43 protein-coding genes and 2 tRNA genes (1 of these 45 running past the window's edge) are annotated in these 57,671 nt (G+C 69.6%); 8 read left to right on the top strand and 37 right to left on the bottom strand.

Annotated elements, in window-relative coordinates; translation table 11 throughout:
* Positions 1 to 1,131 carry the 5' portion of an AMP-dependent synthetase/ligase gene (locus BMZ82_RS21990; RefSeq protein WP_093778367.1) on the bottom strand. Its footprint begins 747 nt before the window's first position, so 1,131 of the gene's 1,878 nt are visible here — the first part of the coding sequence; the start codon lies at positions 1,129 to 1,131; its stop codon lies beyond the left edge, outside the window.
* Between the two features lie 232 nt (positions 1,132 to 1,363).
* Complete coding sequence (lepA, locus tag BMZ82_RS21985) at positions 1,364 to 3,232, bottom strand: translation elongation factor 4 (RefSeq protein ID WP_093778366.1); 1,869 nt, start codon at positions 3,230 to 3,232, stop codon at positions 1,364 to 1,366.
* A gap of 196 nt (positions 3,233 to 3,428) precedes the next feature.
* Here lepA and rpsT point away from each other — a divergent pair, with 196 nt between their 5' ends.
* Positions 3,429 to 3,695, top strand: a complete 267-nt coding sequence (rpsT, locus tag BMZ82_RS21980; protein WP_093778364.1) for a 30S ribosomal protein S20 — start codon at positions 3,429 to 3,431, stop codon at positions 3,693 to 3,695.
* A 249-nt stretch (positions 3,696 to 3,944) separates the two neighbouring features.
* On the opposite strand, the gene BMZ82_RS21975 is transcribed toward rpsT, so the two are convergent.
* The 9 genes from BMZ82_RS21975 to leuS all read right to left on the bottom strand — a co-directional run bounded on the left by BMZ82_RS21975 (position 3,945) and on the right by leuS (position 16,254).
* Positions 3,945 to 4,340, bottom strand: a complete 396-nt coding sequence (locus tag BMZ82_RS21975; protein WP_093778493.1) for a nuclear transport factor 2 family protein — start codon at positions 4,338 to 4,340, stop codon at positions 3,945 to 3,947.
* 584 nt (positions 4,341 to 4,924) lie between these two features.
* Positions 4,925 to 5,914: a DNA polymerase III subunit delta gene (gene holA, locus BMZ82_RS21970; protein WP_218159041.1), complete on the bottom strand. Its 990-nt coding sequence runs from the start codon at positions 5,912 to 5,914 to the stop codon at positions 4,925 to 4,927.
* A gap of 54 nt (positions 5,915 to 5,968) precedes the next feature.
* Positions 5,969 to 6,214: a hypothetical protein gene (locus tag BMZ82_RS21965; RefSeq protein WP_093778360.1), complete on the bottom strand. Its 246-nt coding sequence runs from the start codon at positions 6,212 to 6,214 to the stop codon at positions 5,969 to 5,971.
* A gap of 42 nt (positions 6,215 to 6,256) precedes the next feature.
* A complete protein-coding gene (locus BMZ82_RS21960) occupies positions 6,257 to 7,150 on the bottom strand; it encodes a YceI family protein (protein WP_093778358.1) in 894 nt (297 codons plus the stop codon).
* Between the two features lie 331 nt (positions 7,151 to 7,481).
* Positions 7,482 to 10,070 carry a ComEC/Rec2 family competence protein gene (locus BMZ82_RS21955; protein ID WP_093778491.1) on the bottom strand — a complete coding sequence of 863 codons (2,589 nt, stop codon included), beginning with the start codon at positions 10,068 to 10,070 and terminating at the stop codon, positions 7,482 to 7,484.
* Positions 10,071 to 10,141: 71 nt separating this feature from the next.
* Positions 10,142 to 11,269, bottom strand: a complete 1,128-nt coding sequence (locus BMZ82_RS21950; RefSeq protein WP_093778356.1) for a ComEA family DNA-binding protein — start codon at positions 11,267 to 11,269, stop codon at positions 10,142 to 10,144.
* Between the two features lie 181 nt (positions 11,270 to 11,450).
* Positions 11,451 to 12,296 (bottom strand): DegV family protein, encoded by an 846-nt coding sequence (locus BMZ82_RS21945; RefSeq protein WP_093778354.1) that lies wholly within the window; start codon positions 12,294 to 12,296, stop codon positions 11,451 to 11,453.
* 117 nt (positions 12,297 to 12,413) lie between these two features.
* Positions 12,414 to 13,205 carry a hypothetical protein gene (locus BMZ82_RS21940; protein ID WP_093778352.1) on the bottom strand — a complete coding sequence of 264 codons (792 nt, stop codon included), beginning with the start codon at positions 13,203 to 13,205 and terminating at the stop codon, positions 12,414 to 12,416.
* 154 nt (positions 13,206 to 13,359) lie between these two features.
* Positions 13,360 to 16,254, bottom strand: a complete 2,895-nt coding sequence (leuS, locus tag BMZ82_RS21935; protein WP_093778350.1) for a leucine--tRNA ligase — start codon at positions 16,252 to 16,254, stop codon at positions 13,360 to 13,362.
* Positions 16,255 to 16,694: 440 nt separating this feature from the next.
* Here leuS and BMZ82_RS21930 point away from each other — a divergent pair, with 440 nt between their 5' ends.
* Positions 16,695 to 18,011, top strand: a complete 1,317-nt coding sequence (locus tag BMZ82_RS21930) for a hypothetical protein (RefSeq protein WP_093778348.1) — start codon at positions 16,695 to 16,697, stop codon at positions 18,009 to 18,011.
* Positions 18,008 to 19,618, top strand: coding sequence for an NADH-quinone oxidoreductase subunit NuoF family protein (locus tag BMZ82_RS21925; RefSeq protein ID WP_093778346.1), 1,611 nt, complete (start codon positions 18,008 to 18,010; stop codon positions 19,616 to 19,618). Before BMZ82_RS21930 ends, BMZ82_RS21925 begins: the two co-directional genes overlap by 4 nt.
* A 144-nt stretch (positions 19,619 to 19,762) precedes the next feature.
* On the opposite strand, the gene BMZ82_RS21920 is transcribed toward BMZ82_RS21925, so the two are convergent.
* From BMZ82_RS21920 to BMZ82_RS40805, 10 genes are all read right to left on the bottom strand, one after another.
* A tRNA-Ala gene (locus tag BMZ82_RS21920) sits at positions 19,763 to 19,835 on the bottom strand.
* 107 nt (positions 19,836 to 19,942) lie between these two features.
* Positions 19,943 to 20,176 carry a hypothetical protein gene (locus BMZ82_RS21915; RefSeq protein ID WP_003976229.1) on the bottom strand — a complete coding sequence of 78 codons (234 nt, stop codon included), beginning with the start codon at positions 20,174 to 20,176 and terminating at the stop codon, positions 19,943 to 19,945.
* 3 nt (positions 20,177 to 20,179) lie between these two features.
* A complete protein-coding gene (locus tag BMZ82_RS39550; protein WP_107487679.1) occupies positions 20,180 to 20,353 on the bottom strand; it encodes a hypothetical protein in 174 nt (57 codons plus the stop codon).
* 372 nt (positions 20,354 to 20,725) lie between these two features.
* Positions 20,726 to 20,798: transfer RNA gene (locus tag BMZ82_RS21910), tRNA-Ala, on the bottom strand.
* Between the two features lie 93 nt (positions 20,799 to 20,891).
* On the bottom strand, positions 20,892 to 21,566 hold the full coding sequence (locus BMZ82_RS21905; protein WP_093778344.1) for a histidine phosphatase family protein: 675 nt from the start codon (positions 21,564 to 21,566) through the stop codon (positions 20,892 to 20,894).
* Positions 21,563 to 22,009 (bottom strand): ribosome silencing factor, encoded by a 447-nt coding sequence (gene rsfS / locus BMZ82_RS21900; RefSeq protein ID WP_093778342.1) that lies wholly within the window; start codon positions 22,007 to 22,009, stop codon positions 21,563 to 21,565. The genes BMZ82_RS21905 and rsfS overlap by 4 nt, the downstream gene beginning before the upstream one ends.
* Positions 22,010 to 22,116: 107 nt before the next feature.
* Entirely contained in the window at positions 22,117 to 23,877 is a 1,761-nt protein-coding gene (locus BMZ82_RS21895) for an LCP family protein (protein WP_093778340.1), read from the bottom strand.
* A 16-nt stretch (positions 23,878 to 23,893) separates the two neighbouring features.
* Positions 23,894 to 24,529, bottom strand: coding sequence for a nicotinate-nucleotide adenylyltransferase (gene nadD / locus BMZ82_RS21890; protein ID WP_093778338.1), 636 nt, complete (start codon positions 24,527 to 24,529; stop codon positions 23,894 to 23,896).
* A 97-nt stretch (positions 24,530 to 24,626) separates the two neighbouring features.
* Entirely contained in the window at positions 24,627 to 24,791 is a 165-nt protein-coding gene (locus BMZ82_RS40810) for a hypothetical protein (protein ID WP_093778336.1), read from the bottom strand.
* 139 nt (positions 24,792 to 24,930) lie between these two features.
* The gene (locus BMZ82_RS40805; protein ID WP_093778334.1) at positions 24,931 to 25,092 is read right to left on the bottom strand and encodes a hypothetical protein; all 162 of its coding nucleotides are present in this window, start codon (positions 25,090 to 25,092) and stop codon (positions 24,931 to 24,933) included.
* A 164-nt stretch (positions 25,093 to 25,256) separates the two neighbouring features.
* Between BMZ82_RS40805 and BMZ82_RS21875 the strand changes: the two genes are divergently transcribed.
* A complete protein-coding gene (locus BMZ82_RS21875) occupies positions 25,257 to 26,387 on the top strand; it encodes a M48 family metallopeptidase (protein ID WP_093778333.1) in 1,131 nt (376 codons plus the stop codon).
* A gap of 28 nt (positions 26,388 to 26,415) precedes the next feature.
* Here BMZ82_RS21875 and BMZ82_RS21870 read toward each other — a convergent pair whose 3' ends face one another.
* From BMZ82_RS21870 to BMZ82_RS21815, 12 genes are all read right to left on the bottom strand, one after another.
* Positions 26,416 to 27,486 carry an SCO2583 family membrane protein gene (locus BMZ82_RS21870; RefSeq protein ID WP_093778331.1) on the bottom strand — a complete coding sequence of 357 codons (1,071 nt, stop codon included), beginning with the start codon at positions 27,484 to 27,486 and terminating at the stop codon, positions 26,416 to 26,418.
* Positions 27,487 to 27,631: 145 nt separating this feature from the next.
* Entirely contained in the window at positions 27,632 to 28,210 is a 579-nt protein-coding gene (locus BMZ82_RS21865; protein WP_177244597.1) for an SCO2584 family spore wall biosynthesis protein, read from the bottom strand.
* Positions 28,211 to 28,262: 52 nt separating this feature from the next.
* Positions 28,263 to 29,549, bottom strand: coding sequence for a glutamate-5-semialdehyde dehydrogenase (locus tag BMZ82_RS21860; protein ID WP_093778327.1), 1,287 nt, complete (start codon positions 29,547 to 29,549; stop codon positions 28,263 to 28,265).
* Between the two features lie 85 nt (positions 29,550 to 29,634).
* Positions 29,635 to 30,225, bottom strand: a complete 591-nt coding sequence (locus BMZ82_RS21855) for a hypothetical protein (RefSeq protein ID WP_093778325.1) — start codon at positions 30,223 to 30,225, stop codon at positions 29,635 to 29,637.
* A gap of 156 nt (positions 30,226 to 30,381) precedes the next feature.
* Entirely contained in the window at positions 30,382 to 31,488 is a 1,107-nt protein-coding gene (proB, locus tag BMZ82_RS21850) for a glutamate 5-kinase (protein ID WP_093778323.1), read from the bottom strand.
* A 196-nt stretch (positions 31,489 to 31,684) separates the two neighbouring features.
* Positions 31,685 to 32,914, bottom strand: coding sequence for a glycosyltransferase family 2 protein (locus BMZ82_RS21845; RefSeq protein ID WP_093778321.1), 1,230 nt, complete (start codon positions 32,912 to 32,914; stop codon positions 31,685 to 31,687).
* A 184-nt stretch (positions 32,915 to 33,098) separates the two neighbouring features.
* Positions 33,099 to 35,162, bottom strand: a complete 2,064-nt coding sequence (locus BMZ82_RS21840; RefSeq protein ID WP_093778319.1) for a hypothetical protein — start codon at positions 35,160 to 35,162, stop codon at positions 33,099 to 33,101.
* Positions 35,163 to 35,359: 197 nt separating this feature from the next.
* The gene (locus BMZ82_RS21835) at positions 35,360 to 36,859 is read right to left on the bottom strand and encodes a bifunctional cytidylyltransferase/SDR family oxidoreductase (protein ID WP_093778317.1); all 1,500 of its coding nucleotides are present in this window, start codon (positions 36,857 to 36,859) and stop codon (positions 35,360 to 35,362) included.
* A 532-nt stretch (positions 36,860 to 37,391) separates the two neighbouring features.
* Positions 37,392 to 38,828, bottom strand: a complete 1,437-nt coding sequence (gene obgE, locus BMZ82_RS21830; RefSeq protein WP_093778315.1) for a GTPase ObgE — start codon at positions 38,826 to 38,828, stop codon at positions 37,392 to 37,394.
* A gap of 138 nt (positions 38,829 to 38,966) precedes the next feature.
* Positions 38,967 to 39,224, bottom strand: coding sequence for a 50S ribosomal protein L27 (gene rpmA / locus BMZ82_RS21825; protein ID WP_093778313.1), 258 nt, complete (start codon positions 39,222 to 39,224; stop codon positions 38,967 to 38,969).
* 14 nt (positions 39,225 to 39,238) lie between these two features.
* Complete coding sequence (gene rplU, locus BMZ82_RS21820; RefSeq protein ID WP_006374708.1) at positions 39,239 to 39,559, bottom strand: 50S ribosomal protein L21; 321 nt, start codon at positions 39,557 to 39,559, stop codon at positions 39,239 to 39,241.
* Between the two features lie 221 nt (positions 39,560 to 39,780).
* Positions 39,781 to 40,392 (bottom strand): Uma2 family endonuclease, encoded by a 612-nt coding sequence (locus BMZ82_RS21815; RefSeq protein ID WP_371271279.1) that lies wholly within the window; start codon positions 40,390 to 40,392, stop codon positions 39,781 to 39,783.
* A gap of 925 nt (positions 40,393 to 41,317) precedes the next feature.
* Between BMZ82_RS21815 and BMZ82_RS42740 the strand changes: the two genes are divergently transcribed.
* The 3 genes from BMZ82_RS42740 (at position 41,318) to BMZ82_RS21800 (ending at position 42,234) form a co-directional block, all read left to right on the top strand.
* A complete protein-coding gene (locus tag BMZ82_RS42740) occupies positions 41,318 to 41,452 on the top strand; it encodes a hypothetical protein (protein WP_371271276.1) in 135 nt (44 codons plus the stop codon).
* A 78-nt stretch (positions 41,453 to 41,530) separates the two neighbouring features.
* Complete coding sequence (locus BMZ82_RS42735; RefSeq protein ID WP_371271275.1) at positions 41,531 to 42,043, top strand: DUF5753 domain-containing protein; 513 nt, start codon at positions 41,531 to 41,533, stop codon at positions 42,041 to 42,043.
* An 11-nt stretch (positions 42,044 to 42,054) separates the two neighbouring features.
* The gene (locus tag BMZ82_RS21800) at positions 42,055 to 42,234 is read left to right on the top strand and encodes a DUF397 domain-containing protein (protein WP_093778309.1); all 180 of its coding nucleotides are present in this window, start codon (positions 42,055 to 42,057) and stop codon (positions 42,232 to 42,234) included.
* A gap of 307 nt (positions 42,235 to 42,541) precedes the next feature.
* Here the strand turns inward: BMZ82_RS21800 and BMZ82_RS21795 are convergent, their stop codons facing one another.
* The 4 genes from BMZ82_RS21795 to BMZ82_RS21780 form a co-directional block, all read right to left on the bottom strand.
* A complete protein-coding gene (locus BMZ82_RS21795; protein ID WP_143098890.1) occupies positions 42,542 to 42,916 on the bottom strand; it encodes a hypothetical protein in 375 nt (124 codons plus the stop codon).
* Between the two features lie 132 nt (positions 42,917 to 43,048).
* Positions 43,049 to 50,026 carry a polymorphic toxin-type HINT domain-containing protein gene (locus BMZ82_RS21790; RefSeq protein WP_093778305.1) on the bottom strand — a complete coding sequence of 2,326 codons (6,978 nt, stop codon included), beginning with the start codon at positions 50,024 to 50,026 and terminating at the stop codon, positions 43,049 to 43,051.
* A 93-nt stretch (positions 50,027 to 50,119) separates the two neighbouring features.
* Positions 50,120 to 53,797, bottom strand: a complete 3,678-nt coding sequence (locus BMZ82_RS21785; RefSeq protein ID WP_093778303.1) for a LamG domain-containing protein — start codon at positions 53,795 to 53,797, stop codon at positions 50,120 to 50,122.
* A 65-nt stretch (positions 53,798 to 53,862) separates the two neighbouring features.
* Positions 53,863 to 55,281, bottom strand: a complete 1,419-nt coding sequence (locus tag BMZ82_RS21780) for an esterase (protein ID WP_093778301.1) — start codon at positions 55,279 to 55,281, stop codon at positions 53,863 to 53,865.
* A gap of 579 nt (positions 55,282 to 55,860) precedes the next feature.
* On the opposite strand from BMZ82_RS21780, the gene BMZ82_RS21775 reads away from it, so the two are divergent.
* Complete coding sequence (locus tag BMZ82_RS21775) at positions 55,861 to 57,498, top strand: D-glucuronyl C5-epimerase family protein (RefSeq protein WP_256252039.1); 1,638 nt, start codon at positions 55,861 to 55,863, stop codon at positions 57,496 to 57,498.
* The last annotated feature ends 173 nt before the right edge of the window (positions 57,499 to 57,671 follow it).

Genomic DNA, 57,671 nt, shown 5'->3' with positions numbered 1-57,671 from the left:
GAGCGCCGCGCTGCCGGAGACGGCCGCGCGCAGGTTCCCGCCGAACGCCTCGCGGATCTTGGCGTAGACGAGCGCGTCGGCGACCTTGTGCTTCGCGGTGAGACCGAAGGACGCGGAGGCCGTCCCGGTGCGCCGGAAGGTGTCCTGCGCCTCCTTGGCGTACTCCCGGGCGACCTCGGAGGCCCACTGGAAGATCTTGTACTTGGCCCCGCCGCCCGCGCGGGCCCTGGTGGCGACCCCGTTGTAGACCTTCTCGAAGATGCGCGGCACGGCCGCCATGTACGTCGGCCGGACGACCGGCAGATTCTCGATGATCTTGTCGACCCGGCCGTCGACGGCGGTGACGTGCCCGACCTCGATCTGGCCCGAGGTGAGGACCTTGCCGAAGACGTGCGCGAGCGGCAGCCACAGGTACTGCACGTCCTCGGCGCTGATCAGGCCGGTCGCGGCGATCGCCTTCGCCATGTACGACCAGTTGTCGTGCGGGAGGCGCACGCCCTTGGGGCGGCCGGTGGTGCCGGAGGTGTAGATGAGGGTGGCGAGCTGGTCCCTGGTGATCGCGCCGACCCGCTCCTTGATCAGCTCGGCGTCCTTCTCCAGCCGGGCCGCGCCGCGCTTCTCCAGCTCGTCGAGGGTGAGGATCCAGTCCTCGCCGGTGTCCACCCCTGCCGGGTCGATCACGATCACATGGGTGAGGGCGGGCAGGTCGGCGCGCTTCTCGACCGCCTTGGCGAGCTGGGCGGCGTCCTCGGCGATCAGGATGCGGCTCTCGGAGTCCGAGAGGATGAACGCCGACTCGTCCGCGTTGGTCTGCGGGTAGACGGTGGTCGTGGCGGCCCCGGCGCACATGATGCCGAGGTCGGCGAGGATCCACTCCAGCCGGGTGGCGGAGGCGAGCGCGACGCGCTGTTCCGGCTCCACGCCCAGCTCGATGAGGCCGGCCGCGATCGCGTAGACCCGCTCGGCGGCCTGCGCCCAGCTCAGCGACTTCCATTCGTCGGGGCCCTGGCCGGACGCGGCCGGCACCGGGTACCGGTACGCCTCCGCGTCGGGCGTGGCCGCCACGCGCTCCAGGAAGAGGCCCGCGACGGACGGCGGACGGTTCTCGATCAGGGTCTGTGTGTCGCTCACGACATCCTCCGGGCCCGCGGCGATGCGGCTGGCTTGTTTAACTCATGAGTAACTATCCGGGCTGGGTTCAGGTTAGAGGGCGACCGCCCGGGGCGTAAGGGGCGACAGAGGGTCACTTTCACCTGAACACAGGCACAGTTCACCTGAACACAAGCACGGGGTCCGGCACGCCGCAGCGCGCCGGACCCCGTGAACCTGCGGTCGTCCCGACTCGGACCGGTGTCCGCCCCGGCTACTTCTTGCCCTTGCCCGAGCCCGCGTTCTCGTCGCTGCTCAGGACGGCGATGAAGGCCTCCTGCGGAACCTCCACGGAACCGACCATCTTCATCCGCTTCTTGCCTTCCTTCTGCTTCTCCAGCAGCTTCCGCTTCCGGGAGATGTCACCGCCGTAGCACTTGGCGAGGACGTCCTTGCGGATGGCGCGGATGGTCTCGCGGGCGATGACCCGCGACCCGATGGCCGCCTGGATCGGCACCTCGAAGGCCTGCCGCGGGATCAGCTCGCGCAGCTTGGCGACGAGCCGCACACCGTAGGCGTACGCCGCGTCCTTGTGGGTGACGGCGGAGAACGCGTCGACCTTGTCGCCGTGCAGCAGGATGTCGACCTTGACCAGGCTGGAGGCCTGCTCGCCGGTGGGCTCGTAGTCCAGCGAGGCGTAGCCGCGGGTCTTGGACTTGAGCTGGTCGAAGAAGTCGAAGACGATCTCCGCGAGCGGCAGCGTGTAGCGGATCTCGACCCGGTCCTCGGACAGGTAGTCCATGCCGAGCAGGGTGCCGCGCCGGGTCTGGCACAGCTCCATGATCGACCCGATGAACTCGGAGGGCGCGAGGATCGTGGCGCGTACGACGGGCTCGTACACGTCGTCGATCTTCCCCTCGGGGAACTCGCTCGGGTTGGTCACCGTGTGCTCCGAGCCGTCCTCCATGACGACGCGGTAGACCACGTTGGGCGCGGTGGCGATCAGGTCGAGCCCGAACTCGCGCTCCAGCCGCTCCCGGATCACGTCGAGGTGCAGCAGGCCGAGGAAGCCGACGCGGAAACCGAAGCCGAGGGCGGCGGAGGTCTCCGGCTCGTAGACCAGCGCCGCGTCGTTGAGCTGGAGCTTGTCGAGGGCGTCGCGCAGCTCGGGGTAGTCGGAGCCGTCCAGCGGATACAGGCCCGAGAAGACCATCGGCTTGGGGTCCTTGTACCCGCCGAGCGCCTCGGTCGCGCCCTTGTGCAGGGTGGTGATGGTGTCACCGACCTTGGACTGACGGACGTCCTTCACACCGGTGATCAGATAACCGACCTCGCCGACCCCGAGGCCGTCGGCCGCCTTCATCTCGGGGGACGAGACACCGATCTCCAGCAGCTCGTGCGTGGCCCCGGTGGACATCATCCGGATCCGCTCGCGCTTGTTGAGCTGCCCGTCGATGACACGCACGTACGTCACGACACCGCGATACGAGTCGTACACCGAGTCGAAGATCATGGCCCGCGCGGGAGCGTCGTGGACGCCGACCGGGGCGGGGACCTCGGCGACGACCTTGTCGAGCAGCGCCTCGACGCCCAGACCCGTCTTCGCGGAGACCTTGAGGACGTCCTCGGGGTCGCAGCCGATGAGGTTGGCGAGCTCCTCGGAGAACTTCTCCGGCTGCGCGGCCGGCAGGTCGATCTTGTTCAGTACGGGGATGATCTTGAGGTCGTTCTCCATCGCCAGGTAGAGGTTGGCGAGGGTCTGCGCCTCGATGCCCTGAGCCGCGTCGACGAGCAGGACGGTCCCCTCGCAGGCCGCGAGCGACCGCGAGACCTCGTACGTGAAGTCGACGTGCCCCGGGGTGTCGATCATGTTGAGGATGTGCGTGTTGCCGGGCTCGTGGGTCGGAGCCCAGGGCAGCCGCACGGCCTGGGACTTGATCGTGATGCCGCGCTCGCGCTCGATGTCCATCCGGTCGAGATACTGAGCACGCATCTGCCGCTGGTCGACCACGCCGGTGAGCTGGAGCATGCGGTCGGCGAGCGTGGACTTGCCGTGGTCGATGTGCGCGATGATGCAGAAATTGCGGATCTGAGCCGAGGGGGTACGGCTCGGCTCGGGCACATTCTTAGGGGTCGCGGGCACGCAGGGTCCTGATTCTTGAGATATCCGCAGGGTCAGCGGCTCGGGTCGGATCGATACGTAGGCTCCATGGTCCCACGGGCGGCGACCGGGGACCGGTTTGGGCCACTCGCCGGGCCGCTGGTAGTCTGGCTAGCTGTGTCTCGTGCCCTCTCAGCGTGAGGCACATCGGAAACCTGAAATAGAAGAGGCTTACTTCGTGGCGAACATCAAGTCCCAGATCAAGCGGAACAAGACCAACGAGAAGGCTCGGCTGCGCAACAAGGCCGTCAAGTCGTCTCTGAAGACCGCGGTCCGCAAGGCCCGTGAGGCCGCTGCCGCGGGTGACGTCGAGAAGGCCACCGAGTACCAGCGCGCTGCCGCGCGTCAGCTCGACAAGGCCGTCTCGAAGGGCGTCATCCACAAGAACCAGGCCGCCAACAAGAAGTCGGCGCTTGCTTCCAAGGTCGAGTCCCTCAAGGGCTGAGCTCTTCGCCGAGTTCTTCGGTGAGTTCTTCAACTGATCTGAACTGATCTGATCGCCGGAGGGGTCCAGCGGGCCCTCTCTCTCCGCTCCCGTCCGGCACCCTCGAGCCTGTGCGCGACTGCGTTCGCCACGCGGGTACGGGCTCACACCAGCTTGATCAGCGTGAACCGGAGGCCCCGGTGCCGCCCTTCCCAAGGGCGACACCGGGGCCTCCGGCATGCTCCGGATGCCCTGATGGGTTGCGCGGGCTCACGCCCAGAACTCGTTGGCCTTGTCGATGTCCGCGACGCACTCGTCGAGGTCGGTCATCTTGTCTCCGACGATCCGGAACACGATGCCGCCCGTGTCGTCGATGTGCTTGCCGTTGCGGTCGGCGACGAAGCGGTGCAGGGAGACCGCGTGCCCGCGGCCGTCGACGAGTACGTTCTGCAACTCGACGCGCATCGAGCCGCCCGTCTCCGAGAAGAGCCGACCGTACATGTCGATGATGGCGTCGAGGCCCTTGAAGTCCCCGGAGAGCGAGTGCGAACCGGGCACGTGGTGCGTACAGTCCCCCGTCATCATTCCGCGCAGAGTGTCCATGTCTCCGCGCGTGAAGGCCTCGTATCCCTTACGGACGAGCAGTGCGTGCGGGTGTTCAGCCATGTCGATCGCCACCTTTCGCATGCGTCGGCCCTGTGCGGCCGCTAGGACCGATTCTCCTCCCCGACGGGGGAACGGCGACTGGATCACCCCCTCCCAAGGGCGACTGGACCAACCCCCCAGGGGCGACCGGATCACCTCGCAGGAGGGCACCAGGGGGGCACCTTCGGAAACCCTGGGGAAGCCCGCCCTGATGGCCCGGGGTAAACCTGCCCTGAAGGGTTGTCCGGGGAGAGCCCCGGGGAGGCCTGCCCTGAGAAGGGTTGCCCCGGAAAAGCCCCGGCGAGGCCCGCCCAGCCAGCGCCGGGAAGGCCCCCACCCTGGGAAGCCCGAAGAGCCCCGGAGAGCCCCGGGAAGGCCCGCCCTGAAGGGTTGCCCCGGAAAAGCCCCAGGGAGGCCCGCCCTGAGAAGGCTTGCCCTGGAAAAGCCCCGGGGAGGCCGCGCCCCGCCCGCGCCGGGAAGCCCCCGCCTTGGGAAGCCCCGCCGAGCCCCGAGCCCCGAGTGCCGAGCCCGGGCCCGGGCCCGGGCCCGGGCCCGGGCCCCGAGAAGGGTTGCTGTCGGGCTGCTGCCGGGCGGCCCTCGGGTTGCTATCCGCGGCCCCCGGAGCGGGCCGCCCGTGCGACCGCCACGACGGCCTTCTCGAGGGCGTACTCGGGGTCGTCGCCCCCGCCCTTCACTCCGGCGTCCGCCTCGGCGACGGCCCGCAGCGCGACGGAGACGCCGTCCGGCGTCCACCCCCGCATCTGCTGCCGCACCCGGTCGATCTTCCACGGCGGCATGCCCAGCTCCCGCGCGAGGTCGGCCGGCCGGCCGCCGCGCGCGGAGGACAGCTTGCCGATGGCCCGTACGCCCTGGGCGAGCGCGCTGGTGATCAGCACCGGCGCGACGCCGGTGGCCAGCGACCAGCGCAGCGCCTCCAGCGCCTCCGCAGCGCGCCCCTCCACCGCCCGGTCGGCGACGGTGAAGCTCGACGCCTCGGCCCGCCCCGTGTAGTACCGCCCGACGACCGCCTCGTCGATGGTCCCTTCAACGTCGGCGACCAACTGGGTCACCGCCGACGCCAGCTCCCGCAGATCGCTGCCGATGGCGTCGACGAGCGCCTGGCAGGCCTCGGGCGTCGCGGACCGCCCGGTCGCCCGGAACTCCTGTCTCGTGAAAGCCAGCCGATCGGCCGGCTTGGTCATCTTCGGGCACGCCACCTCGCGCGCCCCCGCCTTGCGTGCCGCGTCCAGCAGCGCCTTGCCCTTGACCCCGCCGGCGTGCAGCAGCACGAGCGTGATCTCCTCGGCGGGCGCCCCGAGATACGCCTTGACGTCCTTGATCGTGTCGGCGGACAGGTCATGCGCGTTGCGTACGACCACGACCTTGCGCTCCGCGAAGAGCGACGGGCTGGTCAGCTCGGCGAGCGTGCCGGGCTGCAACTGGTCCGAGGTCAGGTCACGTACGTCCGTGTCGGCGTCGGTGGCCCGGGCGGCGGCCACCACCTCCTGCACGGCACGGTCGAGCAGGAGGTCCTCCTGGCCCACGGCAAGCGTCACCGGGGCGAGAGGGTCGTCATTCGCAGTCTTCCTGGCCATTGCGCCAAGCATGGCACGGCCCACTGACAACGCGGCCCCGAGCGGCCCGCTGCCCTACGGCTCCTCCCGCCAGCCCTCCCACTCGCCCGCGAACGCGTCCAGCGCCGCCGCGTCCAGCCGCTCGTCCTCGTCGCGCACCAGGACGAGCCACTGCGCGTCCTCCGCGTCGTCCTCCCCGGCCAACGCGTCCCGGACGATCTGCGGCTCCTCGCGCACGCCGAAGCGCTCACCGAGCTCCTGCGCCGCCTCCTCCGCCGCATCGCGATCGGGCAGCACCAGCACATGTCTCACATCACTCACGGGACCATTTTCAGGCACCCGCGAGGGCGGCGGGCCGCCGGGTCAGCCCGTGGGGCCACTCTTGGGGACGATCTGCACGTCCAACTCGATACGAATACTGGGCCCGACCACCGCGATGCCCCGCGCCAGCATCGACTGCCAACTGACGGTGAAGTCGTCCCGGTGCAGTTCGGTCCGCGCCCGGCAGGCCGCCCGCACCTCGCCGCCCATGCCGTTGCCGATCCCGAGATACTCGGTGTCCAGCGTCACCGTCCGCGTCACACCGTGCAGCGACAGCGCCCCGGTGACGGCCCACCGGCTGCCGCCCTTGTGCACGAACCGCTCGCTGTAGAACTCCAGCGTCGGAAACCGCCCGACGTCCAGGAAGTCCGGCGACCGCAGATGGTCGTCCCGCATCCCGACGTTCGTGTCGATGGACGCCGCGTCGATCACCACATGCATCGCCGACTGCTCCACCCGCTCGGCGATCCGCACCGCCCCCGCGAACGAGTTGAACCGCCCGTGGACCCGGGCGAGCCCGATGTGCCGCGCGGTGAACCCGATCGAGGAATGCGTCTGCTCGATCTCCCAGTCCCCCGGCGCCGGCAGCTCCGGCGGCCGCGCGACCTGGAGCGTCACATCACCGAGCGAGGCCAGCGCGTTCTCCCCGACCGTCGCGGTCACCCGGTAGGGCGTGTACCCCTCGGCGGACACCGCGAGCCGGTACTCCCCCGCCGGCACCGTCGTCATGAACGCCCCGAAGGGATCCGTGCCGCCGCTGACGACCTTGCGCCCCCGCGCGTCGCTCACCGCGAACTCCGCGTGCGGCACCGGCTCCTTGACCGGATCGAGCACCCGGCAGCTCAACACTCCGGCGTTCGCCGGGGTATGGACGGCAGCGAGGGGACTCGTCCGCTGCACCCGGTTCGTACGGTTTTCCAGCCAACGACCCAACATCCACGACACCCCTGTGCGACTTGACACCACCTGCTGCCGAAGAAGCATTCGATCACCGATGCGGCATTCGAGGCAAGACAAGCCCACATCACGGGAAACCAGCAGATGTGCTTGTACTACGCACGAGTAGCCCCGTGTGCCCGAAATCCACCCTTCCGATCACCACCCCCGCCTCACCACTTGTACCCGGCCCGCACCATCGACACCCCCTCCAACTCATCCCCCACCCCTGCCACGAGCCCACCATCCCCTCATGACCTCGTGACCTCATGACCTCGTGACCTCGTGACCTCATGACCTCGTGACCTCGTGACCTCGTGACCTCGTGACCTCAGTCTCGTGCCACTCGTACCTCCCCGCCCGCGCCCGAGACGACCGCCAACACCCCGTCCCGGTCCGTCCGCAGTACCGTCGCCCCTCCCGCGCGCAGCGCCGCGACCGTGCTGGGTGCGGGATGCCCGTACGGGTTGTCCGCGCCGCACGAGATCAACGCCAGCCGTGGCGCCACCACGCGTATGAGCCCCGGGTCCTGATAGGCCGACCCATGATGCGCCACCTTGAGGACGTCCACTCCACGCAGCGACGCGGCCGCCGGGGAACGCAACAGGGCTTGCTGGGCCGGGGGTTCGAGGTCGCCGAGCAGCAGCATCCGCAGCCCGGCCGACCGCACGAGCAGCGTCACGCTCGCGTCGTTCGGCCCGTCCGGTTCCGGCGCGGGGCGCGGTGGCGGCCACAGCACCTCCCAGTCGAGAGCACCGACCCGCCGCCGCTCCCCGGCCACGGCACGCATCACGGGAACGCCCCGCGCCTGGGCCTCCTTGCGTACGAACTCCACCTGGTCCACCGGCTCCTCGAACCCCGTCGTCTCGATCGCCCCCACCTCTCGTCCCCGCAGCACCCCCGGCAGTCCGGCCACGTGGTCGGCGTGGAAGTGGGTGAGCACGACGAGCGGCACCCGGGTGATGCCGAGCGCGCGCAGGCAACGGTCGACCGGCGTCGGATCCGGCCCGGCGTCCACCACCACGCCGGTTCCCTCACCAGCCGCGAGGACGGTCGCGTCGCCCTGCCCCACATCGCACATCGCCAGCCGCCACCCTGGCGGCGGCCAGCCTGTGAGCACCCGAGTCAGCGGCGGCGGCTGCACCACCGCCAGCAGAAGCAGCACCCCGCAGACCCCGCACAGCCACGGATGCCTCAACAAGCGCCGCCCGAGCAGCACGACCCCGGCTGTGACAAGGGCGAGCAACAGCGCCCCACCCCAACTCCCGGGCCAGTCCACTCCCCCGCCAGGCAGCGCCGCCCCGGTCCGCGCCACGCCCGCGATCCACCCGGCCGGCCAACTCGCGCACCACGCCAGCGCCTTGGCCACCGGCATCGCCACGGGCGCCGTCGCCAGCACCGCGAAACCCAGCACCGTCGCCGGCGCGACCGCGAACTCCACAAGCAGATTGCAGGGCACCGCCACCAGACTCACCCGCGCCGACAGCACGGCGACGACCGGCGCACACAGCGCCTGCGCGGCTCCCGCCGCCGCCAACGCCTCCGCGAGCCGCGGCGGCACCCGGCGCCTTCGCAGCGCGGCACTCCAACGCGGCGCCAGCGTCAGCAGGGCCCCGGTGGCCAGGACGGACAGCAGGAACCCGTAACTCCGGGCCAGCCACGGGTCGTACAGCACGAGCAGCAGCACCGCTGTCGCCAGCGCCGGGATGAGGGATCTGCGGCGGCCGGTCGCCAGGGCGAGCAGCACGATCGCTCCACAGGCCGCGGCGCGCAGCACACTCGGGTCGGGCCGGCACACCACCACGAATCCGAGCGTGAGCGCTCCGCCGAGCAGCGCGGTCGCTCGCAGGGGGACGCCGAGACGGGGTGCCAGGCCGCGGCGCTCGACATGCTGGGCCAGCCCGGGCGGGCCCAGGAGCAGGGCGAGGATGATCGTGAGGTTGCTCCCGGAAACGGCGAGGGTGTGTGCGAGATCCGTCTCCTTGAAGGCCTCGTCCAGCTCGGGCGTGATCCGCGAGGTGTCCCCGACGACCAGCCCCGGCAACAGCGCCCTGGCATCCGCCGACAGTCCGTCGGTGGCCGCCCGCAGTCCGGTCCGCAACCGCCCCGCCAACCGCTGCGCAGCCGACGGTTCCCGCACGACCGACGGCACCGCGCGATCCCGCACCCGCAACACAGCCGCGATCCGGTCCCCACCGGCCAACGCAGGCACCAACCGCCCGCTCACCCGCACCCGAGCCGACGGCAACAACCCCAGCCACGCCCCGCCCCCGAACGGCTCCCGCTTCCTCCCGCTGAGCGCCGCACGCCGCCCACCCGCGCCCCCGCTCGACCCGACGTCCACGACCACCAGCACCGGGGTGCGCGTGGCCACCGCCGTCCCGGTCGTCCCCGTGGTCCCGGCCGCCCCTACGACACTTCGCACCTCCGCGTTGATCAGGACGGAGTCCGGGGTCACGTGGTCGCCTCTGACACGGGGCCGGGTGAGCCGCGGGTCGGAGGTGATCTCGACCTCGGCGGTGACGTTCGCGTACTCCCGTGCCAACGTCGGCACCGGCCCCCGACGCAGATCGGCCCCGTGCAACCCGGCCGACGCGGCAGCCGCGGCCACACAGAGCAACGAGGCGGCGACGGTGACACGGGCCCAGACCTTCCGGCCACCACCGGGCGGAACGCCGGGCCGATCACCGGGCCGATCACCGAAAGACCGCAAGCCGCCCATGCCACGCCCCACGATCAGCAGAGCACCGGCGGTCATCAGGCAGACGATCACGATGCCGCCGACCAGCCCCGGCGGCGCGTCCAACGTCAGCGCCGCCGTCGCCCAGGCCGCGAGCGCGGGCAGTACGAGCCGTAGGTCCACCGGCCCTTCCTGACGCGGGTTCGCATCCCCCAGACGCCTCCCGGAAGCCGCGTGCACGGCTTGCCGGACACCGGAACCAGACGCGGCCCGAACATCGACGGCCGCAGCGTGTTCGCTGCCCCCGCTCCTCATGGCCGCACGAGGTTCCGCAGGTCGGCGAAGCGCCGCTCGCCGATGCCGTTGACCTCGCGCAGTTCGTCCACCGACCGGAAACCGCCGTGCTGCGCGCGGTAGTCGACGATGTGCTGCGCCAACACGGGCCCCACACCGGGCAAGGTGTCGAGTTGATCCACGGTGGCCGTGTTGAGAGACACAGGAACCGGCGGCCCAGCCCCCACGCCGGCACCGGCCGAACCCACTGTCCCCGTTCCCGCACCCGTACCAGCAGCCCCGCCCGGCGCGGGGCCGCCGACCACGACCTGCTCCCCGTCCACAAGGAAGCGGGCGCGATTGAGACCGTCGGTGTTGGTCCCCGGCCGCACTCCACCGGCCGCGCCCAACGCGTCGACCACCCGTGAACCAGCGGGAAGGCGGTGAATCCCGGGCTTCCGCACCTTGCCACTGACGTCCACCACGATCTCGGGCCCGGCGGTGCTCCCCATACCCGGCGGGCCGACGGAACCGGGGGGTTCGGCACCCCGGCTCTGCTCACCCGCTTCGAAAGGGGCCGCGGCTCGCACCACCTCAGGCGCCCGTACCGGCTGGGCCCGGCCGACCCAGAAGTGCTGTACGGCGAAGGCAGCGGCGGCGAGCAGCAGCACCGTGAGCGCGAGCACGCTCCTGCGTTCCAGGCCGCAGCGCGCCTGCAACCACACCGGCATCCGCTCCCGCAGAGCCAGCCCCGCCCGCTCCTGCCAGGCCCCGGCGGCACGAGCAGACTTCCCCTCACGATCCTCACCGAGGCCGTGGCCCGGGCCAAGTTCGAAGTCGCCATCGACGTCCACATCGACACCCACACCGACGTCGACCCGCCGCTCACCCGCCCCACCGACCCCACCACCCCCGTCACCCCCACCCGGCGGCCCCATCCCCAACTCCCGCCGCTCCCGGTCCCGTTCCCGCTCGTCCTCCCGTTCTCGTTCCCGCTCGGCGAACAACACCCGCGCCCGACGACGGACTTCCTCCGCCGAGGCATGCCGGTGTCCGGCCCGGCCGGCGCCAGGTGGACGGAGACGGTGGGAGCGGCCGTCCGAGCCGGGAAACCGGCCGGGGCCGCTGGTCGCGTTCGTGCTGCGTGAGCGTGATCGAAGTGCCATGCGACGAGCATCGGACACTTCACCGAACCGCGATGATCTTGCTCAATTTCCGGGGATTACCGCCCAGTTGTGGATAACTCCGCCACCCACACGAGTGAGGGAACCCAGGATCCAACACCCGGAATCCAACACCCGGCACCCGGCACCCGCACCCGCACCCGCACCCGCACCCAAGAACCCCTCAGCGCGGCGAGACCACCACGCCCAGCAACCCCGGCCCGGTATGCGCCCCGATCACCGCACCGACCTCGCTCACATGCAGGTCGACGAGCCCCGGCACCCGTGACCGCAGACGATCCGCAAGGGCCGACGCCCGGTCGGGGGCGGCGAGATGGTGCACGGCGATGTCGACCGGCGCGCTGCCCGCCCGCTCGGCCACCAGCTCCTCCAGGCGGGCAATCGCCTTCGACGCCGTCCGCACCTTCTCCAGGAGGTCGATGCGCCCCCCGTCCAACTGAAGCAGCGGCTTCACCGCGAGCGCCGAGCCCAACAGGGCCTGGGCGGCGCCGATCCGGCCGCCGCGGCGCAGATAGTCCAGGGTGTCGACGTAGAAGTAGGCGGAGGTGCCCGCGGCCCGCTTCTCCGCCGCGGTGACCGCCTCGTCGACCGTGCCGCCCGTCTCGGCGGCCTCGGCAGCCGCGAGCGCGCAGAAGCCGAGCGCCATCGCGACCATGCCGGTGTCCACCACCCGCACCGGCACCGGCGCCTCACGCGCCGCGACGACCGCCGCGTCGTACGTGCCGGACAACTCGGCGGAGAGGTGGAGGGAGACGATGCCGGTGGCACCGGACTCGGCGACCTTGCGGTACGTCTCCGCGAAGAGCTGGGGGCTCGGCCGCGAGGTGGTGACGGGGCGTCGCTTCTGCAGTGCCTGGGCCAGGGACCGGGTCGAGATCTCGGTGCCCTCTTCAAGAGCCTCATCGCCGAGGACGACGGTCAGGGGCACCCTGGTGATGCCATGACGCTCCATCGTCCGCTGCGGCAAGTAGGCCGTTGAATCCGTGACGATCGCGACATGGCGGGACATGATCTGGAGGTTACCTGCCGTAGCCCCCGCGCGGCAGCCCGGCCCCTCACAGCCGGTCCGCCCTTGACCGAATCGAATACACCACCAGGCACCAGGCAGCGGGCTGACCCGCATACCTCAGGTAGTGCTCTCAGGCCGCCGCTTCTTCTGCCAAGGGTAGGTCGGTCGCGGTGCCGGCGGGGTGATGGCGGCCCGGCTCGGCTCGCCCGGGGTCTCCGGAGTGCGGGTACCGGGGGTCTCCGGCCAGGTCTGTCCGGTCGCCGCGCTGTCGGCGGCCGGTGCCTCGGGCCACGGAGGCGGTGTCCGGTCAGAGCCCGACGTGGACCCGGGCGTGGAATCCGCCGCGGAACCCGGCGTCGAGTCCGCCGTGGTCCAGTGCCGCAGGGCACCGGCCTCGACGTCTATCTGCGCGCTGAGGGTGTCGAGGTCGTCGGTGGCGAAGCGGTGGGCGCGGTCCCGGGCCGCCCAGCGCAGGGAGTCCGCCGAAGCCGTGATGCGCTCGGTGCGCTCCCGCAGCGAGGGCAGCCGCTCCGCGGCCTTCGCGCGGTTCGGCTCGGACTCCAGGCGCTTGAGTTCGTCGTCCAGTTCATGCCCGTGTGCGCTGAGCCGCTGGAACAGGGCGAGGGACTCCCTGAGGGATTCGTCCTCGGCGACGCCCGCGTGCAGCGCCTCCTGCGTGGCCCGCATCGACGTGCGCAGCTTGAGCCGCAACTGGGCGATCTCGCCGGCCGGTCCGGGCTGGGCGAAGGACTTGGCCCGCAGGGTGTGGTCCTCGACCGTGCGCCGGGCCTGGGTGATGGTGCGGTCGACGCCTCGCTTGGCGGCTCCGACCACCTTCACCGTGGCGTAGGCGCCGAGCGCCAGGAACAGCACGAAGAGCAGGGCGACGACTGTGATCACTGCTTCCACCAGCTCCTCCTTCGGCCCGCCACGACAGATCCGGCGCCGCACCCGGCACGCCTCACTTAAAACCGTAAACGACGCGGGCAGGCCCGGAGTTCCAGAAGAACCCCGAACCTGCCCGTAGGGGACTACCCGGAGCCGCTCTCACGGCCCCCGCCGATCATGCCGGAACGATGTTCACCAGCTTCGGCGCGCGCACGATCACCTTGCGGATCCCGGCCCCGCCCAGCGCGCTGACCACGGCCTCGTCGGCCAGCGCCACCTTCTCCAGCTCCTCGTCGGAGATGGCCGGGGACACCTCCAGGCGCGCCTTGACCTTGCCCTTGATCTGCACGACGCAGGTCACGCTCTCGTCCACGACGTACGCCGGGTCGGCGACCGGCAGGTCCTGGTGGACGACCGAGTCGGTGTGGCCCAGCTTGCGCCACAGTTCCTCGGCGATGTGCGGGGCCAGCGGGGCGACCAGCAGCACCAGGGCCTCGGCGACGGAGCGCGGCACCGCGCCGCCCACCTTGGTCAGGTGGTTGTTCAGCTCGGTGATCTTGGCGATGGCGGTGTTGAAGCGCAGGCCCTCCAGGTCCTGGCGCACCCCGTCGATCGCCTTGTGCAGGGCGCGCAGGGTGGCCACGTCGATGTCGGCGTCCTCGACGTCGACCACGGTCACCTCGCCGGTGGCCTCGTCGACGACGATGCGCCACAGCCGCTGCAGCAGCCGGTACTGGCCCACCACCGCGCGCGTGTCCCAGGGCCGCGAGACGTCCAGCGGGCCCATCGCCATCTCGTACAGGCGCAGCGTGTCCGCCCCGTACTCGGCGCAGATCTCGTCCGGAGTGACCGCGTTCTTCAGGGACTTGCCCATCTTGCCCAGCAGCCGGGAGACCTTCTCGCCCTGGTAGAAGTACGCGCCGTCGCGCTCCTCGACCTCGGCGGCCGGCACCGCGATGCCACGGCTGTCACGGTAGACGTAGGCCTGGATCATGCCCTGGTTGAACAGCTTGTGGAACGGCTCCACGGAGGAGACGTGCCCCAGGTCGAACAGGACCTTGGACCAGAAGCGCGCGTACAGCAGGTGCAGCACGGCGTGCTCGGCGCCGCCGACGTACAGGTCGACGCCGCCGTGCGGCTGCCCCGCGCGCGGGCCCATCCAGTACTGCTCGATCTCCGGGTCGACCAGCTTCTCGCTGTTGTGCGGGTCCAGGTAGCGCAGCTCGTACCAGCAGGAACCGGCCCAGTTGGGCATGGTGTTGGTCTCGCGCCGGTACTTCTGCGGGCCGCGGCCGTCGCCCAGGTCCAGGGTGACGTGGACCCAGTCGCCGTTGCGGGACAGGGGCGTCTCCGGGGAGGTGTCCGCGTCGTCCGGGTCGAAGGTGCGCGGCGAGTAGTCCTCGACCTCCGGCAGCTCCAGCGGCAGCATCGACTCGGGCAGGGAGTGGGCGACGCCGTCCTCGTCGTAGACGATCGGGAAGGGCTCGCCCCAGTAGCGCTGGCGGCTGAACAGCCAGTCGCGCAGCCGGAAGTTGACGGTGCCCTCGCCGATGCCCTTGCGGGCCAGCCACTCGGTGATGCGGGCCTTGGCGTCGACGACGCTCATGCCGTCCAGGCTGATCTCGTCGTTCGACGAGTTGATGATCTTCGCGTCGTGGGCCCCGAAGGCGTTCTCCCACGTCGAGGTGTCAGTGCCGCGGCCGTCGGTCGGTTCGACGATGCAGTGGATCGGCAGCTCGAAGGCGCGCGCGAACTCGAAGTCGCGCTGGTCGCCGCACGGGACGGCCATGATCGCGCCGGTGCCGTACCCCATCAGGACGTAGTCGGAGATGAAGACGGGGATCTGGTCGCCGTTGACCGGGTTGGTCGCGTACACGCCGGTGAAGACGCCGGTCTTGTCCTTGGCCTCGGCCTGGCGCTCGACGTCGGACTTCGAGGCGGCCTGCGCGCGGTACGCGGCGACGGCCTCGGCCGGGGTCGCGTGGCCGCCGGTCCAGACGTCGTGCGCGCCCTCGGGCCAGGCGGCCGGGGTGAACTTGTCGACCAGCGGGTGTTCGGGCGCCAGCACCATGTAGCTCGCGCCGAACAGGGTGTCGGGGCGCGTCGTGAAAACCGTGATGCGCTCGCCGTCCACCGCGAAGTGGACGCGGGCGCCCTCGGAGCGGCCGATCCAGTTGCGCTGCTGCAGCTTGATGGCCTCGGGCCAGTCCAGCGCGTCCAGATCGTCCAGCAGGCGGTCCGCGTAGGCGGTGATGCGCATGTTCCACTGGCGCAGCTTGGCCTTGAAGACGGGGTAGTTGCCGCGCTCGGAGCGGCCGTCGGCGGTGACTTCCTCGTTGGCCAGCACGGTGCCCAGGCCGGGGCACCAGTTGACCGGCGCGTCGGAGGCGTAGGCCAGGCGGAACTCGCTCAGGACGTCGGCGCGCTCGGTGGCGGTCAGTTCGTGCCACGCGCGCGTGTGCCCCGGTACGGCGCGGTCACCGGACTCGAACTGGGCGACCAGCTCGGCGATCGGACGGGCCTTGTCCGCCTCGTCGTCGTACCAGGAGTTGAAGATCTGCAGGAAGATCCACTGGGTCCACTTGTAGTACTCCGGGTCGATCGTGGCGAACGACCGGCGCCTGTCGTGGCCCAGACCCAGCCGGCGGAGCTGGACCTTCATGTTCTCGATGTTGGCCTCGGTGGACACGCGCGGGTGTGTGCCGGTCTGCACGGCATACTGCTCGGCGGGCAGGCCGAACGCGTCGAAGCCCAGGGTGTGCAGGACGTTGTGGCCGGTCATCCGCTGGAAGCGCGCGAAGACGTCGGTCGCGATGTAGCCCAGAGGGTGGCCGACGTGCAGGCCCGCACCGGAGGGGTAGGGGAACATGTCCATGATGAACTTCTTGGGGCGGGCGACCAGCTCGGGGTCACCGGCCAGGTCACCCTTGGGGTTGGGGGCCGCGTACGTGCCCTCGGCGTCCCAGAAGTCCTGCCAGCGTGCTTCGATCTCGGCGGCCATGGCCGCCGTGTAGCGGTGCGGCGCTGCCTCCGCCGGGACAGCGGCGGCAGCGGGGTTCGTCTCGCTCATGGTCCTCAAAGCTCCATCGATCGTCTCTGCCAGCGGCTTGGCGTCCGGCCTGTCGTCCAGGAAACGAAAAATCCCCTCGCACAGGAGGGGACGCCGCGCCGATTCCGAACCGTCCGTTCACCGGCGGTCGGGACTGATCAGCGCGGCTCGCTAAGCAGAAGGCGTACAGCACGCATGGCGCTAGGGTACCGCAGGCCTTGAGCACGCCGCGACGCGCTTACGTATGCATGGTCGCGACAACGTTGCTGCGGCCAGAACGGGCCAACCGGAACTGAATAAAGGTCAAGAGTTACTTCGCGTAACAGTCACTAAGGGACATCACACCAGCCACTTTGTCGTTTCATAACAACGCAATAACTCAAACCTCGTACCCACCGGTATGGAGCCACTTAGAGTTCGGCAGCGGGACCGCTTTCCCGAAACTGCTCGGAGTTGCCCCCATGAACCCTCGTCGTAGTAACAGCTCGCTCCCCAAGCCCGGCCGGTCGGCCTATGGGGCGGCGACGGCTGCCGTCCTCCTCCTCATACCCGTGGTCGTGCTGGTCGGAGGCGACCAGTTCCAAGCCTTCCTGAACTTCGGCGCGGGTGTGCTGTCCCTCGTCTCGCTCAGTTGCTCGGTGATCTGGGGCCTGGTCGCACAGGACCGGATCTTCCTCAACACCCGCCAGCGGATCATCGGCCAAGCGGTGCACCGGACGACGGCGGTCGCCTCGATCGCGTTCCTGCTGCTGCACATCACCACGAAGATCGCGCTGGACCACACCAAGCTCATCGCCGCGATCATCCCGTTCTCCCTGGGCATCACCGGAACCGGCGGCCTCATCGGCCTCGGCTCCGTGGCCGGCCTGCTGATGATCTTCGTCGGCATCACGGGCGCCCTGCGCAGCAACTTCGCCGCGCCGGCCGAGGTCGCCGCCCGCTGGCGCGCCATGCACATGCTCGCCTACCCCGCCTGGTGCGCCGCACTCGTGCACGGCCTCTACGCGGGCCGCCAGGCCAAGCCGATCTTCACGATCCTGTACAGCCTGTGCCTGCTGGGCGTCATGGCCGCCCTCGCCCTGCGCGCCGCGCCGCGCCCGTTCAAGCGCCAGGTCGCCGACCGGTTCGGCGCGATCCTGGGCGGCGGCGAGGACCGGTCGGCCATGGACGGCCTCGAGGCGTCACGCGCGCGCGTGACGGAGACCGGATCGTCCGCGCTGCCCGGCTACGAGGGCCGCTCGGGCCGCTCGCCGCTGACCGACACGATGAGCTCCACGCGGATGGCGCCACCGTCGGCGTCGCCGCTGTACGACACCCCCGCCACCCCGGAGCCCGCCAACGGCTTCGCGGCCGCCTACCGGGCCGTCAACACGCCGCCGCGCGGCCCGCAGCAGCCCTTCGCGGCCGACCAGACCGCGCGGATGAACATGCAGTTCGACATGCAGGCCACGGAGGCGATCCAGCGGGTCGACACCGGCGGCAGCACCTCGGGCACCTGGCCGGTGCCGTCCCCGCCGCCGGTCGGCGAAGCGCCCCCGTCGGCCTACGACCCGCTCCAGGACACGGGATTCAACATCCCGGTCTATGGCAATTCGGGCAACCCGGGGTACGGCGGACGTGACGTGTACGACACGGGTGAGACGAACCCCGCCTACAACACGTACAACCAGAACGACACGTACAACAGCGGTCCCGCCAATGAACCATCGCCCGGCGCGTCCTTCGACGCACCGGGTTCGGGCGAACCTTGGAACACGCCTTCCGGAGGCTATAGGTGAACGAGGCCCTGCCCGACGTCCCAGAAGTCCGCGTGGTCGGCCTTCCGCAGCTCACGTCGGGCTTCGACCTTGTCGAGAGACTCGACCTGCCCATGCACCTGAAGGTGCACGGGCCGCTCGAACCCCTGGGCGGAGAGGCCCTCGCGAAGCTCTCCGAGAACATCAACCTGAAGGGCCGCGGCGGCGCGGGCTTCCCCTTCCACAAGAAGCTGCGCTCGGTCGCCGAGGCCGCGATCAAGCGCGGTGTACGGCCAGTTGTCGTCGTCAACGGCAGTGAGGACGAGCCGGCCTGCCGCAAGGACACGGTGCTCATCAACCGTGCCCCGCACCTCATCCTGGACGGCGCGCTGCTGGTCGCGGAGGCGCTGGGTGCCCGCACGCTCGTGGTGGGGGTCACCCGTGAATCGACCCAGCGCTCCATGGAGGCCGCGCTCGCCGAACGCGGCCTGAGCAACGGCCGCCGTTCGGCGCTGAAGGCGTTCGTGCAGCGCAACCCGATCCGCATGGTCACCGGCGCCGCCGCGTCGCTGATCCGCTCCATCGACGGCGGCCCGCCGATCCCGCCCGGCCGCAAGGTCAGCGCCTCGCAGAACGGCGTCGGCGGCGCGCCCACCCTGCTGTCCAACGCCGAGACGTTCGCCCAACTGGCCATCGCCGCCCGCATCGGCCCGGAGCGCTACGGCAACACCGGCCTCTACGACGAGCCGGGCACCGTCATGCTGACGGTCTCCGGCGCCGTCGCCCGCCCGATGGTGATCGAGGTCCCCACCGGCGTACCGCTGCGCTACGTCCTTCAGCTCGCCGGCGCCCCTCCGGTGCCCCAGGGCGTGCTGACGGGTGGTTACCACGGCAAGTGGATCGACGCGGCGACGGTCAACGAGGCGATCGTCTCCCGCAACTCGCTGGACGCGGTGGGCGGGGCACTCGGCGCCGGCGCGATCATGCCGATCAGTCAGGAGACCTGCCCGCTGGGCGAGTCGCTGCGGGTGGCGCAGTGGCTGGCCGACGAGAGCGCCGGCCAGTGCGGCCCCTGCTACCTCGGTCTGCCGGCCGCCGCGCGCGGCATGGAGGACATCCTCAACGGCGGCGGCCCGGCCGCCCTGGAGGCGCTCAAGCAGGTCGCCAAGAACGTCAAGCGGCGCGGCGCGTGCTCGCACCCGGACGGCTCCGCGATGTTCCTGGAGTCGACCGTCAAGGCGTTCACCGACGACCTGGCCGCCCATGTCCTCGGAAACGGCTGCGGACGGCCCGTGGAGGGCGTTCTGCCGCTCTTCGAGGCCGGTATGGCCCCGAAGGCCATCACGAGCGGCATCGAGCCGCAGGACAGCGGCTCGAGCCGTCAGAAGATCTTCGTCGACTGGACGCTGTGCCGTGGGCACGGTCTGTGCGCGGACATCCTCCCGGAGGTCTTCCAGCTCGGCGCGGACGGCTTCCCGACGGTGGCGCAGGCGAAGGTGCCGCAGAACGCGGAGGCGAAGGCGCTGCGCGCGGTGCGGCGCTGCCCGGCGCTGGCCCTGCGCGTCGAGGAGGACACGCGCGCGCAGGCACCCGCCCGCAACCTCCCGGTCGTCTCCCAGGGCCGCGGCCGCCGCGCCCTGGGCCGCTGAGCGAGTACGACGACGAGACGACGAAGGACGAGACGACGAGACGAAAGGGGCCGCCTGAGAACAGGCGGCCCGTTTTCCTTTGCCCAGCCCCCAGGAACGCAAAAAGATCCCGCCGGATCGAATCCGATCCGGCGGGATCTGCTGTGGAGCTAAGGAGAATTGAACTCCTGACCTCCTGCATGCCATGCAGGCGCTCTACCAACTGAGCTATAGCCCCTTGCGGTGTTCCACCGGGCTTCCCCGGCGGCGACGCCAACATTACCGGTCCCTGCCGTGGACCACCAAATCGTTTCCGCCATGCCCGATTTCACCCGATACGCAAGGTCAGGCGGTGACGAACGAATAGAACCGTTTGAGCGTGCAGTGCTCCTCGAGGAGCCGCCCGTAGATCGGCTCGCCCTCCAGTTCGCGGTACGTCTCGATCGGGTCGCCTTTTATGATCAGCGCCCGCGCGCATTCCTCGCACCAGTACTGGTAGTCGGGGTTGACCGGCTCCATGTCACGGACGATCGGGGTGCCGCTGCCGCACCAGTCGCACTTTCGCCTGTGTGCACCCATCGATCAGCTCCAGCAGTGGCCGCAGGCCGTGCACACGTAGGAAATCCCGCCGTTGTCGCCGAGCACTTGGGCCACGTGGGCGGAACCGCAGGAGGGGCAGTCGAGCCGGGTGGCCTTGTCCCGTGTCAACGCCGCTTCGGAGAGGTGGCCGACCTCTCCGAGGATGCTCGCAGGCATCGCTACTCCCTCCCGTCGGGCCGCGCCCCCTTCCGGCCGTTTGATTCTGCCACGGCCGGACCAATACGGTCAGCGACGCCTCAGTACCAGTCCGGACACGGCACCGAGGAGAGCTGTCGTAGCGAGCGCGAACATGCATGTGAGAAGCGCTTCCGAAGAGGTATACGCCTCCGGTGCCCCAAGTGACTCAAGCCGGTGAGAGAACAGTGCGCCGAGGGGGCCACACCGAACCCCGCCGCCGGGAGAGGCGGAGCGCCGAGCGACACCGAGCGCCCCGGCCCCGGCGCTCGCGAGCGGTGGCGGGCGACAAAAAATCCCGCCCCCTGAGGGGCGGGATCTTCGTGAACCGATCTCTACCGACCGGCCGTTCTGTGGAGCTAAGGAGAATTGAACTCCTGACCTCCTGCATGCCATGCAGGCGCTCTACCAACTGAGCTATAGCCCCTTGCGTTCTTCCCGCTCGGCGGGGCGAACAAGAAGAACTTTAGCCTGCGACCTGCCGGAAAGTGAAATCCGGGTCCCGGCCGCCGCGCGGCGGTCAGTCGTCGTCGCCGAGCACCGGCTCGGGCAGGGTGCCGGCGTTGTGCTCGAGCAGCCGCCAGCCCCGGGCGCCCACGCCGAGCACGGACCAGCAGCAGTTGGAGAGCCCGCCAAGGCTCTCCCAGTTGTGCGCCTCCAGGCCGAGGAGCCGGCCGATGGTGGTGCGGATGGTGCCGCCGTGGCTGACGACGACGAGCGTGCCGTCCTCGGGCAGCTTCTCGGCGTGCCGCAGCACCACGGGGGCGGCGCGGTCGGCGACCTCGGTCTCCAGCTCGCCGCCGCCGCGACGGACCGGCTCACCGCGCTTCCACGCGGTGTACTCGTCGCCGTGGCGGGCGATGATCTCGTCGTGCGTCAGCCCCTGCCACACGCCCGCGTACGTCTCGCGCAGCCCTTCGTCGTGAGTCACCGTCAGGCCGGTGAGCGCGGCGAGCTCGGCGGCCGTGTTCGCCGCCCGTGACAGGTCCGAGGCGACGATGGCGTCGGGCTGGAGGGAGGCGAGCAGCCGAGCGGCGCGGCGGGCCTGGGCCACGCCGGTCTCGGTCAGCTCGACGTCCGTCGTGCCCTGGAAGCGGCGCTCCACGTTCCAGGCGGTCTGGCCGTGCCGCCAGAGGATGACACGGCGGCCACGGCCCGCCGCGCGGTCGGCGACCGCCTCGGCGGGGCCACTCACCGCAGCTCCCCGAACTCGGCGGCGTCGTCCTCCTCGGCCTGCAGCTTGGCGTGCTCCTGGGCCTTGCCGCGGGTGGCCTTGGCGTCGGCGGGCAGCTCCAGCTCGGGGCAGTCCTTCCAGAGCCGCTCCAGGGCGTAGAAGACGCGCTCCTCGCTGTGCTGGACGTGGACGACGATGTCGACGTAGTCGAGCAGGATCCAGCGGGCGTCGCGGTCGCCCTCGCGGCGTACCGGCTTGACGCCGAGCTCCTTCTGGAGGCGCTCCTCGATCTCGTCGACGATCGACTTGACCTGGCGGTCGTTGGGCGCGGAGGCCAGCAGGAAGGCGTCCGTGATAGACAGCACGTCGCTGACGTCGTAGGCGATGATGTCGTGCGCGAGCTTGTCGGCGGCCGCCTGTGCGGCGGCGGTGATGAGCTCGATGGAGCGGTCAGTGGCGGTCACTACAAGGCTTTCCGTCGGCGGACTTTTGTCCTCAAGGGTCTCACGGCCCGCCGACGGCACCCCACGTCATGAGGGGATCGCCCGGATCGCTCAGCTCACCCCTCGGTTCATCCCGAAGAGGAAGGCTTGTAGTCCTCCCCCAGGACGACCGCCACGTCCGCGCTCCCGGAGACCGTGCCCTTCTTCACCGCGCCGGCGTCCAGGCCCAGGGTCTTGGCGACCTGGGCGGCGTTCTCCTTGTCGGCGGCGTCCGCGTAGAGCACCTGGGAGGTGGCCTTCGTGCCCGACGGGGTGCCGCCCTCCAGGAAGGTGAAGCCGCCGTTGAGGAGCACCACGCGCGCGTCCTCGGTCCTGGCCTTGGTGCCGCTGGCGTTCTGGACGGAGACGCTGACGGCCGCGTCCTTGTCGGGGCTCTTCGCGGTGCCGCCGAGGACGTTCTTGACGACGCTCGCGCTCGCCTCGGCGCTGAGGGTGCCGTCGGTCTGGACGGGCAGCAGGGCGGTCTTGTAGTCGCCGCCCTTGGCGAGGTCGGCGAGTTTGGCGAGGAAGGCGCCGAGGTCCTTGTCGGTCAGCGAGGGGTCGAGGATCTGCGCCAGCGTCTGGACGGTGACGGTGGCGCCCTGCGCGTCGGACGACACCTTGCGCAGCACGCCCTGCATGACCTGGCCGAACCGCTCCAACTGGGCGTTCTGGGCCTCGCCCGGGGCGCGGTAGGTGGCGTAGCCGACGGCCATCTTGCCGCTGAGGGTCTGGCCCTCCCCCTTGGTGACGAGCGGGGCCTCGCCCTTCTTGGCGTCGGGCGCGGGCACGGCCGTGTCGGTGTCGACCTCGATGTTGCCGACGAGGTCGACGAGGTTCTGCAGGTAGGGGGTGTCGAGGCGCCAGGTGCCCTGGATCTGCGTGCCGAGGACGGTGTCCAGGGCGTCGCGCGTGCCGGCCGAGCCGTCGTCGTCGACGGACTTGGCGAGGGTCGTCGTGGTGCCGTCCTGGTCCGTGAGGACGAGGGAGTTGGGCAGCAGGACCGTGGTGCCCTGCTTGGTGGTGGTGTTGTCGACGAGCAGCGCCGTGGCGGTGCCGCCGCCGGCCGTGTCGTGCAGGTGGACGACGACCACGTCACGCTTCTGGGCAGCGGTGGCGGCCGTGGTGCCGGTGCCGGAGTTGGAGGACGACGACAGGCCGGGCAGCTTCCCGGCGTACCAGAGGTAGCCGACTCCGCCGACCGCGAACACCGCCAGGACCACGACGAGGGCGACCATACGGCCACGCGCGCGCCGCTTGGCCTCCTCGCGGCGCTCGGTGCGGTTCTCGGTGAAGTTCAGCCAGTCGATGACGTCCTCGGAGTCGCCGTCGGGCTCCTCCACGAACGCGAACTGCTCGGTCTTGTAGTCCCGTTGCCCCTCTTGCCCCTCAGCCTCCGCCGCGTCACCGGACGCGGAGTCGGAGGTGGTGCCGCTCTCCTCGACCGGGCCGGCCTGTTGCGGGATGTAGGCGGTCTGCCCGTGGGTGTCGTACGGGGCCTGCGGGGCGTTCCCGTAGGGGTCGTACGCGGGGGTGGGCGGCTGCCGACCGGTGTCGTACGCGCCGTAGGCGGACGGCGACGACTGCTGCTGCCCGCCCGTGGCGTACGGGTCGTAGCCATAGCCCTGCTGGCCCTGGCCCTGGCCCTGGCCGAGCCCTTGGCCCTGACCTTGGTCATGGCTCTGCCCCTGGCCCTGGTACGTCTGCCCGCCCTGTCGCCCGTACGGGTCGTAGGCCTGTTGCGGGAGCTGTTGGGGCGGGATCTGCTGGTAGACGGGCTGCCCGTACTCGTCGTAGCCGACGAGTTCGTACTGGTCGGCTCCGTACCCCGCGTCGTATCGGTCGTTCACCGGTACCCCTCTCGGCTCACTCGCCGCGGTACAGCTCGCGCTTGTCGATGTAGCGCACGACCCCGTCGGGCACCAGGTACCAGACGGGGTCGCCCTTGGCGACTCTCGCGCGGCAGTCCGTGGAGGAGATGGCGAGCGCGGGGACCTCGACGAGCGAGACGCCGCCCTCGGGGAGGCCCTGGTCGGACAGGACATGGCCCGGCCGGGTGACCCCGACGAAGTGCGCGAGGGAGAACAGTTCCTCGCTGTCGCGCCAGGTCAGGATCTGGCCGAGGGCGTCGGCACCGGTGATGAAGAAGAGGTCGGCGGTGGGGTTGAGGGACCGCAGGTCGCGCAGGGTGTCCACGGTGTAGGTGGGGCCGCCGCGGTCGATGTCGATACGGCTGACCGAGAACTGCGGGTTCTCGGCGGTCGCGATGACCGTCATCAGGTAGCGGTCCTCGGCCGGGGAGACGCTGCGGTGGGTCTTCTGCCACGGCTGCCCGGTCGGCACGAACACGACCTCGTCCAGGTGGAACTGCGCGGCGACCTCACTGGCCGCCACGAGGTGTCCGTGGTGGATCGGATCGAACGTCCCGCCCATGACGCCGAGGCGGCGCTTGCCGGGGTTCGACGGGCCGATAGGGCCGATAGGCATGTCCTGCTCTCCCATGCGTGCAGACCCTACCGGCCCGACCTGAGAGCCCCGGCCGACGGATGCCCGGAGCGCCCCGCTATGCCGGAGTGCCCGTCGGTGAACACGTGGCGTCTCAGCGGTCGCGGTTGAAACGGGTGGTGATCCACAGCAGAAGCAGCAGGATGAGGAAAGCGCTGCCGCCGGTGACCAACGGGTTGAGGCTCTCGTGGTTGCCACCGTGCTCCTCGCCCTCGGCGGCGAGGGTGACTAGCTGGGCAGCGGCGCTGTGAAGGCTCATCTTCGGCAGGACCTATCCGGTGTGGGCGGAATAAAGACGTCGGCCCATCGTAAGCGGGCGGCTCGGCGGCGATCACGCCGACTCCGCCATCGGGAACCTTCGGGAACCTTCGGGAACCGTCGGGAACCTTCGCGACGGCTCAGTCGTCCTTCCGCTTGTAGCCCCGTAGCAGGAACCACGCGGTGAGCACACAGCCCAGGATCATCACGACCAGTACGACGCGGAGCAGATTCCCCGGCCCCTGGTGTTGGGCGGCGCCGGCGGCCTCGGTCAGCCAGGCGGCTGTGGGACGGTGCTCCATGGCGTGGGACTCCTTCGGTGTAGTGCCCGTCCAAGGTAGCGCCGCCTAGGCTGGGTCCTGCTTCGGGGGCGCAAAGGGCCGCACAAGGGTCCGCAAAGGGTCAGGCGTGAAGGGTCAGGCAGCGGGTCAGGTAGAGGGCCAGACAGACGTACATGGGGGAAGACATGTCCGACGACCGCCACGAGAACGAGGGCACGGGCCGCGAGCACGTGCCGAGCAGGCAGCGCAGGCGCTTCCCCGGAATCTCCTCGCGGGCCTACGAGCATCCGGCCGACCGCTCCGCCCTGGTGGCGCTGCGCAAGCTGAGCGGTTTCGACACGGTGTTCAAGGCGCTCAGCGGGCTGCTGCCCGAGCGCAGTCTCCGGCTGCTGTTCCTGTCCGATTCGGTGCGGGTCTCCGACCAGCAGTTCGCGCACCTGCACGACATGCTGCGGGACGCCTGTCAGATCCTGGACCTGGAGAAGGTCCCGCCGATGTACGTCAGCCAGGACCCGCAGCCCAACGCGATGTGCATCGGTCTGGACGAGCCGATCATCATGGTCACCACCGGGCTCGTCGAGCTGCTCGACGAGGAGGAGATGCGGGCGGTCGTCGGCCACGAGGTGGGCCACGCCCTGTCCGGGCACGCCGTGTACCGCACGATCCTGCTGTTCCTGACCAACCTGGCGGTCCGGGTCGCCTGGATCCCGCTGGGCAACCTCGCGATCATGGCGATCGTGACGGCGCTGCGCGAGTGGTTCCGCAAGTCGGAGCTGTCCGCCGACCGCGCGGGGCTCCTCGTCGGCCAGGACCTGAAGGCGTCGATGCGCGGCCTGATGAAGATCGCCGGCGGCAACCACCTGCACGAGATGAACGTGGACGCCTTCCTGAAGCAGGCCGAGGAGTACGAGGCCGGCGGCGACCTGCGCGACTCCGTGCTGAAGATCCTCAACGTGCTGCCCCGCACCCACCCCTTCACCACCGTGCGGGCGGCCGAGCTGAAGAAGTGGGCCGAGTCCCGCGACCACCAGCGGATCATGGACGGCCACTACCCGCGCCGCGACGAGGACAAGGACACCTCGGTCACGGACTCCTTCCGCGAGTCCGCCGCCCACTACGCGACCAGCGTCAAGAGCTCCAAGGACCCGCTGATGAAGCTGGTCAGCGACCTCGCGGGCGGTGCGGGCGACCTGGGCGGCCGGGTGCGGCGCGGCTTCGGCGGCTTCGCGGCTCCGACCCCGCCCCCGTCCACCGACCAGCCGCCCCGGAACGGCTCGTCCGACCCGACGGACCCCCCGCCGCGCGACGGGAACTGACCACGCCCCCACGCCTGCCCGCCTGCCCTCACACCTTCGGCTGTGCGCTGGTCGACAAGGTGCCGCACAGGGCCGTCGCGTCGCCCGTCGCGTAGGGGTCCGTGCCGGGCGGGCCGCCCGTCTGGGCGGTCTCGCCGGCCAGCAGGGGGCGTAGGTGGTTCGCGGTGTTCTCGGCGCAGGACAGGGGGCCGGCCTGGACGTAGGCGACGATCAGTTGGAGTTGGTGGGTGCGCAGGTCGTCGCGGTCGAAGCGGAAGTGCAGCTCGCGGCGGACGGTGAAGAGGGAGGCCGGGGCGGTGGCGGCGGCGCCGGTGGGCCGTAGCGCGTAGACGAAGGTGTGGTCGGCGGTGACCTCGAGGGTCGAGTCGTCGGTCTCGGCGGCCTGCAGCGTGCCCTGGACGCGGATGCCGCTGTCGGCGAGCTGGGCCCTGGCCGGGTCGAAGCGGACCAGCCAGCCGGTCGGCGCGTGTCTGCCGTCGGCGGCCGGGTGGCTGAAGCTCTCGTCGAACTGGTCGAGCTGCTCGGCGTCGATCAGGGCGCGCACGGGCCGCACCTGCTGCCCGGTGAGCACCTCCGGGTAGAGCGAGGAGTGCACGATGTAGTCCTTGGCCGCCGTCAGGGCGGTCACGACCTGGCTGTCGGAGAAGTGCGCGGTGCGCCGGGAGGCGGGCAGCGGAATGCCCTCGGCACCGATGCGGAACCGCGCGGCGGGACTGTGCGCGAACAGCGTCCCGGGGTCGGCCGCCCCGGGCACGGCGCCCTGCGGGGCGAGCGGGACGACGGTCATCCGCAGCGGCTCCACCGGCCCGCGCAGCACCGACTCCCGGTAGGGGCTGCGGACGCCCATATAGAGGGCGGTGCCGAAGGCGACGGCGATCAGCAGGACCAGGATCAGCACCTGCCGGGACAGGCCCCGGCGCAGCGGCGGGCGGCGGCGGACGGCGGGCGCGTGGTCGGCCATGCGCTCCTGCGCGGAGTACTCCTGGATACGGGCAGCGCGGACGAACGATTCGTCGAAGACGACGGATCGGTACTCGTCCTCGCCACCTCCGGACGTGCTCTCGGGTGTCCCCTCGGGTGGGTCTCCAGGCCCGGCCATACTTTGAGAGTAGGTCGCACGGAGCCCAGGTAAACGCCCGGCTGTACGACAAGTTCTGACAGGTTCTCACCAGCTCCGGCCCCGCACACCTACCCCCGGCGCACCCCTCGCGCATCCTTCGCACGGGCCTGCGTCGCACATGTGTTCAGGGTGTGCGCGGGACCGCCGAGACAGGTGGCTGGGAATAGCTGGCGGAGGCCGACGGGTGCGGCACGCTCCCCTGTTCGAGACCGGTCGTGGCCGGCAGCGGCACCTGGTCGCGGCTTCCGGAGGACGACGCGCCCCGGTAGACCGCGGCGAAGGCCAGCGCCACCATGCCGACGCCCATGATCACGGCGAGCATCCAGGCCACCGGGCGATGCCAGCGGACGTGCTTGCCGTAGGTCCCCGGAGCGCCGTAGCACCCTTCGTCGAGGTCGGCGTCGTCCAGCTCGTCGAGTTCCGGGTCGTGGCCGAAATCGCCCGGGCCGTCGGGGCCGTACGCGTCGTCGTAGCGGTCGCGGCGGGCGCGGGCGCGGCGGGCCTCCGCCTCGGAGGCCTCGGCTCTCGCCTCCGAGGCGGCCAGGAGGCGTTCGAAGGCGGTCGGCTCGTGCACCACGGCCGCCTGTACGAAGGCCTCGTCGAGGACCACGGAGGCGAACTCTTCGTCCGACACCCCGCGGTCGTGTTCGTCGTCGGGCTCCCAGCCGTCAGGGAACGGCATACCCCCCACGTCCTCCGGCACAAGTCCAGAGTAGACCTGGAGGGTCAATTTGGGCAGGCGGTACGGAAATTCGTCAGCGCCGTACGTGCCCGTCGCCGGTGACGATGTACTTGGTGCTGGTCAGCTCCGGCAGGCCCATCGGGCCCCGGGCGTGCAGCTTCTGGGTGGAAATGCCGATCTCCGCGCCGAAGCCGAACTGGCCGCCGTCGGTGAACCGGGTGGAGGCGTTCACCGCCACCGTGGTGGAGTCGACCAACTGGGTGAAGCGGCGGGCCGCCTGCTGCGAGGTGGTGACGATCGCCTCGGTGTGACCGGAGGTCCACAGCCGGATGTGCTCGACGGCCTTGTCGAGGGAGTCGACGACCGCCGCGGCGATGTCGTACGACAGGTACTCCGTCTCCCAGTCCTCGGGCGTGGCCTCGACGACGGTCGCCTTGGAGTCCTTGGCGTAGGCCTGCACCCGCTCGTCGGCGTGCACGGTGACGCCCGCCTCGGCGAGCGCGTCGAGGGCGCGGGGCAGGAACTCGGGGGCGATGTCCTGGTGCACGAGGAGGGTCTCGGCGGAGTTGCAGACGCTCGGCCGCTGCGCCTTGGAGTTGATCAGGATGTCGATCGCCATGTCGAGGTCGGCGTGCGCGTCGACGTAGACGTGGCAGTTGCCGACGCCGGTCTCGATGACCGGGACGGTGGACTCGGCCACGACGGTCTGGATGAGCGAAGCGCCGCCGCGCGGGATGAGGACGTCGACCAGACCGCGCGAGCGCATCAGCTCGCGCACGCTGTCACGGCCCTCGCCGGGCACGAGCTGTACGGCGTCGGCGGGCAGCCCCGCGCCGCCGACCGCGTCGCGGATCACCCGGACGAGGGCGGTGTTCGACTCGTACGCGGAGGACGAGCCGCGCAGCAGGACCGCGTTGCCCGACTTCAGGCAGAGGGCGGCGGCGTCCACGGTGACGTTCGGCCGGGCCTCGTAGATGATGCCGACGACGCCGAGCGGGACGCGGACCTGGCGCAGGTCGATGCCGTTGGGGAGGGTGGAGCCGCGGACGACCTCGCCGACCGGGTCGGGCAGCGCCACGACGTCCCGCACGTCGGAGGCGATGGCGCGGACCCGCTCCGGGGTGAGGGTCAGCCGGTCGACGATCGACTCGCTGGTCCCGGCCTCGCGCGCCTTGGCGATGTCCTTGGCGTTGGCCTCGACGATCTCACTCGTACGGACCTCCAGCGCGTCCGCGATGGCGAGCAGCGCGTCGTCCTTCGCCGCCCGGGGCAGCGGCGCGAGGTCGGCGGCGGCCGCCTTGGCGCGGTAGGCGGCGCGGGTGACCGGGGACATGGAGTCGTACGGCGAGAGCGTGGTCATACGGGAAGGGTAGTGCGCCGCGCGGGCCCCTTCACCTCTCGTTCCAGCCCCCGAGACGCACCGGCGCGGGGTGTCGGGCGGGGTGTCAGTAGGGGTGGACCCCGACCGGGGTCGCCGGGGCCGGGCCGTAGCCCTCCGCGATGCGCTGGTGGTAGGTCTGGCGGTCGATGACCTCCAGGCCGACGATCTCCCAGGGCGGCAGGCCGGCCGTGTGGCGGTGCTCGCCCCACAGGCGCAGGGCGACGGCGGCCGCGTCGTGCAGGTCGCGGGCCTCCTCCCAGTACCGGATCTCGGCGTGGTCGCCCGCGTATCTGCTGGTCAGGAGGAAGGGGTGGTCGTGGGCGAGCTGTTCGAGCGCGCGCCGGACCTCCGTCACCGGGGCCTGTTCGCCGGAGACGCTGAGGGTGACGTGCCACAGCCGGGGGAGGTCCGCGGGCCGCCCGCCCTTCGGCTCGGTGTCCTCCTGGGCCTGGTCCTGGACCTGCGCCTGCGCCCGGTACCGCTCGCCGGCCGCCACGCTGGTCAGGGCACGCTCCTCGCCGGGCGCCCGCGCCACCGACGAACCCGCCGCGCGGGACGACGTCGTCGACGCCGACGAGGACGACGCCGATGACGTGGAACCGGTCCCGCCGGTACTCCCACGGGCCGCTGCCACCCCAGGGCGCACTCGTCTCACGACGGCCTCCTTTACGCAGCGTTCGTGCGGGATGTGTCCTGCGGTGACCCGCCGGACTCCCGCAGCCTGTCCCTGAGACAAAGTTGAGCAGGCCGCACGGCTCCGTGGGGCGGTTTCACGGAACGTCCCCCACCGGTACGGACCGTTCGAGCGGGTTTACGGGTGCAGGATCACCAGGTCGTCCCGGTGGACGACCTCGCGCTCGTACTCCGCGCCCAGCTCCCGCGCCAGATCCCGGGTCGACCGGCCGATCAGTTGCGGGATCTCCTTGGCGTCGAAGTTGACGAGGCCGCGGGCCACCGCACGGCCCCGGGTGTCGCGCAGTTCGACGGGGTCGCCCGCGCTGAACTCGCCCTCGACGGCGGCGATCCCGGCCGGCAACAGCGAGGTGCGCCGCTCGACGACCGCGCGCACGGCCCCGTCGTCCAGCGTGAGCGAGCCCTGCGGGGTGGACGCGTGCTGGAGCCACAGCAGCCGGTCCGCGGAGCGTTTGCCGGTGGGGTGGAAGTAGGTGCCGGTGTCCCCGCCGGTGAAGGCGTCGGCGGCGTGGACGGCGCTGGTGAGGACCACGGGGATGCCCGCGGCGGCCGCGATCCGGGCGGCCTCGATCTTGGTGGCCATGCCGCCGATGCCGACGCCCGCCTTGCCGGCGCTGCCGATCTCGACGTGCGCGAGATCCTCGGGGCCCCGCACCTCGGCGACCCGCGAGGTGCCGGGCCTGCTGGGGTCGCCGTCGTAGACGCCGTCGACGTCGGACAGCAGGACCAGCAGGTCGGCGTGGACGAGGTGGGCGACGAGGGCGGCGAGCCGGTCGTTGTCGCCGAAGCGGATCTCGTCGGTGGCGACGGTGTCGTTCTCGTTCACGATCGGGAACGCGCCCATCGCGAGCAGCTTGTCCAGGGTGCGGGAGGCGTTGCGGTGGTGAGCGCGCCGGCTCATGTCGTCGCTGGTCAGCAGCACCTGGCCGACGCGGACGCCGTAGCGCGCGAAGGAGGCGGTGTAGCGGGCGATGAGCAGGCCCTGGCCGACGCTGGCGGCGGCCTGCTGGCGGGCGAGATCCTTGGGCCGGCGGCGCAGCCCCAGCGGGGCGAGCCCGGCGGCGATGGCGCCGGAGGAGACGAGCACGACCTCCTTCTCGCCCCCGCTGCGGCTCTTGGTGAGGACGTCGACGAGCGCGTCGACCCGGTCGGCGTCGAGCCCGCCGGCGGCGGTGGTCAGCGACGAGGAGCCGACCTTGACGACGATCCGGCGGGCCTCCCCCACGGCCTGCCTGGCCCCTGCTGCTGCCGCTGCTCCTGCGGCCTGCCTTGCCCCTGCCACCTTGTTCTGCGCCCCTTGCGTAGCTCCACGGCTGCCCGCCTGGCAATCTACGCGAACAGGGGCGGAGGCCGCGCGGGGGTTTCACTTCGCGGACGGTGTTCACGTCGCGACCGTTCGCTCACGCGGTGACCGGCGGGTCTCAGGCCGCTGCCGTGCCGCCCGGGCGCATCGGCCGGCGGCGGATTCTGCTGAGCTTCCGGCGGACCTTGCGGGTGAAGCCGCGCAGGAAGGTCTCGGTGGTGTCCTTGCGCCAGCCCGGGTAGGCCTTGGCCTCGCGGGGTTCGGCGAGGTAGACGCGGTCGGGGATGCCGGCCGTGGCCGAGCCGTAGTGCGGGTAGGCCAGGTAGAGCTGGGTGTTGCGCTTCTTCAGGACGGGCGTCGGCGCGGTCTTGGCCTGGATGAACTCCAGGACGTCCACGAGGAGGTCGGGGCGCTGCCGGGCGACCAGCTCCAAGCGCAGCCGCTCGTGCACGTTGAGGCGCTGGGCCACGCCTTCGTTCCAGTACGCGTCCATCAGGGGTTTGGCCAGCTCCAGCTTGGTGCGCCGGATCTCCTCGTCGTTCCGGAGGAAGACGGGCCCGAACTGCGGCAGCACGGTGACCAGGAACGGGCGGACCATGAGCACGTCACGCTTGGCGCCGGGCGGGAGCAGCCGCTCCAGCAGGCCCATCAGGGCGCGCGCGGAGTCGAAGCGCAGCGTGTAGCTGCCGCTCTTCGTCACATGCTTGCCGTCGGTTCGGCCGACCAGGTAGTAGCAGGTGTAGTCGGCGACCACGGAGACGCCGTCGGCCCGCAGATAGGCCTCCATGGTGAACAGCGCGTCCTCGCCGGTCCACAGGGACTCGTCGAAGCGCATGTCGTGGCGCGCCAGGAACTCCCGGCGGAACAGCTTCTGCGCGCTGAGCGTGAACTTGATGTTGGAGGAGAAGACGTCCGTCCGCTCGAGCGTCTTGCCCCACATCGACTTCGGGGGGTTGCGGTTGATGCCCTCGACCCGGCCCAGGACGACGTCCGTGCCGTTGCGGTCGGCCATGGCGACCATGCGTTCCAGGGCCTCGGCGCCGAGCCGGTCGTCGGCGTCGAGGAAGAAGACGTAGCGCCCGGTGGCCTTGGCGAGGCCGACGTTGCGCGGGCCGCTGGGGCCGCCGGAGTTCTCCTGGCGGATCACCGTGACGGTCATGGGGACGCGGGCGGCGAACTCCTCCAGGTACTCCCCGGTGCCGTCGCGGGAGCCGTCGTCGACGGCTATGACCTCCAGGCGTGCCGGGTCCAGCGTCTGTGCCTCGACCGACGCCAGGCATTCGACCAGGTACGGCATCGCCTCGTACGCCCCGATGACGACCGTGACGTCAGGCTGCACAACGGTCACTGTTCCCTCTCACCACGCAATGGTCCCCTCATGACTGCTCATGATTCCTCTGGATATCCGATAGACGGCCGATGAACGGGAAGGGTTGCTCCGGTTCGCCCACGTGTTCCACATCACAGGATGCACGAAGAACCGGGCCCCCGGAGAGTTCACTCCGGGGGCCCGGTCCGGGGAAACACGGACGTCAGGCGGTCGTGACCCCGTTGGTCAGGGCCGGCTCGTCGTCCGGCGGCCCGTCCAGCGGGCCGCCCGCCGCGAGGCCGTGGGACTCCTGACCGAGATTGCGGGCCTCGGCCTTCAGTGCGAGGGCGGCGAGCGCGGCGTCGAACTGTTCGAGGGACGTCGGCTCGTCGGGCCCGAGCAGGTACTCCTTCAGTTCCCTGCGGTCCTTGGCCAGCGGATCGGCGGCCGGGTCGCGCACCGCGTCCAGCAGCCGGTCCAGCTCGGCTGCGCCGTTGCCGAGCAGCACGGCCGCGCGCACCGCGGTGTTCTGCCGCCGGAACTCCTCCGCGCCCAGCTCCGCCGAGTCCGTGACGGCGTACGGCTTGCCGCTCGCGATGAAGTCGGAGACGACGCTGGAGATGTCGGAGACCATCGCCTCGGAGGCGTTGAAGCAGTCGTACAGCCGCGGTCCCGAGCCGGTGATCACCCGGTGCTCGTAGGAGGGGAAGGAGCGCCAGTACGTCTCGTTCCACTCGGCGCGCAGCCGGGCGGCCGCCTCGTGCTTGCGGACGTCGACGATGCCGTCGCGGCTGGTCACGGCCTCGTCGGCGCGCTCGTCGAAGGCCAGCGAGAGGCCGTCCAGGCGGGCCTTGAGGCGGGTCAGCTCCGCCTTGGCCTTGGTCTGGGCCGCCGGGTCCGCGGTGAAGCGGGCGTCGGCCGCGCGCTCGGCCGCGGCCTTCTTGATCAGGGCGGTGACCCGCCGGTGCGCGGCGGCCGCCTTGGCGCTGCGGTTGCCGGTGAAGGGGTGCGGCTTGTACAGGACGCGGACCGGGGGCTCGGCCGCGACCAGCTTCCTGACGATGTTCTCGCCGGCCAGGATGAGCGAGGTGTTGCCCGGGTTGTCGTCCCAGCCCTCCCAGGTGGGCGCGTACAGCACCGTCGGGATCCGGTCCTGCGGCGGGGTGTTCCGCGCGGTCTCGATCGGCGCCAGTTGCGGGCGGCCGACCTCGACGACGTCCTCGTCGCGGATGCCGACGTCAGCGATCGCGTACCGGTCGCGGCCCGCGCGGCCGGCGGTCCAGACCTCGTCGTAGACCTTGCTGAACGGGTTGACGCTGGCGGCCTTGTCGCTGTCGCCGTGGCCGATGAAGACGTGCTTCATGGTCGGTACGCGCAGCAGGTGGATGTTCTTGCCGACGTTGGCGCAGTACAGCGCGACCCGCACCATGGACAGGTCCAGGTTCATCAGGTGCACCCCCCCGGGCACGCAGATGACGGGGACCGAGGTGGGCGCCATGTTCTCCAGGATGGCGCGCTCCCGCAGCAGGATCAGGGGCCGCGCCTCCATCTCCTCCATGGTCTCCAGCCACATGTTGACCTGGTAGGCGGAGTCGTCGCCGCCGGAGAAGTACAGCACCGTCTCCGGCCGGTACTCGCGCAGCCAGGCGCTGACCGCGCCCAGCACCTTGGGGGCCCTCGGCGGGAGCCGCTTCGCCCGCAGGTACGGCACCAGCGCGACGACGTACACCGTGCCCAGGGCGAGCGTGACCGCGATGCCGGCGTAGCCCGGGCGGACCGAGTCGGTGAACGCGCAGACGAGCAGGCCCACCACGGCCGCGAGGTCGAGGTGGAGCATCTTCACGGTGGCGAGGTTGAGCAGGAGGCGCGGCGGGGCGTCCGGGATGCTCAGCCGGGAGGCCAGGTCGACGTTCCTGGTCACGACCGGCATCTGACGGCGTTTGCCGATCAGGGTGACCAGCGCGCCATGCGGGGCCTGGAGACCGAAGAACACCGTGAAGCACGCGATCGCCGCGTAGAAGACCGGCTCCTGGGAGAGGTCGAGTCTCGCCAGCAGCAGGATCAGCAGCAGTTCGCGGACCAGGAACCGGGTGGACAGACCGGCCCGCACCTTGCCCAGGAGGCCGATGAGGCGACTGCGCTTGCGGTGGAGGTAGAGGTCCGCCAGGTACGTCACGGCGGCCGCGGCGGCGAAGGCCGGGGCGCTCGGGACGAGCGCGGCCGCCATGAGGCCTGGGTAGCCCAGCATCATGAGGACCGCCGCGGCCAGCTCGGCCACGGAGCCCACCCGGGCTACGCGAATAGCAGTGGATATCACGGAGAAACCTGCTCTGGGAGGGGGCCGGTCATAAGTGCTAAAAGTCCGGAAAATCCTTTGTGAAGATTTCGGGAGTTTTGCTGGAGTTTTACGATTCAGGCCTCTGTGAATTCTCCGTAAACAGGGAGTCACAGAGGCCTGAAAATTCGGTGGCTATTTGCGCTCGATTATGCCACGCCATCCTGTACGTCGAGGACGCCCGCCAGGGCCTGTTCGAAGCCGGAGGCCTTGCCCGCGGCGGCCGTCGGGTCCTGTTGGCGGACATCGATGACATGCCCCGTGAGTTCGGAAAGCAGCACGTCGAGCGAGGTGCGGGCGACCGCCTCGGAGGAGAGCAGGCTGCCCGCGGGCTCCTGTCCGAAGGCCTTGGTGCGCATCGGCGTGGCCGTCCGCTCCGGGTTCACGCAGTTCACCCGGATGCCGTCACCGGCCCACTCGTCGGACAGCGCCTGGGTGAGATTCACCATGGCCGCCTTGGTCGAGGAGTAGAGGCTGTACTCGGCGCGACCGCGCGTGTAGCTGCTCGATGTGTACAGCAGCAACTGCCCCTTCGTCTCGGCCAGGTACTTGTAAGCCGAACGCGCGATCTGCACCGGCGCAAGGTAGTTGACCTTCAGCGCTTCCTCGATGGTCGCGTTGTCGGTCTCGGCCAGTTTGCCGATGCGCAGGACGCCCGCGGTGTTGACGACGTAGTCGACGCGCCCGGTCTCGCTGTACGCCTTGGACAGCGCGTCGTCGACCTCCTCCGGGTTCTCCACGTGCGTGCCGGTGGTGGAGCGGCCCAGGGCGTAGACCTTGGCTCCGTAGGACCCGGCGAGTTCGGCGATGTCCTTGCCGATGCCGTACGAACCGCCGAAGACGACCACGGTCTTGCCGGTGAGCAGGTCGCGGTAGACCTCCTCGCCGTACGGCTCGGGCGTGGCGGTGGAGGCCAGTTGGAAGAGCTTGTCCGCGATGAAGACGTCGACGGGCTGGGTGACCTTCATGTTGTACTCGTCGCCCGCCACGACGTGGATCGGCACGTCCGGCAGGTAGCGCAGGACGACCGTGCAGTCGTCCGTGGCCTGGAAGTTGGGGTCGCCGGCGGCCACCTCGTAGGCCCGGCGGATGGTCGACAGCTTGAACGCCTGGGGGGTCTGACCGCGGCGCAGCCGGGAGCGGTCCGGGATCTCCGTGATGAACTCGCCGTCCTCACCGTGCGTGCGCGTGACGATGATGGTGTCCGCGGACGGGATGGCGACGTCCACCGCCTGGTACCGCTCCAGCGCGACCACGCAGTCGTCGATGACGCGCTGCGACAGCAGGGGGCGTACGGCGTCGTGGAAGAGGACGTTGAGATCCTCGCCGTCGGCCAGTCCCTCGCCCAGGGCGGCGATGGCGCGCTCGGTGGTCTCGTTCCGCGTGGAGCCGCCCTCGATGATCGCCCGGACCTTCTTGAACCCTGCCTTGGACACGATCTTCTCGACGTCGGGCACATAGCCCGGCGCCATCAGCACGATGATGTCGTCGACCGAGTCGGCCTTCTCGAAGGTCGTCAGGGTGTGCTCGATGACTGCCTTGCCGGCGATCTTCAGCAGTTGCTTGGGAATCGACAGGCCCACCCGCTGGCCGGTGCCACCGGCCAGGATCACTGCGGTGGTACGGGGCTTGGCTATGTGCTGGGACACGGAGGACCTACCTTGTGGCGACAGGGACGAAGAAAGGGTCCCACTTGCGGTTACCGCGATGCAAGGTGAGCGCCGTTCGCTGCAAATGTGCTCGCAACCTGGCATTCACCTTGCGTCGCCGGCGATTGCTAAGACATCGACGCGGCTTCCCCGGATGCTGCCTGGAAATCCTGTGAGTAACTGCACAGGGAGTCACGCATTGCCGAGAGTGACGAGCTGACTCTAGCGTCTGCCGACGCCCGCCAGCGCCGCCGCGGGCGTTTGAGCCACCCGTGTCAAGGTAGGAGTCTCGGCTCCGACCGCCGGTCCGGTATGAAGATCTGTACGTCCTATGAGGCGGCACCACGGCGGGACCGCACACGTTCTTCATATCGGGCAGCCGAATACCGCGGAATTCGCTGTCGGGGTTCCACGGTATTTCGGCGCGCACAGCGAGGAACAAAGAGGGACCCGCTGCGGCGCTGGCCGCAACGGGTCCGAAAGTGTGGCACTGGAGCTGTGGGACCGGAGCTGTCCGACTGAAGCCGTGGGGCTAGAAGGGCTCGAAGCCCTCGAACTCCTGGGTCGCCTCGTCGCGTTCGGCCTGCTTGTCGCGGCGGCGGGTGGTCGCGGGGCGCGGGGCCTCGAAGCGGTGGTCCTCGCCTCGGCGGCCGAGCATCTCGGCGCCGGCCGTGACCGACGGCTCCCAGTCGAAGACGACCGCGTTGTCCTCGGGGCCGATGGCCACGCCGTCGCCGCCGCGGGCGCCCGCCTTCATCAACGCGGCCTCCACACCGAGGCGGTTGAGCCGGTCGGCGAGGTAGCCGACGGCCTCGTCGTTGTTGAAGTCGGTCTGCCGCACCCAGCGTTCGGGCTTCTCGCCCCGGACGCGGAACAGGCCGTCCTCCTCCAGCGTGACGGTGAAGCCGGTGTCGTCGACCGCCTTCGGGCGGATGACGATCCGGGTCGCCTCCTCCTTCGGCTTGGCCGCGCGCGACGCGGCCACCATCTCGGCGATGGCGAAGGAGAGCTCCTTCAGACCCATGTGGGCGACGGCGGACACCTCGAAGACGCGGTAGCCGCGAGCCTCCAGCTCCGGCCGCACCATCTCCGCGAGGTCCTTGCCGTCCGGGACGTCGATCTTGTTCAGGACGACGAGGCGCGGACGGTTGCCGAGACCGCCGTACTGCTTGAGCTCCTCCTCGATCATGTCGAGGTCGGAGAGCGGGTCGCGCTCGGATTCGAGAGTCGCCGTGTCGAGGACGTGCACGAGGACGCTGCACCGCTCGACGTGGCGCAGGAACTCGAGGCCGAGGCCCTTGCCCTGGCTGGCGCCCGGGATCAGACCCGGCACGTCGGCGATCGTGTAGACGGTGGAGCCGGCCGTCACGACGCCCAGGTTCGGGACGAGGGTGGTGAACGGGTAGTCCGCGATCTTCGGCTTGGCGGCGGACAGCACGGAGATCAGCGACGACTTGCCGGCGCTCGGGTAGCCGACGAGGGCCACGTCGGCGACCGTCTTCAGCTCCATGACGATGTCGTGGAAGCCGCCGGGCTCGCCGAGCAGCGCGAAGCCGGGGGCCTTGCGGCGGGCCGAGGCCAGCGCCGCGTTGCCGAGGCCGCCGCGACCGCCCTGGGCGGCGACGTACGAGGTGCCGTGGCCGACCAGGTCCGCCAGCACGTTGCCGGCCTTGTCCTGGATGACGGTGCCGTCCGGGACCGGCAGGATCAGGTCCTGGCCGTCCTTGCCGGAGCGGTTGCCGCCCTCGCCGGGCTTGCCGTTGGTGGCGCTGCGGTGCGGCTTGTGGTGGTAGTCGAGGAGTGTGGTGATCGACTGGTCGACGACCAGGATCACATCGCCGCCGCGGCCGCCGTTGCCCCCGTCGGGGCCGCCGAGCGGCTTGAACTTCTCACGGTGGACGGAGGCACAGCCGTGGCCTCCGTTACCCGCGGCGACATGCAGTTCGACGCGGTCCACGAAGGTGGTCATGGGATGTGCCTCCAGTTACGTACAGAAAAGTCTTTGCAGGTGCAGCAAGGTGCTGCGCTATGAGAAACACGCGAAAGGCGGACCCGCTTCCCGTAGGGGAAGTGAGGTCCGCCTCGCGAAAGCTTCCGGTCAGGTGCCTCAGGCGGCGACCGGAACGATGTTCACGACCTTGCGGCCACGGTGGGTACCGAACTCCACCGCGCCGGCGTTCAGCGCGAACAGCGTGTCGTCGCCGCCACGGCCGACGCCCGCGCCGGGGTGGAAGTGGGTGCCACGCTGGCGGACCAGGATCTCACCAGCGTTGACGACCTGACCGCCGAAGCGCTTCACGCCGAGCCGCTGGGCATTGGAGTCGCGACCGTTCCGGGTGGACGATGCGCCCTTCTTGTGTGCCATCTCTCCTCAGTCCCTTACTTCGCAGCCGCGGGGATCTCAGTGACCTTGATCGCCGTGTACTGCTGGCGGTGGCCCTGACGACGGCGGTAACCGGTCTTGTTCTTGTAGCGAAGGATGTCGATCTTGACGCCCTTGTGGTGGTCCACGATCTCGGCCTGGACCTTGATGCCGGCCAGGACCCACGGGTCGCTGGTCACAGCGTCGCCGTCGACAACGAGCAGGGTCGAGAGCTCGACCGTGTCGCCAACCTTGGCGGTGGAAATCTTGTCAACCTCAACGATGTCGCCGACAGCAACCTTGTGCTGGCGACCACCGCTGCGCACGATGGCGTACAAAACGGATCTCACTCTCTCGCTCGGGACGGCATCCCCGCAGTCCAGCCACCCGGCAACAGACACGGACGGCCTCTCCCGACCACCGAGGTACCGGCACCCGGGAGGAAGAGGGTTTACGGGAATGTGGCATGTCACTCGACAGGCCGAGGGTCAAGGCTACGGGCCAGCCGTTCGGGGGTCAAACCGGGCCGAGCGGCCCGGCTTCCCTGTCTCCTCTGGCCTCACCGCTCCTCGCCCTCGGCACTCTCCTCTTCCGGGACGCCGAACGCGGACGTGTCGAGTTCGAAGTCGAACGGCGCGGGGATGCGCACGGGCCGCCCAAAGGGGACGTTGGTCCGGGACCGGCACCCCTTGGGAGACGGATCCCAGAGGACGTTGATCTCCCCGACCCGCATGTCGAGCAGCAGATACACAGGGACGACCCTCCCGTACGTCTCCATCTTGTCGAGCCAGTCGACGTCCTTGGCGGAGTCGGAGGTCAGCTCGGCGGCGAGGGAAAGGGCCGCGCCGTCGGCGTGACGGCCTTCGGCGTCGAAGGCGGATTCGTCGGCGACGTGCAGATCAGGCCCGTATCCCCGCTCAGACCCGGGGAAGGTGAAGAGGAAGGGGGCCACGTCCACGTCGTGCCCTTCCGGAGCATGCGGCTCCAACTGAATCCGGAGCGACTTCATGACCTTCTTGTAGCGCAGCTTCGACCACGGCGACACGACGATCTTCCCCCGGATGAGCTCGGCCTTGTAGCCGACAGGTGTGTCCAGCCCTTCGACGATCTGGAGCAGGTCCTCGAAGGCTCCGCTCGCAGGGGTGTCTATGGCTTGGGGGCGCTCGGTCATGACGGTCACCACGATCCTCCATTGACTACAGAGCGTGTCGCCTGAACCACGATAGCGCCGGGCTGTGACAGTCACCCGCCCCTCGACAACGCTCACCCACCGACCTCGCACCACAGAAGCTTCCCGCCGCCCCCGGAGGGGCCGCCGCCGAGCGGATACCCACCCCACGTCTCGGCGTAATGGCATACGAGAAAGAGCCCACGCCCACCCTCCGCTTCGGCGCCCGTCGGGACGGGGATGGCCCCGGACCGCTTGTCGAAGGGGGCGGGATATGGGGGTTCGCATCCCGGGCGCTCACCCGGAGCCGACTGCGACCGAGGCCGCGCAGGCGAAGGGTGGCGGGGCCGGTGGAGTGCCGGTAGGCGTTGGTGACGAGCTCGGCGGCCAACAGTTTGGCGGGGTACTGGAGTTGGAGCATGTCCTGCCCGGCAAGGACAGCCTGGAGGGTAACGCGTGCGATGCGGGCGCCATTGGGATCGTGGGGCAGTTGAAGCACGTACGCCCAAGTTGGAACCGCTTCGCACTCCGACGGGGATACGGTGACCATGAACGCCTCCTGTGGCGGGGGAAGTTGGCTCTTCGGTTCACTCGACGGCCCGACCGGGTGGCGGCAGTGCCGCGCACACGTGAAGTGCGGCGCGGTGCGCTTCCGGGTTATCGGCGGGGGCGGTTGAGCGGCCTGGGTCTCACCGCACAGTTCATGGGACTACATTCCATGAACTAACGGGAATGCAGCCCCATTACCTTCGCGTGCGCGGCTTGCACGAGGTACGTACGAATGGGAACTCGCAGCCGATGCCACAACCGAACCCCCTCCCCACCGCCCGGCGCCGACGCCTCGGGGTCGAACTGCGCAGGCTGCGCGAGCGAGCCGACCTTGTCCGCCACCCAGGCGGCAGCACTGGTCGGAGGCACGCAGTCGCGCGTGAGCAACATCGAAGCGGGATGCTGCGGAGTGAGCGCCGACCGTTTACGCACCATCGCCCGGCACTACGACTGCACCGACGAACCCCTGATCGAGGCCCTCACCACCCTGACCGGCGAACGCCGGCGCGGATGATGGGAGGAGTACCGGGACATCCTCTCCCCCCGCGTCCTGGATCTGACCGAAGTCGAACACCACGCCACCACACTGCGCGTGGCCCACGTCATCAACATCCCGGGCTTGCTGCAGACCCCCGACCACGCCCGCATCCTGTTCAACCACACGGTCCCGACCCTCAAGCCACACAAGATCGAGCACCGCGTCTCACACCGCATCAAACGCCAGGAAATCGCGCACCGCGAACAGCCCCCGCCCTACACAGCGATCATCCACGAAGCCGCACTCCGCATGCACTTCGGCGACCGCGCCACCGTTCATGCGCAGCTCCGCCACCTCAACGAGATCAGCGAACTGAACCACGTCACGATCACCGTCATCCCCTTCGAGAACGGCCCCTTCCACACCTCGGGGCAGGGCATCGACTACTTCCACGGCCCAGTACAGCAACTGGACACCGTCCAACTCGACACCGACCATGGCGCGGAACTCATCGACTCCCCCGCCCAATTGGAGCGCTACCGCCTGATCCTGGACCGCACCGCCAAGGCAGCCCTCCCCCCACCCGAGTCCCGCGACTTCATCTCCCAACTCACCCGAGACCTCTGAAGGAGCCGTCCATGCCAGAACTGCACTGGCAGAAGTCCACATACAGCCAGGAGGCCTCCGCCTGTGTCTACGTCACTGCCACCCGCGCCGCAACGGTTCTCCTCCGCGAAAGCGACGAACCGGAAACTATTCTTACCACCGATTCACGACCACTCGCCGCACTCATAACCATGCTGCGAGCACCCGCATAAACGAAATTGTCCAAGTCTGCGTGCGTTACGAAGCTGGCAGTGGCGCCATATGGTGAACCTTCGCAGCGCAATGCGGGTCTGCGTGAAAATGTCCGCCAAGACAGGCTCATCTCCCAATCTTTTGACGCGCCTTCGGTGCACGGCGAACAACCAGGAAAACAGCGATGAAAACACCCGGAAAGCGGAGGGCAACAAGGAGAGTTGGGCAACCTGTTCGGCAGAAGTCTTAGCCCCACCCGCCAATCAGACGGCGAGCGGGCTGAGCAAATCCCTGCACCTTCAAGGACAAGGACTACCAAGAGTTACGTCACAGTTCCCGGAATCCGACAGTCACTACCTCTGCCATCTCCTGCCTGTCCAGCCCGACAGTAATCTCCACTCTGTCGGCACCGACCGGAAGCCGCAAATAGGACGTGTCACCAACAATATCCGAGACCTCGAGTGTTCGGGTCGGGCACGCAATGATTCCAGAGAATGCGACCGCTTCTTCTTCCACAGCCAGATCCTTGCCGATTCGTACCCGCACCTGCCCGAAATCCCCATGGAGAACCGCAACGGTCACACAGGTTTCATTGGCCGAGACAGGTCGATTATCCGGATCTGCATCCGGGATATCCTCATCGCCGCCCACTGCTTCGATCTTTAGAATTCCCCAGGGCACGTTCGCCAGAAATTCATCCATCTGTACTTCATCCTCTCCAGAGATTGGGCCACGACGCGAGTCGGAGAATCTCTCCTACACCTACTAAATGGACGTCAGGCGGCTCGCACTCTCTGCCGTATCATCGACAGGAAGCGCGAGCCGCCCCAAAACCTAAAAGTCCGTGTATGGATTAATCTTATCGCGCTTCATTTGCGCTGCTGCTCTCCCCTGGTTGCCACTGCATACCATACACTGAGGGAAAAGCTGCTGCTCAACACTGGGGTCTACAAACGTCGAGACCGGTTGATGGTCCTTGACCCATGTTCCCGAAGGATACCCGGATCTGTTCGTCCCACATGTATGACACCCGTAGGTATTTCCATTCACGTTTGTCTGGTCGATTTCAGCCTGCGTCCAAGAGCGGCCCTGATTGCGTGCTGGAATCGTCCCTCCGGCATGCTCTCCGGGATAGAAGAGCTTGCACGCATCTCCATACCCGCCCTTCTTTCCACCGATGTTGTGAACAAGGACCGGCGTATCCCCCGCCAGCACATAGTACGTGTGCAGGTCGCTCACAGTCAGGTTGTGGACCGTCGACTGCTGGGTCCAGCGTTGGATCGCGGTGATCTGGACGAGCGGGCCTGTCGAGGTGCGGAGCCGTTCGCCTGGCTTGAGGTCTGTCGCGTCGATCCACTCACGCAATTCGGGAACCCAGAACGGGTGGCCGTCGGTCGCGGTGACCGATGCGGTCTTCGGGCCCTTGTCGCCATCGGTGTCGATGGTGACCTTGACCAGGTGCTTGGTTCCCTTGCCCTTGATCTCCGCAGTGACCGTCTGGACCTCGGTCTTACCCGTCTCCGGGTCGGTGGCGATGACGCGGTCGCCTATGTCGATGTCCTCGATCGACTTCTGACTTCCGTCAGCCATCAGGACTTTCGTCTTCGGGATGAAGCTGTTGCATTTCGCGCCTGCTTCGACTGCTGCTTCAGCCTCTTTCTCGGCCTTCTTCGCCAGCTTGCTGGACTTGTACCAGTCCTTGGCCGCGGAGGTCAGCTTGCGGCCAAGGCCCCAGATCCGCTTGGCGAGGGCCTCTCCCTTGGCCCACTTAAATGAGAGCGCGTACTTTCCTGCCAGCTTGCCCACCAGGCCTCCGGCGAAGCTGGTGGCGATGTTGAACGCCGTCGCCCCGCAGGCGCCCAGGTTGCCGGTGGTGAAGCAGTCCAGCCCGTCCGTGATGCCGAGTTCGTCCATCGCGATCTTGGCGAGTTCCCTGGCCGCTGACTTCACGCGTTGCTTGGCGGCGTCCGCCTGCGTCCGGGCATCCTCCGCCTTCTCCTCGGCGACGGTCCTCGTGCTGCCGCTGCTGTTGCTGCTGGGAAGGCCACCGGTGCCACCGGTGGACCCACTGGGGACAAACGACGAACCGGGTCCGCAATCGCTCCAGCCTCCCACGCAGTCCGCGAGCCTCAGTCCCGTCGCGTCGACGAAGGCCACGGGGTTGTTGTTGGCGTATGAGTAGCCGTTGATCTGCTGCGGGTCGGAGAAGTCGATGATCGGGTCGGCTGAGATGAACCGGCCGTTCTCCGCTTCGTACTCACGGGCGCCGATGTTGACCAGGCCGGTCGACTCGTCGACGGTCTTGCCGAGGAAGCCCTTGTCGTTGACCCAGGTCTTGCCGTCGTCGCCCCGCTCGTTGCCGTAGGGATCCATGCGGCGGCGGGTGGTCTCACCCGTGGCCGCGTCGATGGCTGTCTCGGCCGTGCCGTGCGAGTCGGAGGACAGGAACTGGACTCCGCTCGCCGTGCGCATCGCGACGGTGAGGGCGCCGAAGGTGTAGTACCGGGTGCCGGTGACCGCCTTCGTCGTGGGGTTGAGGCGCAGTTCCATGCCCGGCAGGTACAGCGTCTTCTCGCCGCCGACGTTGCGCAGCAGGCGCTGGCCCGAGGCGTCGTACACGTAGTCCGTCGTCTTGGCGCCGGTGACCTTGGCGAGCTTGCCCTGCGCGTTCCAGTCCAGGGTCTGGGTGTTGCCGCTCAGGGCACGTGCGGTCGTGTTGCCCGTGCTGTCGTACTTGTACGTGTCCTGGGACTTGACCTGCGGGTTGCCCTGGTAGGCCGGGGTGAGCGTCTCGACCTTGGTGAGGGCGTGCGGGCCGCCGTCGCCGGCTTCGCCCGCTGTGCCGTCCTGGTCGGCGTCACCGTAGGAGTAGGTGCGGGTGACGTCCGGTGTGGCGGTCGTGCCGAAGCCGTGGGCCGTCTCCTTCTTGCGGTTGCCCGTCACGTCGTCGAACTGGTACGAGCGCCAGTACGGGGCCGGGCCGCCGACGGAGGACGCCGAAGGCGTCGCGGAGCACGCCGCGTTCGTGCCGCCGGTGCCGATCGCGCTGTCCGGTGTCGTCGTGCTCGTCCATGCCTCGGTCATCCGGCGCTGGTAGTCGTACTGGAAGCACTGGGCGTCCGTCTGGCCACCGGTCGGCTTGTCCGTGATCGACGTGACGTTGCCGACCTGGTCGTAGGTGTAGCGGGCGTCGTAGGTGACCGCCGTGGCGCCTTCGCGGTCGACGCGTGAGCTCGTCAGGCGGTTGGTGCCGCGCTCGTAGCCGTAGGTGAGCCAGGACTTCTTCGCCCCGTCGGTGTTGCTGTTCAGTTCCAGTTGTTTGAGCTGGCTGGTGTTGGAGTAGCTGGCCAGGTTGACGATCGTGTTGTTGTCGAACGTCGAGCCGTAGGCGCTGTGCAGTGCTGTCTGGCGCTGAAGCCCGTCGTACTCGGGGAACAGGCCCTCCGACGACAGCCCTCCGGCCGCCGGCATCCTCGTGGACTGGACGGTTCCGTCGGTGTTGTAGGCCGTGTTGTAGTCGTACGTGCCGCCCAGCTCCGGTTCGGCCGTCTTGGACACCGAGTAGCGGACGGTCAGGGGCTGGTAGCTGGTGTCGAGTTGGGTGACCAGTCTGGCGGCGTAGACCGAGCCGTTCACGTACGTGTACGTGCCGTAGGCCTCTCCCTTCGCCACCACGTCGTAGTTGAAGGCACTCAACTGCTTGCCGGTGGTGGGCTCGCCCTCCCAGGTGGCCGTGGTGCGGCCGAGCTTGTCGTAGACCGTGGAGGTCTTCTTGCCACGGGAGTCCGTGGTCGACGTCAGCCGGTCCAGGATGTCGTAGGCGAAGTCGGTGTGGCCCGTGTCGGGGTCGTCGGAGCCGGTCTTGCGGCCGCGCTTGTCGTAGGCGTAGGACCAAAGGTTTCCGCTGCCGTCCTTCACCGTCCCCAGCAGGCCGGCCTTGTTGTACGTGTACTTGGTGGAGACGTAGTCCGCCGAGGTGCCGGTGGGCAGCGGGGCGCTGCCCTTGTACTGGCGTATCTCCGTCGTCTGGCCGCGGCCGTCGGTGATCGTCGTGGTCGGGGCCTGGCCGTTCGGCGGGTCGGTGTGGACGCGGTCGCCGCCGTACGCGTACGTGGTCCGCCACCGCTCGTCGCCGGCCACCGCGAAGATGTCGGCGGTCTTGCGGCCCGCGCCGTCGTACTGCGTCAGGTTCTGGCTGTCGACGTCACCGTTGACCACCGCGAAGGGCGTACCGCTGGGGGCGCCGGTCGTGTAGTAGTCGCCGTTGGTCTTCACGACGCGGCCGAGACCGTCGTAGAAGGTGTCCGCGATCATGCGGCCGCTGTTCGGGCCCTCGGTCTGGACCTGGATCGGGCGCAGGTTGCCGTCGTACAGGGTGTACTCGGGAACCCCGTACGTCGCGCCCCTCTGGATCTTCTGCGTCGTCACGACGGACGGCCCGTCCTTGCGGACGGTGTACGCGTACTTGATGCTCGGATCGGAGTTCGTCTTCGGCAGGTCCGGGAGCCAGACATTGGTGAGGCGGCCCAGGCCGTCGTAGTCGAAGTCGGTGCGCCTGCCGTTGGGGTCGGTCTGGCCCGTCGGGCTGCCCCAGGCCGGGTTGTAGTCGGTCGAGGTCTGCCAGCCCAGCGTGTTCGTCTCGACCTTCTTGGTGGCCAGGCCGTTGGTGTCCGTGTAGACCATCGAGGTCTCGGTGCCAGCGGCGTCCTTCACCTTCAGCGGGCGGCCGTAGGCGTCGAAGTCGGCGGGGGCGAGGTCGGTGATCGTCTCGTAGACGGGGGTGTTGTCGACCGTCAGCGAGGCGAGGCGCTGGACCTTGGTGGTGTCGCCCTTCGTCGGGCCGGTGCCGAGGGCCTGGCCGTCGTAGAAGGTGAGGTCGTCGGAGAGCGTCTCCTTGCCGTGGTTGGCGGTGTCGGAGCAGGTGGTCGCCGTGGTGTGCACCCGGTACGGGAACGCCAGCATGTTGTTGGCGGCGTTGTCCGCGTAGTACGTGAGGGTGCACCGGTTGTCGGTGTCGTCGCCGTCGACTCCGAGGTCGTCGACCTTGGTCGCCCGGCCCGTGACGGTGTCGTAGGTGTTGGCGCTCTTCGTCACCCGCCACTTGGGGCTCTGCGCGGTGTAACCCTCCAGGGCGGTGTAGCTGTTGGTGTCCTTCGGGCGCAGGTACCAGGACTCGGTCGTGCCCCAGTCCTGCTTGCGGGAGCCGGTGCGCTGGGTCCAGGGGGTGCTGATGCTCTTGGAGACGATCGCGTCCGCGCTGAAGGAGCCGTTGTACGTGGTCGTCTCCAGTTCGAAACCGGAGAGGTGGTCGGCGTCCGTGTACGTGGTGCCGGTCGAGTCCTTGAGCGTCTCGGTGCGGGTGCCGCCCGCCGCCGTCGCGTCTCCGTCGAGACCGCGGAAGAACGCGTGCTCGGTACGGGTGTTGTCGGCCGCGGCAACGCCGCCCTCCGAGCCCGTCACCCGCACCTTGGCGTAGCCGCGCCAGTCGCCCCACGTCAGGTACTTCGCCTCGGTGATGCCGTCCGCGCGGGACTTCCGCCAGCCGGCGTCGCCGATGTAGTCGTACGACGTGGACATGTCCGGGGTGCCGCCGACCAGGTCGGTCTGGGTGACCATGCTGACGACGTACTTGTGGAACCAGTCGGTGATCGGCTCCTCGACGCCCGGCGGATTCCACTTCACCGGGTAGCAGCGCTTGGTGGACTCGCCCTCCTTCGGCAGCGCGGCGGCCGAGCAGTCGGCGGGGGCGTAGACGACGCTGAGCTGGCCGCCCGACTCGTTGAGCACGCCGGACAGGCGGAACCGGTTCATCGCCTGGATGTTGTCGCCCGCGACATCGACGCGGTTGGGCAGTTGGCTGCCGTACAGCTCGATGGACGGCATCGCCGTCGCCGTGCCGACCCGGCCCTCGTGGTCGATGTTCTTCAGCCACAGGGACTTCGAGCCGTCACCGTTGTCCGTGAAGACGTGGGTCAGCTTCCAGTGGTCGACGTCGGAGTAGCCGGTGCCCGACCGGGTCTGCGTCGTGACGGACGACAGCTTCTTGCGCGTCCAGAAGGTCGGGGAGTTCTGGCCCTCGCACTTCGTGTTGACGGCGCAGTTCTGGTCCCACGGGACGTCGGGCCAGCGGGTGGCCGTGGCGGCGGTCAGGTCGCCCGGCTCGCAGTCGGCGGCCGCGTCGAGGCAGCGCTCGTCCGTCGCGAAGACCACGCGGGCCGGTGCCGCGGTGGTGTACACCTGACCGTCGCGCTGTCCGTAGTCCGCGCGCGCGAGGTAGCCGCCGCGGACGTAGGGCTTGCCGTTCTCCGTGTACTTCAGGTTCTGCGAGTAGTAGTTGGTCTCCTTGCCGTAGTAGAAGGACATCACGTTGCCGCGGGGTGCCTTCACGTAGGAGAGGTTCCAGCGCCAGGCCTGGGTGCAGTACGAGGCGTCGAACGTGGACGCGTGACAGGGCTCGCCCGTGTCGTCGCCGTAGACGGGGACGGTCCAGGTCGAGTTGGTCGTCGGGTCCGGGTCCACCGTGCCGGTGGTCGCCGGGTCGTCGGCGCGCCAGCCCGGGAGGCGGTCCAGGCCGAAGTAGTACTCGGTGCCGTCGGTGGTCGTCAGGCGCCAGTACTCGCCGTCGTTGTCACCGTTGGTCGCGCCGGTGACCTTCTCGATCTTCGAGTTGTCGTCGTTGGAGAGCTGCCACTGGCCGGTGGCGTCGTCCTTGACGATCTCGCCGGAGGTGCCGCCGGCCAGCGTGACCGTGGCGTTGTCGAACGCCCAGCACTGGTCGCCGTTGGCCTTGGCCTGGCCGTCCTGGGAGCACGGCTTGTAGCGGCGCTCGATGTAGCCGGGCTCGTAGCCGAAGCCCTCGCCGGCCCAGGAGCCCTGGGAGTTGGTGGCCGCCGTCTGGCCGTCGACGGACTGCGAGGTGTAGCCGAGGCTGACCGAGGGGGCGAGTCCGCCCGGGACCGGCGGGGTCCGCATCGGGTACGACCAGTTGAACGCGCCGGAGGAGTTGGAGACGCTCCACTCCGACGACGCCTGGAGCGAGGTGGCCCCGTAGTTGCCCTGGTCGCCGGAGCTGCCCGCGGTGGCGGCGAGGAGCGTGACGGCGGCGCCGGTGGTCGCCGCCTTCAGGGTCTGGGTGGTGACGCCGGTCCGGTCGGGAGCGGCGTCCACCGTGGTGGTCAGGGTCTGGGCCGCCACGGAGTTGGCGCTCTTCAACTCACGCGGAGTGGAGCATTCCTTCTTCTGCGGGGTGGTGAGGAGGCACTCCGGGTACTGCACGAAGCGCAAGCGGGAGCCGTAGCTGCCGCCGTACGCGCCGGCGAAGCCGGAGTAGTCGAGCTGGACCTTGGCCTGGCCGGCCGCGTCCACGCCGTCGGTGCGGGCGACCTTCAGAAGCACGCCGTCCACGCCTGCGGCGAGCGCCTTCTTGTGGTCGACGACCTCGACGGCCAGCTCGTCCGGTCCGGAGGCGGTGGGGCTGGCTGCCTTCAGGGGCAGGCCCTTGAGCTGCGCGAGCTTGGTGGAGACCGCCGTCTCGGCGCGGCCCGGCTTGGGCCAGGTCACCTTCGCCGGGTCGGTGACCACGGCGGAGTCGACCGGGTTCTTCTTCGGCTTCTCGGCCTTCGCGTCGGTGCCGCGGGCCGGGTCGCCGTCTTGTTGTGTTCCTGGTTTTCCCAGGCCTTTGGCCTCGGCCTGGGGCGCGTACTGCGGCAGGAGGCCGATCGCGACCGTCAGGCCGAGGACGGCCGCCGCCCGGCGTCGCACTGTGTGGTTCCAGAGCGCCGGACGGGGTCTCCACCACGCGGGCGTGGACATGGTTGCTCCCGTGAAGAACGGAGTGGACAAGGGATAAGGGAGTAGAGGCCGTGGTGGCGGGGCGGTTACACCGCCACCACGGCTGCGGTCCTGCTAGGAGGTCGTGTCGGCTTCGGCAGCGCGCGCGGCCTGACCTTGGTCGACGACGCCCTGATAGGCGCTGACTTCGTCAAGTGCGCCCGAGAAGTAGTCACTTCCCGTGGCACCGGTCATGGAGCGGCCCACTTGGACGCTCACGGTGGAGAGATCCCAGGTGTTCGGCCACAGGGTCTGCGCACCGGTCAGTTCGCCATTGACGTAGAGCCTCACTTCGCCGAAGACGGCGTCGTAGGCCACCAACAGGTGGTCGCCGGCACCCGCCACGGACGGCAGCGGCGCCGCCTTGGGCAGGGAGGCGGTCACCGTGGTCGCGTCGGTGGCGTCCCGGTCGGTCACCGCCAACTGCCAGCGCTCCGCGGCCTTCGAATACCTCACGACCGCTGCCTGCCCCTGTGTCCCGGCCAGCGAGAACACCGTCTGGTCCTTGCCCGGCGCGGGCGAGGCCAGCCGGGCCCGGGCCGCGACGGCGAAGCTGCCCTGGGCGGCGAACAGTCCCGGGCCGCGCTGCGCGAAACCGCTCGTGCCGTCGAGCTGAAGGTGTCCGTCGCCCTTCATCGGCTGGGCCGGAACCGTCGTGCACGTCGGGTCGAGCTCGTCGCACACGTTGTCCGTTACGCGGTACACGGACGCACCGCCGGACAGCGCCAGCCCTTCCGTGCCACCGGACTCCGGGGACACACCGTTCGTCGCGTCGTCGAGCGGCCAGTAGGCGAGCTGCTCGGGCGGCGAGTCGCTCACTTCCGCCAGTTCCGATTCGGACAGCAGCCGGTCGTACACCTGCACCGACGACAGTGATCCCTTGAGCTGCCCCGTGTAGCCCGACAGCGTCAGGGAACGGCCCATCTGCAGCCCGCCCGTGGCGTTCCAGGACGTACGACGCTGCACGGGCGCCGCGGCAGCCTTGCCGCCCTTGTAGAGGCGCAGCGTGTGCAGGTCCGCGTCGTAGACGGCGACCAGGTGGACCCAGAGGCCGGCGACCGCCTTCGTGTCGTCCAGCACGCGCCACTCGCCGGGCGAGTCGATTCCGGAGGCGGGGAAGCGGAACTCCCACTTCTGGGACACCCCGTCGTAGCCGAGCACGAAGCCGGGCTCCGCCGTACCGTCCTGGCTGACCAGTGTCATGTCACGGGTGGGCAGGGCGGGCAGGTAGGCCCAGGTCGCGACCGAGAAGGACTTGGCCGAGTCCACCACCGGGTTCGGCGTGGACAGGTGAGCGCCCTGCGATCCGTCGAAGGAGGCCGCGACCTTCTCCTTCCTGTCGCCGAGGTTCGTCGCTCCGAAGGTGACCCCGGCGCCCTTGGCGGCCGAGGGGTCTCCCGTTCTTCCCGCCGCGGCGGTCGCGGTGGCCTGGTCGTCCAGCCGCCACGCGGCCTTCGGTGCCCGTCCGCCTGCGACGATGAAGAGATAGCCGCCCGGGTTCTGTGCCGACTTGCCCGCCGCGTCGACCGCCGTGACCGTCAGGCTGCGCGGACCGGACCTGGACGGGGCCCACCGCAGCGTCCCCGGCCGCCCCGTGCCCGACTGGGCGGACACGGAGCCGCTCGTGCCGTCCTCGAACTCGTAGCGGTAGGACACGACATCGGTCGAGGTCGTCGTGAACGTGAAGGTGCCGTAGTCGCCGACACCCGTGTGTGCGATGTCGTCGTCCGGGTACTCCGGTGACGTCACCGTAGGGGCGGCCGGTGTCGTCTTGTCGATGACGAACTCACATGCCTGGGGCGATGTGCTGCTCCAAGGGCCCCACCCCTGGCCGTCCCCGCCCCGGACCTGCCAGGCGTAGACGACGTTCTCCTGAAGGGTGAAGGTCTGGGGGGCGCTGTAGGTCCCCGTCAGCCCCGCCTTCGCGGAGAACCTCGCCATCCCGGTCTGGCTGTCCGCCGGATCCGAGTACGAGGTCTTCGGAGCCGTGCGGAACGGCTCTGACACCTGCGTCCAGGTGCCCGTCGTCGCGTCCTGCTTCGACAGGACGAACTGGGCGCTCAGCGTCTCGGCCAGCCCGGCGACGTCGTTGTGGTCGTAGTCGCGGACGACCGCCGTCATCGTCGGCACGGTGTCGAGGAAGGGTCGCCCCGCCCCGGTCACGCACTTGCCGCCGGGCGAGATGCTCATCTCGGCCTTGGACGGCTGCGGGGGAAGGCGGTTGTACTTGACCTCCAGTTGGCCGTTTCCGCAGAAGCGGTTCCAGTAGGCGTAGCTCGACTCGTCGGAGGCCGCCAGGCGGAACGTGGTCGTCGCCCAGTCGCTGTCCGCGGCCTGCTGGACCGCGGAGGTCACGTTGAAGCGGAGGTTCTGGTTCGTCGCGGTGCAGGCTCCGGCCCGGGCCGTCGTGGAGGCGGACGCGACCGTCTGCTTGGGAGAAGGCTGGTTGTCCCAGTTGGTCGCGGAACCTATCGCGGCTCCGCCCGTGCTGTTGACGCGCGACAGGACCACCGGGCGCGCGGTGTCGTTGTAGGCGTTCGCGAGGGTGATCGCGAAGTCCGCGTCGATGATGTCCTTGCCGGCGAGCGTCCCGGTCGGGATGGCGTAGAACTGACGCTTTCTGTCGTCGCTGCTCGCGCACAGCGCGGAGGTGTCTGCGGGGCAGCGGCCGACCCCCTCGTGGCCGGAGAACTTCCAGAACTCCGCGGTGGAGAAGTGGGAGGAGACCATGGTCCAGCCGGAGCGGGTGTAGGTCTTGGTCACCGGGTCGATGTAGAGCGGGAACGTCGCCGACTTCAGCAGCTTCCGGTCCGGGGTGAGCACCATCGCGCCACCGCGGAGGCCGAGCTTCACGGGGGCGATGCGCGAGCCCTCCCCGGGTCCTTCGGTCAGATCCTCGCCGCGGCCACGCGCCGGGGCGGCCTTCGCGCCGCCCGAGCTCAGACTGCGCTGAGTACCCGACGTGCCCGACGTACTCGATATGCCCGCCGAGTCCCACATCTGGGGCTGCGCCGCCTCGAACACCGGGCCGTCCGACCCGTCGTCCACGGCGACGAGCCCGCCCCCGGCCTGGGTCTGAAGCGTCACGCCCCGAGTCGTGACCGGCAGGTTGATCTCCGCCAGCCGCGGATCGGCCGCCGCCTCGGCGGTCTTGACCACGAGGAGGTGCGAGAAGCCGTCCACGTCGGCGGTGACGGTCAGGTCCACGCCGGGGAGCACGTCGGCGAACGTGGCCGTGCTGCCCTCGATCGTCGGCTCGGGGAGCACGTCCGGCCCCGGCCAGCTCAGCGACATCCGTCTGCCGGCCCGGTCCAGCGTCGCGAACGGGCCCTCGCCCCCGTTCGAGATGGCCATGTCGGCGGTCGACGCCTTCGGCGCCCAGGCCCCGCCGGGCTGCTGGACGAGCGTGGTGTCGAGCGCCGCCCACGTGCCGTTCTTGAACACCCGCACGGGCTGGACGTACTCCCGGAGCGTGAAGGTGCCGTCCGGGTTGGCGAGGGTCTCGCTGCGCTCGGTGCGCAGGTTGACGGCCTCCACCTGCTTCCCGGACGCGGTGGCCTCCGTCTGGGCCGCCTCTTCGGACAGTGCCTTGCCGTCGCCGGACGCCTCACTCGACGTGGCGGCGACCGCTTCCTTCGTCGTCATCGGCCCGCTCGCGGGCACTCCGACCAGTCCTGCCGTGAGCACCGCCCCCGCCGTCACGGTCACGACCGCCCCGCGCGCCAGACTCCGGCGCCGCTTGAGAGCGAACACCTCTGAACTCCCCACCCTTGATCTCACCTGCTCGTCCCCGATGTACTCGTCCCGCCCCAGCCGTCTCAGCGGACCACCGCGCCGAAGGCTCCGGCCCCGGCCGGGATCCCGCCCTCACCGGGCTTCCAGGTCTGGCCGGGCGCGCCCCCCGATGCCACGGTCCACGCGTAGCCGTAGACGGCCCGGCCCGCCGTCGGCCCGTACGGCAGCCCGACGTACAGCAGCGGGCCGCCGGTGCCGACGCTCATGCCCGCGAACTGCCGGGGCGCGGCGGCGACCGGAATCCCGCTTCCCGGCTGCAGCCAACTGTCCGAAGCCCCTGCGGCACCCAGCATCGGGAAGATCTGCACGCCTCCCGCGTCCTGAGCCGCGGCGGCCGTCTCCTCGCCCGGGACACCGACCGCCACCCGCATGGTCGTCGCCGTGCCGACCACGCTCTGGTCGGTGTTGGCGGCGGCGACGCGCTGGCCGAAGTAGTCGCTCTCCTCGGCCGTCTCGTCGACGTCGACGGTGTCCTGGGTGATCCACTGCGTCTGGGTCACGGTCCCCGCCTCGGCGATCTGGAGCAGTTGGACCGCCCCTGCGTCGGCCTTCGTGCCGACGTCCTCGTTCGGGACGCCGACCGCCACCAGCGAGTCGGTGGTCGCGGTGGCTCCCGAGGGCCGGTAGGGGGCGACGGCCACGGAGGTGCCGAAACCGTCGCCGGTCTCGGCCGTCCGGTCCGTGGTTCCGGTGCCGTCCTGCCCGATGCCGAAGAGCGGCTGCGGGATGTTGTCGGTGGTGAGGGAGGGCCTGAAGGCGATGACCCCGCCCGCCTGGTCGGCGGAGTCGATCGCCGCTCCCGGGGTGCCCACCACGAAGTGGCGGGTGGTCGCGGCCACCGACCACCCGAACCGGTTGCCGGCCGCGGCGTCGTGCCAGACATCGGGGCTGTTCTGGTGGAACGTGGTGACCGACGGCGTCACCCCGTACGCGTACGCCGCGAACCCCATGTCCGTGAGCCCCGAGCTGTCCTCGCCCGGTACGCCGATGACGAGGAAGGGCACCCCGGTCGTCGAGACGCCTGCGGCGACCGAGTAGCCGACCCAGTCCTCGGCCTCGTAGGTGTTGGACATGTTGCCGTCGGCTCCCTGCCGGAAGCCGAGGCTCGCGGTGGTTCCCTGGCCGAGGCCCGTCGGCGAGCCGTAGACGAGCTGCACGAGCCCAGCGTCCTGGACCGCCGCGACGTCCTCGTACGGCATCCCGACAGCGATGTCACTGCAGCCGTCGAGGTCGGCGTCGTACACCGCGAGCGAGAAGCCGAACCGGTCGCCCGGCTCGGCGGCGTCGGAGATGTTCGCGGTGTCCTGGGAGAGGGTCGTCACGCCCTTGCCGCCGCCGAGGACGATCTGGATCGCGCCCGCCGCCTCCTGGCCCGACACCGTCGCCTGCGGGTCGGCGATCGCCGTGTCCCGTACGCCGTCGCCGTTGAAGTCGGAGTCCACACCGCCGGTGCATCCGGCCGCGTAGGCGGAAGTCGAAGGAACGATTCCGCACACGCCCGACAGGAGAAGTGCCGCCGATACGACGCCGACGACCCTTCGCCTCCGGCCCATCCTCAAGCCCATTCCCACCCCGGACACCAAAAGTCACCGCCCCCGAACAGCCAGTTAAACGACCTCGATCCTTTACCGGCTCTTGATCTCGCGCAAGGCGCATTTGTCCGACATCGGCATATCTGCCTGATCACAGTCCCGTTACAGAAACCCCTTACTCCTCGCCCAATGTCCGCCAGTGCGCCGATATGCCCCAATAACCCCTCCACCCCCTTCAGTTGAACTTCTCTTGACCATCACAGAAACCCGTAGATCTCACATAAGATCCACCGATCCACATAGGCATCGATCAAGATCATCTGCGGATGATCTGCGGATCACCGGCGATCACCGCCGATCAACACCCTTGGGGGGACCAGAGTCATGGCTGGAAAGAGGCGTGCCGAAATCGGGCGGAGACGGTTTATTCGGCTGGCCGGTGGTGGTGCTGCCGGGGCCGCGGTCGTGGGGGGCGGGGCCGTCACCGCGATGGCGACCGGGGTGTTCGAGTCGCCGACGCCGACCGATCCGTTCGCCAACATGCCACGGTCGATCGCGCTGAGCCTGCCGTCCGGCACGAGCGGCGAGGCACTCCCCGTGCCGCCGCTGCCGGACCCCCTCGAGGGCGGCAGTGTCAGCGCGCCCAGCGCCGGTACGCGCATCCCGTACACGGGTGGCACGCCGACCGAGACGGACGTCCCGACCAGCCTGCCGTTCGAGTTCAAGAAGGACGGCTTCCAGATCGTCCCGGATCTGCCGGAGCCCCTGCGGCCCTGGCGCAACCGGCCCACGACCTGGGCGAACGCCAACCTCTCCTCGGGTACGTACCACCTCAACGCCGACGGCGTGTACATGAAGTTCACCGAGGACGGGAAGTCGTACGACCACCCCGTGGGCCAGATCCAGTTCGGCCTCGGCTGCATCACCAGCTACCGCGTCGAGACCGACCCGACCCGAAAGGCCCTGTTCCTCCAGCGCGCCAAGGCGCAGGCCGACCGGCTGATCGCCAAGCGCGTCGAGACGCGCGGCGCCTGGTACTTCCCGTACCCGTTCGACTTCACCCACGCCGAGCACAGCGGTGTCGCCTACAAGGCTCCCTGGTACTCCGGCATGGCGCAGGGCGAGGCGATCAGCCTCTTCGCCCAGCTCGCCGCGTTGGAGGACGGGCTCAGCGCCGACGACCGGGCGCTGTACCGAACGGCCGCCGACGGCGCGTTCGCCTCGCTGCTGCGCGCCGACAACGCGAACCCGTGGGTGGTGAACCGGGACAAGGCCGGTTACCTGTGGATCCAGGAGTACCCGTTCAAGACGGCCGGCACCGGCGACTACACGTACAACGGCATGATCTTCGCCATGTTCGGCATCTGGGACTACTTCCGGCTGACCGGCAACGAGCTCGCCGCCCAGTTGTACGACGGCGCGTGCACGACGATCGCCCGGTACTTCGCCCTGCTGCGCAACCCGCGCTGGTTCTCGTACTACTGCCAGACGCACCGGATCCCGGCGAACACGTATCACCACCACCACATCGCGCTGTGGCAGCAGTTGCACTGGCAGACCAACAGCGTCGTCTTCGCGCACCAGTTGGACATGCTGATCGACGACGTCCCGCCGGGCGTGAAGTCGGGCTCGGTGATCGCCATCGCCGCCGGCACGCACACCCTCTACAAGCTGGACACCAATGCCGACGGCGGCTGGGTGAAGGCCAAGGCGGACAAGATCCTCAGCTCGAAGAAGGTCGTCTTCGCGCGGGCCACCCAGGCGCCGATCGACGTGCGGCGGCGCATCCAGGGCGCGGGCGTCTGGTACCGGATCAGCGCCGGTGCGTACAAGGGGTACTGGGTCGGCGAGGCCTACCCGAAGGTGTTCCTGCGCGGTGAGTTCCTGACCGTCGCCTACCAGGTGCCGCGCACGCTCACGATCGCCGCGAACGCCTCCGTCGAGGCGATCAGCTTCGGTGCCAACGGCGTCGCCGGCACGCTCAAGACGCTGAAGTACACCGAGCCGCGCACGCTCCAGTTCGACCGCAGGGCGGTCGTGAACGGGCGGCAGATGGTGCGGATCACCACGGAGGAGTTCGCCGGGTACTGGATTCCGGCCAACCAGGTCACCACCGACGGGCACTGAACGGGCACGGAACGGGCACTGAGCACAGCCGTTTCGCGGGCAGGGGTCGCCGGGCGTCAGGCCGGCGGCCCCTCCCCCGCATGCTCGCCAGGCGTAGCCAGACACCGGAAGGCGGAGGGACTGGGCCTGGGCGGTGAAGCGGCTATCTCAACCGCATCGACTACGGTCTGCGC

The organism is Streptomyces sp. yr375 (assembly GCF_900110755.1).
In the GTDB taxonomy this organism is placed as follows: Bacteria; Actinomycetota; Actinomycetes; order Streptomycetales; family Streptomycetaceae; genus Streptomyces.
The sequence above is the reverse complement of the archived record's forward strand: the minus strand, read 5'-3'. Positions and strand labels throughout refer to the sequence as shown.

Coding starts and splice junctions, on each gene's coding strand:
- BMZ82_RS21975 (WP_093778493.1), bottom strand. CDS start 4,340: ATGGCTGAACACCCGCACGCACTGCTCGTCCGTAAGGGATACGAGGCC.
- holA (WP_218159041.1), bottom strand. CDS start 5,914: ATGGCCAGGAAGACTGCGAATGACGACCCTCTCGCCCCGGTGACGCTT.
- BMZ82_RS21960 (WP_093778358.1), bottom strand. CDS start 7,150: ATGTTGGGTCGTTGGCTGGAAAACCGTACGAACCGGGTGCAGCGGACG.
- BMZ82_RS21950 (WP_093778356.1), bottom strand. CDS start 11,269: ATGGCACTTCGATCACGCTCACGCAGCACGAACGCGACCAGCGGCCCC.
- BMZ82_RS21945 (WP_093778354.1), bottom strand. CDS start 12,296: ATGTCCCGCCATGTCGCGATCGTCACGGATTCAACGGCCTACTTGCCG.
- leuS (WP_093778350.1), bottom strand. CDS start 16,254: ATGAGCGAGACGAACCCCGCTGCCGCCGCTGTCCCGGCGGAGGCAGCG.
- BMZ82_RS21930 (WP_093778348.1), top strand. CDS start 16,695: ATGAACCCTCGTCGTAGTAACAGCTCGCTCCCCAAGCCCGGCCGGTCG.
- BMZ82_RS21915 (WP_003976229.1), bottom strand. CDS start 20,176: ATGGGTGCACACAGGCGAAAGTGCGACTGGTGCGGCAGCGGCACCCCG.
- BMZ82_RS39550 (WP_107487679.1), bottom strand. CDS start 20,353: ATGCCTGCGAGCATCCTCGGAGAGGTCGGCCACCTCTCCGAAGCGGCG.
- nadD (WP_093778338.1), bottom strand. CDS start 24,529: ATGGGAGAGCAGGACATGCCTATCGGCCCTATCGGCCCGTCGAACCCC.
- BMZ82_RS40810 (WP_093778336.1), bottom strand. CDS start 24,791: ATGAGCCTTCACAGCGCCGCTGCCCAGCTAGTCACCCTCGCCGCCGAG.
- BMZ82_RS40805 (WP_093778334.1), bottom strand. CDS start 25,092: ATGGAGCACCGTCCCACAGCCGCCTGGCTGACCGAGGCCGCCGGCGCC.
- BMZ82_RS21875 (WP_093778333.1), top strand. CDS start 25,257: ATGTCCGACGACCGCCACGAGAACGAGGGCACGGGCCGCGAGCACGTG.
- BMZ82_RS21870 (WP_093778331.1), bottom strand. CDS start 27,486: ATGGCCGGGCCTGGAGACCCACCCGAGGGGACACCCGAGAGCACGTCC.
- BMZ82_RS21860 (WP_093778327.1), bottom strand. CDS start 29,549: ATGACCACGCTCTCGCCGTACGACTCCATGTCCCCGGTCACCCGCGCC.
- obgE (WP_093778315.1), bottom strand. CDS start 38,828: ATGACCACCTTCGTGGACCGCGTCGAACTGCATGTCGCCGCGGGTAAC.
- rpmA (WP_093778313.1), bottom strand. CDS start 39,224: ATGGCACACAAGAAGGGCGCATCGTCCACCCGGAACGGTCGCGACTCC.
- BMZ82_RS21815 (WP_371271279.1), bottom strand. CDS start 40,392: ATGACCGAGCGCCCCCAAGCCATAGACACCCCTGCGAGCGGAGCCTTC.
- BMZ82_RS21800 (WP_093778309.1), top strand. CDS start 42,055: ATGCCAGAACTGCACTGGCAGAAGTCCACATACAGCCAGGAGGCCTCC.
- BMZ82_RS21795 (WP_143098890.1), bottom strand. CDS start 42,916: ATGGATGAATTTCTGGCGAACGTGCCCTGGGGAATTCTAAAGATCGAA.
- BMZ82_RS21790 (WP_093778305.1), bottom strand. CDS start 50,026: ATGTCCACGCCCGCGTGGTGGAGACCCCGTCCGGCGCTCTGGAACCAC.
- BMZ82_RS21775 (WP_256252039.1), top strand. CDS start 55,861: ATGGCGACCGGGGTGTTCGAGTCGCCGACGCCGACCGATCCGTTCGCC.